This is a genomic window from Marinobacter sp. tcs-11, assembly GCF_002049515.1.
GTDB classification, from domain to species: domain Bacteria; phylum Pseudomonadota; class Gammaproteobacteria; order Pseudomonadales; family Oleiphilaceae; genus Marinobacter; species Marinobacter nauticus.
Window position 1 is genome coordinate 1 of record NZ_LLYU01000004.1, and the last position, 57,671, is coordinate 57,671.

Below are 57,671 nucleotides of genomic sequence, written 5' to 3' on the forward strand. Positions count from 1 at the left end.
CAAAACTCAATTTCGACGAGTCACTGTCCTGATATTTCGTGTCCGAAATACCTCGGCCAGCGCCCACACGAATTACTTGGTTAACTTTTTAAAGAGCGTTTGAGCTGTTGCTCAATCAAGGCCGCGCATTCTACATCGTTCCGCCGCCTTGTCAACCGTTTATTTTTCGCCGTTTTCGCTACCGAAAACCGCCGAAAAACTCTCCGGCTTACTGCCTGTTTCGAGGTGCGCATTCTACACTGAACCGCCTTCCTGTCAACCGCTTTCTGAAGTTTTTCTGAAACATTTTCTTCAGCGCTTTCAAGCAGTTATCGCTCGGGTTTCGGCTCTTTTCAGTGGCCTGCCCCTCAAGCGAGATGCGCATTCTACAGACCTCAGCCGAGGAGTCAACGGCCAATCTGAAAAAATTTCAGATTGGCCAAAACGCCACGATAATCACTCGACAATGACCACCCGGGCAATCTTCTTTTTACCCGCCTGGATGACGCACTCTTCCCCTGCTACGAACATGCGCTGACCTTCAAACTGCTGGCCATCCACATAAACCGCTCCACGCCCAAGCACGTCCCGCGCCGCAGCACCGTTCTTTACCAGACCCGCGAGACGCAAAACAGCAGGCATCGGAATCTCTCCCTGCCCTTCCAGCGAAACTTCCACGACCGGCACGTTGTCCGGAATCTCACCGAGAGCAACCCGATTACCCGCCGACTTGTGAGCCGTCTTTGCGGCCTCCTCATCATGGAAGCGAGTAATCAACTCTTCAGCGAGCACCTTCTTATAGTCCTGAGGGTTTTCGCCGCCGGCAACCGCGGCCTTGAATTGCTCGATCTCAGCCATCGGCCGAAAGCTGAGCAACTCGAAGTAGCGCCACAGCAAGTCATCAGGCATGGAAAGCAGCTTGGTATACATCTCCCCCGGGGAATCGCTGACCCCCACATAGTTACCGAGAGACTTCGACATCTTCTGGACGCCATCCAGACCTTCAAGAATGGGGACCGTCAGAATGGCCTGCGGTTTCTGACCGTAATGCTTCTGAAGAATCCGCCCCATCAGGAGATTAAATTTCTGATCAGTACCACCCAGCTCAATGTCAGCTTCCAGCGCCACCGAGTCGTAACCCTGCACCAGAGGATAGAGGAATTCATGAATGGCGATTGGCTGCTCGGAGCGATAGCGTTTGGTAAAATCATCGCGCTCAAGCATACGGGCAACCGTATATTGCCCGGCCAGGCGAATCATATCCGCCGCCGTCATCTTGCTCATCCACTCGGAGTTGAAGACAACCCGGGTTTTTTCCCGATCCAGAATCTTGAACACCTGCTCTTTATAGGTAATCGCATTTTCGCGCACCTGATCTTCAGTAAGCGGAGGCCGGGTAGCACTCTTTCCTGTGGGGTCACCGATCATTCCGGTAAAGTCACCAATCAGGAAAATAACTTCGTGCCCAAGATCCTGGAACTGGCGCAGTTTATTAATAAGAACCGTGTGGCCGAGGTGCAGATCTGGCGCGGTTGGGTCGAAGCCGGCCTTCACTCGCAGCGGCCGACCTTCTTTAAGCTTTGCAACCAGGTCTTCCTCTGGAATCAGCTCGTCAATGCCCCGTTTGATAATCGCCAGCGCTTCATCTATTGATGCCATGAACCCCTCACCCCGTCTGTGACAATAAAGCGGGTGCCGGTTACAGAGGTCTACAAAAGAAATCTGTGAGTTACCGGCACCCTTGGTACAGTAGAAATGCTCAGAAAACGACCAATCAGAGCATGAAAAGCCCGGGATTATAGCAGCGGCGGCGCAGTTTGTACGACCAGCACAGCCGCTGGACTGTAATGTTGGACACTGTCGCAATTCTGTTATATGCGGTACTCTGTTGGTCTATACTTGACCTGGCGCTTTAATAAGCCGGTACAAATTACTGGATTACCGATTAAAACGGGTGAGCCACGTGCTGAAAACATTCCCCAAAACACACATTACCCTGGCGGCAGCCGCCACGGTAATCGTCTCTGCTGCTGTCCTGATGAGCCCAAGCGCAGACGTTGAAGCCAAGCGGATGAGCTACACTGTCGACCTGGAACAGGGCCTGGTTTCCGGCGCCTCCTCACAGGAAGCCAGCACCCAAGCCCCCGCTCCGGAGGCTCAGACAACAAGCGAAACATCTGAAAGCCAGAGCCAACCAATGGCAGCTCAGGCAGACGTTGCACCCGAGCCTGATATTCATTGGCAGGAATTCACTATCAAATCTGGCGATACACTCTCCACGTTGTTCCGGAAAGCCGGATTCAATGACGGCCTGATGCTTTCGGTGATTCACGGTGACGGCGAGGCCGACAAGCTCCAACGCCTTTATGCCGGCGAGGATATCCGGTTCGGCGTGAATTCCGAGGGCGAACTGGTTGCGATTGAACTCCAACGCTCGTTGTTGGAGTCCCTTAAAATCGCGCGCACGGAAGACGGCTTTCTTGGTGAGACCGTCGTTCGCGAACCCGAAGCCAGACCGGCATTCGCCGCAGGCGTTATTGACGGGTCTTTATATCTCGCAGCCAGGGACGCCGGCCTGAATGATCGCCTGACCATGGAACTGGCCGGCATTTTCGGCTGGGACATCGACTTTGTATACGATGTCAGAAAAGGCGACAGCTTCGAAGTGGTTTACGAAGAGCTTTATATTGATGGCGAAAAGTTTGATACCGGCCGGATTCTCTCTGCCCGCTTTATCAACCGGGGAGAAGATAACCTTGCGCTGTTATATACCGATGCGAACGGAGAAAGTGACTACTATTCACCCGACGGCAAGAGCATGCGCAAGGCCTTCCTGAGAGTGCCGATCAACGCCCGGGTTTCCTCGCCCTTTAACCTGCAACGTCGCCATCCGGTTCTTGATGTGGTTCGTCCACACGAAGGTACCGATTATGCCGCACCTCCGGGCACCCCAATCAAGGCCGCCGGCAGCGGCCGGGTGAAGTTCGCCGGTTGGAAAGGCGGCTACGGCCGAACTGTAGTGCTGCAGCATGGCGACAACATTACAACACTCTATGCTCATATGAGCCGTCTGGGCAAAGGCATCAAGAATGGTACCCGGGTCAAGCAGGGCGAAACCATTGGCTATGTCGGTTCATCCGGCATGGTGACTGGCCCCCACCTGCATTACGAATTCCGGATCAACGGTGCGCCGAGAAACTCCAGAACGGTCAAACTCCCCGACGCCAAGCCGGTACCGGACAGCGAGATGGCCAGGTTCCAGAAGTTCACTGAACAGCGCCTGGCACAGTTCAACGTGTTCCGCGAAAGCAATCAGCAGCTGGCGCTGGCCTCGGATAACTGAGCATGGACTACTGGCTAGGCCTGATGTCAGGCACCAGCATGGACGCAGTTGATGCGGTGCTGGTGTCTTTCGACACGGACACCCTGGCCGTCCACGAAACCTTCTCTCTACCCTATACCGACGCGCTGCGCCAGCGATTACTGCTGGCAACGCGCAACCAGGCAGACCCCGATGAGCTGGGTGAACTGGACTCCCTGGTTGGCCAGCATTTTGCGGAAGCCGGTGCCCAACTGATTAAAAAGTCCGGCGTTGATCCTCAAAAGATCCGGGCCGCAGGCAGCCATGGCCAGACCATTCGCCACCAACCAACCGGAAACGCCCCCTTTTCCCTTCAGATTGGCAACGCCGCGTGGCTATCCGAACGCCTGGGAATCACCACAGTTGCCGATTTCCGAAGTCGGGACATCGCCGCCGGCGGACAGGGCGCTCCCCTGGTACCCGCTTTTCATCGCTGGCTCTTTGCCTCACCCACCCAGGATCGATGCATTCTGAATCTCGGTGGCATTGCCAATATCACCTGGCTGCCCGCCGGATCGAGAAAGCCGGTCGTCGGCTTCGATACCGGCCCGGCCAATGCCCTGCTGGACGCCTGGTGCCTGGACCAGACCGGTCGGCATTTTGATGAAGACGGCCACATGGCCAGTGAGGGTGCTACCCATTCCGAGCTGCTTGCCAGCATGCTGTCAGACGCCTACTTCAGCAAACCAGCCCCGAAAAGTACGGGCAAAGAGCGCTTCAATATCGACTGGGTGCGCACGCATCTTCAGCGTTTCGACGAGATCCCCGCCGAGGATGTGCAGAGAACCCTGCTGCAACTGACTGTGACAACCATTCTCCAGCAGTTACCACAGGAAAATGCAGACATGGCCGTTTACGCCTGTGGTGGCGGCACCTTCAATCGATTACTGATGAGAGAACTCAAGGTGGGGCTTGGCTCCGCCGCACTGCACACCACGGCGGATCTTGGTCTTGACCCTCAATGGGTGGAGCCGGTGGCGTTCGCCTGGCTGGCTCGACAGAGCATCCTTCAGTTGCCGGGTAACGTGCCCGAAGTCACCGGCGCTTCGGGCGAGAGAATACTGGGCGCAATTTATCCGCCCTGATTCAGATGGAAAATGAGCTGCCGCAACCGCAGGTCGAACTCGCATTGGGGTTCTGAACGACAAATTGTGAACCCTGCAGCCCTTCCTGATAGTCAATAGTCGCGCCCACCAGATACTGATAGCTCATTGAATCGACCAGTAGCTTGACGCCGTCCCGTTCGATGACGGTGTCATCCTCTTCCTGACTTTCATCAAATGAAAAGCCGTACTGGAATCCGGAGCAGCCGCCGCCTGTCACAAACACGCGCAACTTGAGATCGGGATTTTCTTCTTCCTCAATCAACTCACGCACCTTCGCGACGGCGTTGTCGGTGAAAAACAACGGCGTGGCCATCTGTTGCTGAACTACACTCAAAGTCTGCCTCCGGCATGGTATTGCTGTCGGGAAATTATGGTATTCCTGACTAAAACAATCAACTATTCGGACTTATCCTCATCTTCAGTTGAGACTGAACCGTCTGCCTGCCTATGTTCATGAGTCAGCAAGCCACTGGTCTCGTCCTTGCGAACCAGGTTACCGTTGACCGAGGCGCCCATCGCCATCTCAATCAGCTGGTAATAGACATTGCCGGTGACTACCGCTTTTTCTGCCAGCTCGAGGTGGGCAGAGGCATGCACATCACCCTTTACCTTGCCATTGATGATGATGTGGGGGGCCACCACGTCGCCAACGATTTCTCCCACCTCTGACAAACGTACCACCGCATCGGAGCCTTCTTCGGCCACAACCCGACCCTTGATGGTACCGTCCACGTGAAGGCCACCGGAGAAATGAACGTCGCCCTCAACGGTCGTCTTGCCGGAAATCAGGGTATCAAAATGGCCGGGGGAACGGCGGGGTTTCTGCTTTTTCTTGCCAAGCATCTCAGTTCTCCGTTAAATCTTTCCAATCAAAGGTTCGTTCAGCCTGGGATGCCTTGCGGCCCTCCGCCTGGGCGACGACCTGAATCTCATAGGGCTCAAAGCTCTCAGGAAGGCGCAGGCTGCCCTCCACATCCTGGAAGTAGCGGAACCGGAATTTCACGCCCAGATCATCAATCTCATCCGACAGATCCCTCAGCGCAATCACCTCTTTCTCGCCATCCAGACGACCGATAACATTCACGGCCACCAGGCCCGAAATATAGCTCTTGTTGTTGCCAACCTGAGTCAGCACCATTTTGAAATCGAAAGCGCCAGACTCCCGGGCCGGGTTCAGTGTAAAACTGTCCACCTGCAGACCCTTGCTGGTTTCCGAAGGCGCCATGATATTGCGGTAGAAGGTAAGGTCCGCCTCCAGCTCCGAGATGCGGGTCTCCAGGCCGACAATCGTGTTTCGCGCCTCCCGCAGTGCCTGCTCGTCGATGGCGCGCCCACGTTCGAGGTTCACCAAGCCCTGGCGTGCCTCCCGGTATTGCTCCCGCAGGTTCTCCACCTCCTCCACCAGTTGCTCAGCAGACGCTTCCGCCGAGCTGAAACGGAAACCGCCCTGGGCGAGCCCGGCGGCATATCCGGCCACAGCCGCAATGACGGTGAATGCCAGCAGAATCAGGCTGCGACGTAACCGGTAACCCGGCCGGTGGCGGATAACAACGTATTCATCCGCCGGTTTTCGAGGATCACTCACGGCCCGTCCTCACGGCAGCAGAGCCGGAGCGTTCAGGCCCATGGTTTCATCCAGACTGAACATGATATTCATATTCTGAACGGCCTGGCCGGCGGCGCCCTTCACCAGATTGTCGATCACCGATGACACAATCACGATGTTGCTGTCTTCCTGGCGGTGTAATGCCATCCGACAGTGATTGGCGCCACGGACACTGCGGGTCTCCGGATGACTGCCAAACGGCATGACATCCACGAAAGGCTCGTCTTTGTAACGCGCTTCATACAGCGCCTGAAGTCGGTCAAAATCCTGCGGGTTTTCAAGCTCGGCATACAGCGTGGCTTCGATGCCGCGGATCATCGGTATCAGATGCGGCACAAAGGTAACACCAACACCTTTGCCTGCGGCGGCCGTCAGGCCCTGGCGGATCTCCGGCAAATGCCGATGCCCGGAAGCCCCGTAGGCCTTGAAACTCTCGCCTATCTCACCGTGGAGCATGCCAATCTTGCCCTGCCGGCCTGCACCGCTGGCGCCGGACTTGGCATCGGCTATCAGCCTTGCAGGATTGACCAGACCGTGTTCCAGCAACGGCAGGAACCCCAGCTGTACGGCTGTCGGATAACACCCTGGATTCGCAACCAGTTGAGCGTCACGGATGGCCTCGCGGGCCACTTCCGGCAAGCCGTACACCGCTTTCTCGGCCCAGTCGGCACTCTCGTGGGGCATGCCATACCAGTTTGCCCAGGTATCAAGATCCTTCAGGCGGAAATCCGCCGACAGATCGACGACGCGAACACCTGAGGCCATCAATTCCGGAACCATGCGCATGGCAACGCCGTGAGGCGTGGCAAAAAACACCAGGTCACAGCTCGCCAGCACCGATGCGTCGGGCTCGGAGAACTCAATGTCATAATGGCCTCGCAGGTTGGGATACATATCGGCCACGGGCATACCCGCTTCCGATCGCGAGGTAATGCAGATAACCTCTGCTTCCGGGTGGACGGCCAGAATTCTCAGCAGCTCTACACCCGTGTATCCGGTTCCGCCGACGATGCCTACTTTAATCACTCTTATCTCCAACGTGGTCTGGACAGAATTGGGAAGTCAGGGCACGTAGTCTAACATGATAAACCAAGGACTTATTGCAGCCTGCGGGCCCGCCGTTACAATGTTGTCAGAAATCTGCTGATGATCCCGACACTCCAACCGGAACACCCCGCCAATGCGTAGCATCAGGCAACAGATTACCGAGAATCTGATCCCCGTATTCCGGCGGAAGCTCTCCGGCGTTGATGCGTTACCGCAATTGGCGGTTCTTGGCCTGCTCTCCGGCATTGTGACCGGCGGCGTGATCCTGCTGTTCCGACTCGCTATTGAATGGCCACTGGAGCATTTCCTGCCGGGCCAGGGTTCAGAGAGTTTCGAAGAGCTGGACCTGCTCACCCGCGGTCTTCTGCCCCTGGCCGGGGCTCTGGGGTTGGGCCTTTTTTTGCACAAACTCGCCCTGCACGACCGCAAGGTCGGCATTGTCCATATCATGGAGCGGCTGAACTACCATCAGGGCTACATCTCCTTCCGCAGTGCCATGGTTCAGTTTGTTTCCGGGGTTACCACGGTCATCACCGGGCAATCCGCCGGCCGGGAGGGACCTGCCGTACATCTGGGCGCGGCCTTTTCCAGCCTGCTCGGGCAATGGATGAGGCTACCCAACAACAGCATTCGTACGCTGGTCGCCTGCGGTTGTGCCGCTGCCATTTCCGCCTCCTTCAACACCCCCATCTCCGGCGTGATTTTCGCCATGGAAGTGGTGATGATGGAATACACCATTGCCGGCTTCACTCCGATCATCCTGGCCGCGGTCAGCGCTGCCATCGTCACCCAGGCGGTTTATGGCACCGAACCGGCGTTCAGTGTCCCGGCTCTGACCATGAATTCACTGCTGGAGATCCCCTGGATTCTCGCCATTGCCGTTATTATCGGCATCGCAGCGGCCGGATTTATCCAACTGGTAGACAGTATGGGCCGTTACCATCACCGCCCGGTGTTGCTACGAATTGCCGTGGCCGGCCTGTTGATGGTGCCCTTCGCCCTGGTCATCCCGGAAACCATGGGCATCGGCTACGATACGGTGAGCGAAACCATTCACGGTGAACTCGGATTCTGGTTACTGATCGGCGCGGGCAGCGCCAAGCTGATCATCACCGGATTGTCCATTGGACTGGGTATGCCCAGCGGTGTTATCGGCCCCACCATCTTCATGGGCGCCACCCTGGGCGGCGCCATGGGCCTGATCGGCGCCCAGATGTTCCCGGACATTGCCTCATCGGTGGGGTTTTACGCCATGCTGGGTATGGGGGCGATGATGGGCGCCGTGCTGCAGGCGCCACTGGCGGCTTTGATGGCGCTGATGGAGCTCACCCGGAACCCGAACATCATACTGCCAGGCATGCTGATGATTACTACCGCCAGCCTGGTGACCAGCGAAGCCTTCGGCAAGAAATCCCTGTTCCTGACCATCCTCAAGAGCCAGGGCCTGAGCTACCAGAATTCCCCCGTTATCCAGGCACTGAGGCGGGTTTCGGTTGGCGCCATCATGGAACGGAATATTCTTCGAACCGAGCGCGCGCTCACGCTTGAAGAAGCCAAGAAAGCCCTGAAATCGGAACCGAAATGGCTTCTGGTGGAAGGCAGCAATGGCCCCACCGCCCTGCTACCGGCCGTCGATCTGGCCCGCTTTCTTGAGGACACCGAGAAGCAGGCCGCCGAGGAAGGCACCGAATTACCGGAATCCATTGATTTGATGGAAATCCCCGCCAACCGGCGGGATGTGGCACCGGTACAGTACCAGGCAACGCTGGAAGAAGCCCTGCATCAATTCGACAGCACCCAGGCTGAGGCACTATACGTACAACGCCATGTGGCCCCCATGATTCAACGGGTTTATGGTGTTGTGCTGCAAACGGATATCGAAAGCTACTACCAATACCGACGGAGTTAACGAATGCTTTGGGTGAAAGCCTTCCACATTATTTCCCTGGTGTGCTGGTTCGCCGGCATTTTCTATCTGCCCAGACTGTTCGTGTATCATGCCGCCTGCGAGGATGAACCAGGCAAAGAGCGGTTCAAGGTGATGGAACGCAAGCTTTACCGTGGCATTACTACGCCTTCCATGGTCGCCACGGTTGTATTCGGTGTCTGGCTGCTCAGCTATAACTGGTCAGGCTATTTCAGTCAGGGGTGGCTGCATGCCAAGCTGACGCTGGTGGCTTTGCTGATCATCTACCACTTCTACTGTGGTCACCTTGTCAAAGTGTTCCGGGATGACCAGAACACCCGTAGCCACGTGTTCTACCGCTGGTTTAATGAGCTGCCGGTGTTTGTCCTGCTCGCTGTCGTGATTCTTGCTGTTGTTAAACCATTCTGAGGAGATCGGCCATCAAAAGCTTCACCCGCCCCCACGTACTGGTGCTCTCCGGGCTGGATCCGTCTGGTGGCGCCGGCATACAGGCAGACATACAGGCCATCACATCCATCGGCGCCCATCCGCTGCCCGTGCTCACCTGCCTGACCGTGCAGGACACCCGCAACGTATATGGCGCCGAGCCCGTCAGCCCGGACCTGATCAAACAGCAACTGGAGTGCCTTGCCCAGGATACGCCCATCCACGCCATCAAAACCGGGGCGCTCGGAAATGCCGAAGTGGTGGAGGTACTGGTGGAGTTTGTGCAGAAGCATTCGGGCGTGCCTTTGATTGTCGACCCGGTGATCAAGGCGGCTGGCGGTGGCGATCTGGCTGATGATGCGCTTGTCACAGCCATGAAAGACAAACTGTTTGCCAGGGCTGAAATGATTACGCCCAACGGCATTGAACTGGCTCAGCTCGGCGGCAGCGACAATCCGGCAGAGGCCGCCCGCAACCTTTTGCAGACCGGCTGCGAATCCGTGCTTGCCACCGGCGGCCACGGCTCCGGCATCCACATCATCAACACATTGTATAACCACGCCCCGGAGCCCATGGAATGGGAGGTGGAAAGGGTTGGTGCCAATGAATATCACGGCACCGGCTGCACGCTGGCAGCGGCCATTGCCGCCGGCCGGGCCATGGGCCTGTCACCGAGGGCCGCGATTTCCCAGGCGCAGAATTACGTGCATCGGGCGCTGCTGCATGCCCTGACAGTTGGCCAGGGTCAGAAAGTTCCCGACCGGGGTATTCTGTGGGAACGGTAAGGTCTCAGATCAGACCCGGACTGTACGCCATCACCGATAACCGGCTAACCCCTGCCGACACCCTGATTGTCTCGGTAGAGGCAGCCCTGGCCGGAGGCGCGCGGCTGGTTCAGTATCGGGACAAGGGATCGACAGCCTCTGAACGGCTGGTTCAGGCCAGGAACCTCAACAGCCTGTGCCAGGGGTTCGACGTTCCGTTACTGATTAATGACGACCCGGAACTTGCCGCCCGAGTCGGCGCCGCTGGGGTTCATCTGGGTCAGGATGATTGCTCATTGGTCGACGCCAGGCGCTTGCTCGGGGAGCATGCCATTATCGGCATCACCTGCCATCACAGCCTGAATCTGGCCCAGACAGCCGTTGACGGCGGTGCGGATTACCTGGCCTTCGGCCGCTTTTACGATTCGGCTACCAAGCCAGGTGCGCCGCCGGCCTCGCCGGACGTTTTAACCGAGGCAAAAGCCCTTGGGTTACCCATTACAGCCATAGGCGGAATCACCGGCAACAATGCGGAGCCCCTGATCCGTGCCGGGGCAGACCTGGTTGCCGTAGTGGGCGGCCTGTTCGGCGGCCAACCCTCAGACATTGAAGCCCGGGCCAAGGCATTTAACCGTCTGTTCGCCCGGCATCATCCACTTTTTTCACTTTCCGAATAACAGGAGACAACCGTGAATCATTCCGAAACCCTCTTTGAACAGGCCCAGAAATACATTCCCGGCGGCGTGAACTCCCCGGTACGGGCATTCCGTGGTGTTGGCGGTACTCCGGTCTTTTTCAAACACGCCGAGGGCGCCTATCTCTATGACGAGGATGACCGGCGGTACATCGATTTTATTGGTTCCTGGGGCCCGATGATCCTGGGCCATTCCGACCCCCGCATCAAAGCGGCGCTGCACGCACAGGTCGATCTGGGTGTGGGTTACGGGGCCCCGACCGCCATTGAAACCGAGATGGCGAAAAAGGTGTGCGAACTGGTGCCCTCCATCGAACTGGTGCGCATGGTCAACTCCGGCACCGAGGCCACCATGAGTGCCATCCGTCTGGCCCGCGGCTACACCGGCCGCGACAAGATCGTGAAATTCGAAGGTTGCTACCACGGCCACGTAGATTCCCTGCTGGTCAAAGCCGGTTCCGGCGCCCTGACCCTGGGTGTACCCAACTCACCGGGAATTCCGGCCAGCCTGGCGGAGCACACCCTGACCCTGACCTACAACGACATTGACGAGGTTCGTGAAACCTTCAGTCAGATGGGCGACCAGATTGCCGCCATTATCGTTGAGCCTGTGGCCGGCAACATGAACTGCATCCCGCCCGTGCCCGGCTTCCTGGAAGCGCTGCGGGAAGTGTGTGATGAGCACGGCACCGTGCTGATTTTCGATGAGGTAATGACCGGATTCCGGGTGTCGCTCGGCGGCGCCCAGGGGTTCTATGGGGTGAAGCCCGACCTGACGGCTCTCGGTAAGGTTATTGGCGGCGGCCTGCCCGTCGGTGCATTCGGCGGCAAACGCGAAATCATGGAGCATATCTCGCCGCTGGGCCCGGTTTATCAGGCCGGCACCCTGAGCGGTAACCCGCTGGCAATGACCGCCGGGCTGACCACGCTGAATGCCATTTCCGAGCCCGGGTTCCACGATCGCCTGACGGAAAAAACCAATCGGGTGAAGGATGGCTTCAAGGCGGCAGCGGATGAAGCCGGCATCCCACTGGCGGTTCAGTCCGCGGGTGCCATGTTCGGCTTCTTCTTTACTACCGAACCAACCATCACGCGCTTTGACCAGGTGATGGCCTGTGACGTGGAACGCTTCAAGGCATTCTTCCAGGGCATGCTGAAGGAAGGCGTTTACCTGGCGCCCTCAGCATTCGAGGCAGGCTTTACTACCGCAGCGTTGTCAGATGAGGATATTGAATTCACTCTGGCAGCTGCGCGCAAGGTCATGAAAACGTTGTGAGGCACCATTGCCCCCGGGTATCGATCCGGGGGCGAACCTCCGCTGGGCTAGAATACGCCCTCAAGGGAGAGCAACAGCGTATGCCGACGATAATCGTATTCGTTGAGCTCACTCTGCTGATGACGGAAAAACCATTGCGGCCTTAATAACCAGCGCGCAGTGAGATCATACTCAGCCATCAGCCCTACTCCGGTCAAAACGTCTTCCCGCCTGCGCTCCACCAACATCCCCGACTCAACCCAGCGATGCGGCTTGCCATAGCGACTATGGCGAACCGATAGCTCACCCGCCAGGGCCAACCCCGGCGACAGCTGATAATTCGCTTCCAGAATGAGCTCGTGCCTTGTGGGCGATACGCTGACAAACCGTTCGGGTACGTCCAGATCTTCCCGGTTGTTCAGTTCCAGGCGGTACTCGCCTGCCAGGTCCAGATCACCCAACGGATAACCCAGCCCTGCATTCAACTGGTACCACCGGCCATCGTAGGCCTGGTAGCCGTCACCACCATCCACCTGCTCCAGGGCAAACGCCAAGTCACACCTCAGATCTTCGGCAGGTAAACACTCGGCAGACCGGGCCAGCAACTCAGCCCCCCAGCGGGTTTCCAGACTGTCTCCGTCAAGCCACGAACGCGACACCACGGGCCGAACCCCAACCGCCCAAGGCCCCCAGGAACGCATGACACCGAAGCGCGCCTGTAACAACTGCTGATCGTAATCGCCGTCCTCGACATAGTGTCGGGCAAACGCGATCAGGTCCATCGAGAGCCAACGATCGGCATCCATTGCATAATCAAAGGAACCGGCGGCAACAACTTCGCCAAGTGCACTTCCCTGATTACTGGCGGAATCTTCAGGGGTTGCCGAGAGATTGCTGTCGTAACCTGCGCCGAGGGACAAATAACCATAGGCATCCACTCGGCGCTCGGCCAGAAGAAGTGCCGGACCGTCGAGTTGTGCCAACTGCTGCTCGGCAAGACGCTGGACAGATTCCGGTGGCGAAGCCGCGAGGCTCGCCTCAAACCATCTACAGGCTTCCCCCGGCCGATCATCAGCAAGGGCGACCAGGCCCAGGTTATACGCGGCCAAGGCGCGATCGTCGCTGTCCAGTAAACGGGAAAACCACTGCCGGGCCGCCGGATAATCCCCCAGCCGATAACAGACCACACCCAGATTGTAATGCAGTGACGGAGACTGAACGCCCAGCTGTGCAGCCTGCTCAAAGCTTTCCCGCGCCTGGCCAAGGTTGCCTTGCTGAAACTGGACCACACCCTGGGCCAGAGCTTCGCTTGCCCCATCAGAGAAAGCGGATTGGGCCAACAGGGGCTGACCAAGAAGAAACAAAAAGATGAAGAGGAGACGCAAAGACAACCCCGGGGTCAGTCAATAAATCGAAAACCGTTGACGGAAACCGAGGTTACCACAAGCTTTGAGTTACGGCCTCGAGGATTGAGGCGGACGTTCCGGCTTTTTGCCAGGATCAATATCGGGGCGCTTGTCGGAACCAGGCCGCTTCGGCCGGTTCTCACGAACGTCGCGGGCACGCTCTGAGATGGACTGACCAAAATCCCGCCCTTTTTCATGGGCCTGCTCGCGAATTTGCTGGCCCGGCGGCTCACCATCGCCACGTCCAAGCCCGGAGGAACGACGCTCCAGTGCCGGCAACTCCGGCAGCCGAATTTCCCGGGCAACCGATTCCGTTACGTCCTCATTCTCACCAACCAGCCGCATGGTGACATCAAGATCGTCCCGGCCAAACACCGGCGCGGACATCAGGGCGAGCATAAGGCCAGCGGTTGCGAAGCCAAGGGATCCGTTATAACCACTCATGTTGCAGGCTCCTTAACATCCACAGGGGCATGCCGGCTCGCCCCCGGGTAATCGGGTATGGTGGCCCGAAAAACTTTCTGCCGGCCTTCAGCATCCAGTTCGGCAACAAGCTCGCCGGCCCCAGGGAACAGAATTCGCAGAGGCAGGGCCAGCACATTGGCACCCTGCTCCAGGCTCACCTGCCAGCGCACCTGATGCTGCCCGGGCAAGCCTGCGATTTCCACATGAGGCGGCAGATTCAAGGTAAGGGTAACGTCATCCAGGGGCTCTCCCGCCGTGAATGCAAGGCGTACGGTTCTCTCCACGGGGGTGTCCACCACCTCCGCCAAAGCGATAGCCTCATGACCAGTCTCATCAGGCTGCCACAGTCCGGACTGTCCGATGAACAACCCCAATGCCAGTGCTGCCGCCACCGCACCACCCCTAGCCATATGGACACGCCGGCCCGAACCGGAAGACAGCTCCCGAAACACACGCGATTCAAAATCCGGGGCCGGCGGAGGCACATCAAACTGCGTCGCCATCCGGGACATCAACTCTTCTTCCATATCACAACGACGCCGGCACCGAGGGCAACGTTGCAAATGCTCACGCACCACTGCCGCCTCATTCTCGGGGAGTGTCGCCCTGACATAATCAGGTAATTGTGATCGAGTGCTTCGACAGGACATGGTCATCACCTCACTCCTCAACACGCCGGATGTCGCTTCCCGGTTCCATGCGCTGCTGCAGGTATTTTCTCAGCGTGGCCCGGCTGCGATGCAGCCGTGATTTCACGGTACCAACCGCAACGCCCAGTACTTCAGCCACGTCTTCCTGTCGCCAACCGTCAACATCATGCAGAAGCAGCAAGGTTCGCTGATCTGGCGAAAGCTGCTCCATAGCCTCGTCCAGCATTGGCCCGAGGCGCGACTGATCGAAGGCATGCTCTGGTGTGGTGCCATCAGACTCCAGCGCATCGAACCAATCCGACTGATGATCCGCCTCCATGAGTTCACTGGCTGCCCGGTCGGCACGGCGCCCCTTGCGGCGAACCGAATCCACAAACTGGCGATAAAGCACACGGTTCAGCCAGGGCCGAAGTTGTTCCACCGTCTCCAGTTCGGATAATCGGGGATACAGTTTGACGACTACATCCTGCACCAGATCCTCAGCGTCCTGACGTGTTCCGGTTAAACGGTAGGCAAACGCATACATCCCCTCGAGGTAGGGCTGAACCAACCGATGGAAACGTTTCTGTGCGGAGGGGCGGAACGGAAAAATTGCCAAAGACCAACTGCCTGATCGAAATTCTGGAAGCGGGCAGTCTATCTCACGCCCGCCCTGAGTGCACTTCAGGCAATGATGACGGATTTATGGCCGGATGTTAATGCAACAACCGGAACCTTTTTCGAACCCTCGGCGTTGGGTTCTGACTGGCACCCAACGACCAGGCCAGAACTGGACCAAAAACCGGAGGGTTTTATGAAGCAACTGAGCAGAGTATTTGTCGTTTCTGCGCTGACCAGCGCACTGGTGGCATGCGGTGGTAGCGGCGGTTCCTCATCATCGGGTGAGACCGGCTCGGTCTCCGTTGGACTGACCGACGCCCCGACCATGGAGCTGTCCAGCGTCAACATCGCGTTCAATGCCATCCGGCTCAAGCCGGCCGACGGTGACTGGCTGGAATTCAGCCTCGATGAAACCGGTGTGGTTGACCTGCTCACACTGCAAGGCGGTGTAACCGAGCCACTGATCACCAACGAGGAAGTGCCGGCCGGGGTCTATAACGAAATCCGGCTGATTATCGACACCGACAACTCCTACGTGACCAAAGAAAGCGATGGCGACAGCCAGTTCACCCTTGCCGTTCCCTCAGGTGAGCAGAGCGGACTGAAGCTGAAAGGCGACTTCGTGGTGGCGGCTGATTCCAGCAACAACTTCACCATCGATTTCGATGTGCGGAAATCCATTGTAAATCCACCCGGAAATGCCCTGGCTGATTACATGCTCAAGCCTGTGCTTCGGCTGGTAAACAATCTTGAGGTCGGTGAAATAGAAGGCACGGTTGATTACACAAATATTGTGCAAACCCGAGGTACTGCCGATACAAATGGTGAATTAACCGACTGTAGCCCCAATTACGAAGGTGCCGTTTACGTATACGAAGGCGCTGATGTCGAACCGATTGACCTGAACGTCACTCGCGATGGCACCAACCCGTTGATGGTGGTTCCGGTCACCGCTCAGGAATCTGGATCTCTCTATGAGTGGACCGCAGCATTCCTGACCGAAGGCCAGTACACCATCGCCTACAGCTGCCAGCTGGACAACAACGAGACCGATGAAGCTCTGGAGTTTGATGGGCAACAGAACGTCTCCGTTGTTGCCGGTGAAACAACCGTGGCAGACCCCATACCACAGCCCTGATTTTGCTGTGGCGTTCAGAGGCCAGGGACGGTCTCTGAACATTCATTCCGTCAACCCGAGTTACAACGCAGCAGCCCTGGCCTCAGCCTGATCGGCCCCCGCCACGTTACCGCGAGCCCGGCGGATATCCGCCAGCAGCAACCAGCCAGAACGCTGCATACGTTCATCGTTGCCCGCCAACGAGAGTCCCTTCAGAGTAAACTGCTCCGCAGCCCCCAGATTGTCCCCGGCAACGTAAGCCTCGGCCAACTTGAAATAGACTTCGGAAGATCTTGGCGCAATGCGCTGGGCACGTTCCAGTCGGGCGATGGCGCCGGCGGAATCACCCTGCCGAAGGCGCTGATCTGCATCACGCACCAACGTGAGCGCGGCGGCCGGCAACTGGTCACCGGATTCGCTGTAGCTGGGCGCCCGGGTGCTCGGCGAGTCCGGCTCAGTGACCGTCGGTTGCTCACTCTTGCGCCATACCTGTTCGTCCTGCTCATCAGGAATATTGGTGCGTGGTGGTTCCGGCGCCGAACGGCGGTCATCGCCCCCCACGGGCACATAGATGGAGCCGCCACCCGGCCCGGTGGCGCAACCACCGGCCAGGCCGACAAACAGGGCCAGGCAGGCTGACCGTACAATCACTTGTTTATTCATTGAAACAATCCTTCAAACCAACCTCGAATTTGCCGGCCAAGACTGCCGTTGCAGCCTGTGTGCTGTTCCGGCTCGCTGCCGGCGATAAACGGAATCAGCCGGGCATTGTCGCAGTTTTCGCCGGTCAGCGCCTGTTCGCCAGGGTTCACCCAGTGATACTGAACGCCATCGGGCATCACCGGTGAGAAACCGTGCTGGGGAATCTGCGCCATGGTGGCAGACCAGACCGGCAAGGCGCCGGAAGCCCCGGTCAACGCGGTCGGGCCGTTATCATCACGGCCGACCCAGGCGACCGCCAGCAGGTCGCCACTGAAACCGGCGAACCAGGAATCACGGCCATCGTCAGTAGTACCGGTCTTGCCCGCCAGTGTCAGGGAATCCGGTAACCGGTAGTAGGCTGACCGGCCCGTGCCTTCCTGCATGGTTTCCTGCATAACATACTGCACCAGATGCACCGCGGCAGGATCGGCCACCTGATCCACTTTCAGGCTATACCGGGACAAAGGCTCATTCGCGGCATCGGTGACTTCCCGAATGGTACGCAGGGGCGTATTGAAACCGGAGGTTGCCAGCCCCTGATACAGCTGCGCGACATCCACCGGCGACAGGGAAATGGAACCCAGAAGCATCGACGGATAATCCGAAATAGGCGTGGTCACCCCAAAGGCCCTCAGCGTCTCCTGCACCGCCGGTATGCCCACATCCAGCCCTACACGCACGGCCGGCAGGTTGTACGAACGGGACAGAGCTTCATGCAAGGGCACCAGGCCACGCTCCTTGCCATCATAGTTCTGCGGCTGCCAGCGCCGACCATCGTCAAACTCGAGGGTGAAGGCCTTATCCTGAACCGGCGAAATCAAGGTGTAGCGCTCCGGCTGAGACAGCGCCGTCAGGTAGATAAACGGCTTCACCAGCGAACCGATAGGCCTCCGGGCGTCAACTGCCCGGTTAAAACCGGCAAAGCGGGGGTCTTTGCCCCCCACCAGCGCCAACACCTCGCCGGTATCCTTGGCGGTGACAACCACCGCCGCTTCCAGCGCCTCGGCCACCTCTCCCGATGCCAGACGAGGCAAGGTATCGGTTGCGGCCTTCTCAGCGGCCTGCTGAACTTCCGGATTCAGGGTGGTGAATATTCTCAGGCCCTCGCTCTGCAGGTCTTCCTCCCGGTAGTCCCGCGCCAGATGCCGGCGCACCAGGTCGATATAGGCCGGGTAGCGATTATCGGTATAGGAGGGTTTTGCGCTGAGGCCGAGAGGCCGTGCACTCGCCTCCCTGGCTTCTTGCCCGGAAATAACCCCGGCCTCCGCCATTTCGTCCAGCACCAGGTTACGCCGCGCCGTTGCCCGTTCCGGGTGCCGGCGCGGATTGTAATAACTGGGGCCTTTGACCATGCCAATCAGCAGGGCAATCTGGTGGACATCAATGTCCTTCAGCGACTCGCCGAAGAAAAACTGGCTGGCGAGGCCAACACCATGAATGCTGCGAGTGCCTGCCTGGCCCAGATAAACTTCATTCAGGTAGGTTTCGAGGATGTCGTCCTTGTCATAATGCAACTCCAGCAATACCGACATCAGGGCTTCGTTGCCCTTGCGCAGAAGGGTTTGCTCCCGGGTCAGGAAAAAGTTCTTCACCAGTTGCTGGGTCAGTGTACTGCCGCCCTGAACTATTCGACCGGCCTTGATGTTCGCCACCATCGCCCGCGCAATGGAGAGTGGCGCGATGCCGAAATGCTCGTAGAACTGCCGGTCCTCCACAGCCATCAGACCGGCAATCATGGACTCGGGCACCTCATCCAGCTCCACCAGAATCCGATCCTCCCGATGGGACGGGTATATTCCGCCAATCTGAGCCGGCTCCAGCCGAACAATCGGAGAGCTGTCACCCTCCATCACGGAAAACGAATCTACCCGATCACCACGAACCACCAGTGACAGACGCCGTCTGGGCTCCTTGCCATCCGGGAAAGAAAAACCGCGGGTGCTGATGACAAAACGGTCGCCATTTCGCTGCCAGGTTCCGGGCCGACGCCCGTCGCCCGAGCGATAGCCTGCCAGCTCCAGTTCACGGACCAGCGCGGCGGCGCTGATACCGGCACCGTCGTAGAGTTCCAGGGGCCGGGCGTACACCCGGGAGGGCACTTCAAAGCGACGCCCTTCGAAGCGAGAGGTCACTACGGCATCGAGATAGACCATCCATCCCGCCAGCAGTACAAGGCACAGGGCAGCTGCGCGAAACAGAAAGCGCCAGAGACCGGAGCGTTTGCGGCGAGGACTGGATTCGGTTTTTTTCTTGCGGGGAGGCGTTTTTTTACTCATGGCGGGATTATATCGAAGGGGGCACCGCTATCGGCAGGTCTGGTGTGTGTTATTTCTGTAATCTGCCCGTTATAGTGGAGCCCTCCAAAAAACGAAAAATCAACAACTTCAAGGATTCCAGGAGCACAACGTGAGCGCCAACGGCCCGGATACACTGATCAAGGCACTGCAGAACCCGGAACTCTACGATCATCCGGTCAAGGATTTCCGCGTGATTGAGACCCATATCTCACAGGTTCTGCTCACCGGTGACTTTGCCTACAAGATCAAGAAACCCATGGATTTCGGGTTCCTGGATTTTTCCACCCTGGAACGCCGCAAACGCTTCTGTGAAGAAGAACTGCGCCTGAACAGCCGTCTGGCGGCCGAACTCTACCTTGAAGTGGTACCCATTACAGGCACCCCGGAGCAACCTCAACTGGGCGGTGAAGGCACCCCTTTCGAGTACGCCATTCGCATGCGCCAGTTCGATCAGAACCAGCTGTTTGATGTGCGCCAGGAACGCGGCGACCTGCCTGCCGACCTACTCACCAATCTTGCCCGCCAGGTTGCAGACTTTCACAAAAGCCTGCCGCCGGTCGCCGACGATAAGCCACTGGGCACCCCGGAGGCGGTGTATGCCGCCATGCAGGAAAACTTCGACCAGATCCGCCCCATGCTGGATGACGCCGGGTTACTGGCGCAGCTAGACAACCTGGAAGACTGGACCCGCACCACCTTCGAACGCTGCCGGGACTTAATCGCCCACAGACGGGAAAACGGGCTGGTGCGCGAATGTCATGGCGACCTGCACCTGGCCAACATTACCGTGTTCAATAATCAGGTGACGGTGTTCGACTGCATTGAGTTCAACGAGCCGTTCCGCTGGATCGACGTGATGAATGATCTGGCTTTCCTGCTTATGGACCTGGAATCCCGCCAGGAACCGGCGCTGGCGAACCGGGTATTGAACACCTATCTGGAATACCGCGGTGATTTTGAAGGCCTGGCCTTGCTCCCCCTGTACAAGGCGTACCGCGCCATGGTGCGGGCCAAAATCGCCCTGTTCACCCTGGGCAACCCGAACCTGAGCGAGGCCGAAAAAGCCGACCTGATGCAGCGTTACCGGGATTACGCCCAACTGGCGGAGGATTACGGCGCCATTCCGAACCATTACCTGCTGGCCACCACCGGTCTCTCCGCCAGCGGCAAGACCTGCGTCAGTGCCGCCATGGCGGAGGAGCTCGGGCTGATCCGGCTGCGCTCTGACGTAGAGCGCAAACGCCTGCACGGTCTGGGGCCCCTGGACGACAGCAAATCGGGCCTGGGCACCGATCTTTACAGCCCGGAAGCAACCGAAAAAACCTACGCGCATCTGGCGGAGCTGGCCGGAGAGCTGCTGGCTTCAGGTCTGTCTGTCATTGTTGATGCGGCCTGCCTGAAAGAGAAGGAGCGGGCTCAGTTTGCCGATGTGGCCGAAAATCAGGGGGTGCCCTTCGCTCTGCTGCATTGCGAGGCGCCGGAAGCTCTGCGCCGGGAGTGGGTGCGCAAACGCAAAGGTGATGCCTCAGAGGCAACGGAAGAGTTGCTGGATGCTCAGCAAAGCTGGTTTGAGCCGCTGACCACTGAGGAGAAAACCCACACGGTGCACCTGCACACCGAGGATGAGCACGTTGCCGAGGCGGTTGCTGATCGCATCCGCCAGCATCTGGGCATGGCCGGCCCGGCCTGATCCGAGCTGCCCTGCCATTTTGGCAGGGCGCACTATACTGACACTAAAAACAAACCCTGCTGTCCGCGCGAGGTGTGAGATGGACGATATTCAGGAAAGCGATCTCCAGCATATAGACCACCCCCTGTATGACCTGCTCCGTAGCGAGGATATCGACACCTTTAATGCCGAGAAAGCCAAGCTAAGCGAGTTTCCGAGCTTTGCCCATGGCGATTTCCGCGGGTTGGACCTGCGCGGCATGGACGCAAAGGGCCTGGATTTCCGCCATGGCTACTTCCGCGGCGCCGATCTCCGCGGCATCGATTTCTCGAAATCGAGAATGGAAGGTGCCAGCATCGCCAGCGCCAAGATTTCCGGCTGCTATTTCCCGCACCGCCTGGAAGCCGATGAAATCGTGATGTCGCTCAACCACGGCACGCGCATGCGTTACGCCATCCTGCCAAAATGAGTGCTCTCTCAGCCAACTGGCAAACCGTCGCGCCGGCGAGCGAGCTTGTTCCCGGCCAGTTCCTGGAATTTCGCCTGAAAGAGAAAGCGAAAGAACCGGCCGGCATGCCCCTCACCGGTTTCGCCTTTCTGGATGGCACCACTCCCCGGGCCTACCTTAACCTTTGCCCTCATCTGGGTATTGAACTGAACTGGATGCCGGGCCGATTCATGGACAGCGACAATCTGTTTATCCAGTGTTCCACCCACGGCGCGCTGTTCAAGCCCGGTACCGGTGAATGTATTGCGGGCCCCTGCCAGGGCGATGCGCTCTCCGCCCTGGACATTCGCCTGCACGATGGTGAGGTGCAGGTCAGGGTTCCAGACTGACCGGCACCTCCTCAACCAGCTCCAGGCGCCCCGAAGGGTTGCCATCTTCACCGGCCAGTGCAGCCCGATAGGCGATCACCTCCACCCCGGCTTCGCAGGCTTCTCGAAGCAGCTGACCATAGCGGGCATCAATATGATCCGCAGGCCGGACCTGCTCGATCCCGGTGTGGTTCACCACAAAAAACAGCACCGCCCGATCACCCTCTTGCACCTGAGCCATCAGTTCCCGCAGGTGTTTCTGACCGCGCTCGGTGACGGCGTCCGGGAAATAACCTTCCCCGCCTTCCGCCAAAGTAACGTTTTTTACCTCCACCCAGGCATCGGGTTCGTGGTCATGGCCAGACAACAACAGGTCGATCCGGCTTTTTTCCGAACCGTAACGCACCTCTGCCCGGCATTGGGAATAGCCGGCCAGGCTCTGCACCACCCCGGCTTCGATAGCGGCGCGGGCCTGGGCGTTGGGGCGTGCCGTATTCACGCAGGCAAGCACCCCCGGCGCAGTCTCCACCAGCTCCCAGGTGTACTGGAGCTTACGCTTGGGATTGTCACTCCGGCTCAACCACACCCGGGCATTTTCCGGCTGGCACCCCAGCATGGAACCGGTGTTGGGGCAGTGGGCGGTTACCTCAGTCCCATCCGGCAATTGCACGTCCGCCAGGAAGCGTTTGTAGCGGCGAATCAGCCGCCCTTCTACCAAAGGTTCAGGAAACTTCATGTGCTCTCCGCAAAAAGTACGTGTCACAAGGCTGGCACCCCTGTGACTTATCTGCTATTTTCCGCAGATTCCCGTTTCAGGACGAATGCTATCCAGGGTAAAACCGCGCAGCCACACTGGCGCGGAGGGAAGCAAAGCGTTCTTGTGAAGTACAAACAAGAGGCCGGGTTCAATGGCAAACACTGCAGAACAACCACGCGAACGTTTTACCAACTTCACCCCTTATGAAATGAAGAAGGGTGAAGACTACATGAGTGCGGAAATGCTCCAGCACTTCAAAGATCTGCTGCTGCAATGGAAGCAGGAGCTGATGGAAGAAGTCGACCGCACCATGCACCACATGCAGGAAGACGCAGCAAACTACGCGGATCCCAGCGATCGCGCAACCCAGGAAGAAGAGTTCAGCCTGGAACTGCGCACCCGCGACCGCGAGCGGAAGCTGATCAAGAAAATCGACCAGACTATCGATCGTATCGACAAGGACGACTACGGTTTTTGCGACCAGTGTGGTGTGGAAATCGGCATTCGTCGCTTGGAGGCACGCCCGACGGCCACTCTGTGCATCGATTGCAAGACCCTGGCTGAGATTCGCGAACGCCAGACCGGCATCTGACGCTGCCCCGGGCCGGCGGCGTGTCCTCCGCCGGCCCTTCTACGCCTATGGCGACTTCACGTTATCGCGGGCGGTTTGCCCCTTCCCCCACCGGCCCACTGCACTTTGGTTCCCTGGTCACGGCTCTGGCCAGCTGGCTGGAAGCAAAGCTTGCCCGCGGTGACTGGCTGGTTCGCATCGAAGACCTTGACCCACTAAGGGAGCCCCCGGAAGCCACCGGCCAGATACTGCATTCACTGGAATGCCACGGCCTTTTCCCCGACGAATCCGTCCGCTTCCAGTCCCGGCGACACGACGCCTACCAGAGTGCCATCGAAACCCTGCTGGCGCAGAACAAAGCCTATCGCTGCCGGTGCTCACGCAAACAACTCAAAGACAACCACGGCTACCATCCCAATCGGTGCCGGCGAGGTGACACCAGCCCCGGGGATGGCCCACACGCCGTTCGCTTTGCCCTCGAAGAGGAAGCAAGTCACTGGCAGGACGATCTGCTTGGCCCCCAGGTACAGATGGTGCACGCCGAACTGGACGATCCGGTCATTCTGCGCAAGGAAGGTTTCTACGCCTATCAGCTGGCAGTCGTTGTCGACGATATCGACCAGGGCATCACTCATGTGGTTCGCGGCTCTGACCTGCTCGACATGACCGCGCAGCAACAACAGGTCTTCCGGGCCCTGGGTGCCGAGCCACCCCACTGGCTGCACATTCCGGTAATCGTCAACGAACAAGGCCAGAAACTCAGCAAGCAGACCCACGCTCCGGCCCTGGATGACGATCACCCTGCCCGCAATCTCTTTCTGGCACTTCAGGCCCTGGGGCAGCAACCGGAGCCGACACTCGCTCGTGCCACGGTTGAAGAAGTTCTCAATTGGGCCGAGGCCCACTGGCAACGGAGCGCCATTCCCCTGACATCCGGGCAGGCCCGTGGTATAACCGGCGGGACACTTTCGCCTTCGGACCGATAACCCGATGTATATCTACCGCCTGGTATTTCTGCTGGTACTGGCTATCTATATTTTTTCGCCCAATATCCTGGATTGGTGGACATCGCCGGAGAATGCCTGGTACAGCCCCTTCGTGATCTGGGGTGGGCTGATTGCTATCGGTTTCTGGCTGGAATGGCGGCGGGATCCCAATGAGTTTTAGCGCCACCGGCCTGCTGCTGGCCAGCCTGTTTTATCTGATCGTTCTGTTCGGCATTGCCTGGGGCACCGAACGGGGCACGTTATTGCGCCGCTGGGTTCGCCACCCACTGATCTATACCCTTAGCCTTGGGGTTTATGCCGGCATCTGGGCCGTCTACGGCGCCATTGGTATGGCGGCGGACTCCGGCTACGGCTTCCTGGCCTATTACCTGGGCATCAGCGGCGCCTTCCTGCTGGCACCGGTTCTGCTCAACCCGATTCTCCGCATAGGCCGCGCCTACCAGCTGACGTCGCTGGCCGATCTTTTTGCCTATCGTTACCGCAGTCAGTGGGCGGGCACCCTGGTCACCCTGTATTCGGCTGCGGCCATTCTGGCCTTGCTGAGCATGCAGATTCAGGCAGTCTCGGTTTCCGCCAGCCTGCTCGCCCCGGATGCGCCGCCGAAAGTTATCAGCGTCATGTTCAGCCTGATCGTGGTGCTGTTCACCATGCTGTTTGGTGCCCGTCGCCATCAGGCCTCCGGCAACCATCAGGGGCTGGTACTGGCCATCGCCTTCGACTCCCTGGTGAAAGTGGTTGTCCTCCTGGTTTTAGGCGGCGTTATCCTGTTCTCGGTTTTCGGTGGTACCAACGGGCTTGAGGCCTGGTTGGCGGAAACTTCACATCCGGAAGCCACCATGACCATGGCAATTAATGACGGAAGCTGGCGGGCACTGCTGCTGATGTCGTTCGCCGCGGCCCTGGTGCTCCCCCACATGTACCACATGACTTTCAGTGAGAACCCGTCCCCCCGTGCCCTCGCGAAGGCCAGCTGGGGGCTGCCACTGTACCTGCTGCTGGTCGGCCTGCCGGTGCCGCTGATTGTCTGGGGTGGCCAGGCGCTGTCGGTTGACGCTCCGCCGGCCTTTTTCAGTATCGGCGTAGCCCAGGCCCTGGAGAGCCCCGTCCTGACCATGGCCATGTACATTGCCGGGCTTTCCGCCGCCAGCGGACTGATGATCGTCAGTACCCTGGCCCTGTCCGGCATGGTGCTTAACCATGTTGTTCTGCCGCTCAAGACGCCCCGGGATCAAGGTGACATCTATCGCTGGCTGCAGTGGGTCAAACGCCTACTGATTGCCGTCATCCTGTTTCTGGCCCTGCTGTTCCATGAAACCATTGGCCAGCACCTGGACCTGTCTATTCTGGGCGCCATCTCGCTCTCCGGCACACTGCAGCTGCTGCCGGGCGCGCTTGGCGTCATCTACTGGCCGGAAGGCAACCGCCGTGGCCTGATTGCCGGCCTGTTTACCGGCCTGTTCATCTGGTTGATCACCTTGGTGTTGCCGTTCTCGGTGGCGGCAGACATCCTGTCCTGGCTTGAGTTGCCGGTTACGCCCGGCTACGACAACTGGCACCTGTTCACCTTCGTCAGCCTGACCGCCAACATCAGTGTGTTCGCGCTGGTCTCAATTCTCAGCCCGGCGTCACCGGAGGAAACCAGTGCCGCTCAGGCGTGCTCGCTGGGCGCCCTGTCCCGGCCGCAGCGGCGGGAACTGCTGGCAGCATCCTCCAACGAATTCGTCCAGCAACTGGCCGAGCCACTGGGCATCCGGGTCGCCCGCCGGGAAGTGGAGCGGGCCCTGAACCAGCTCAAGCTACCCAATGTCGAGTTCCGGCCTTATCAGTTGCGGCGGTTGCGGGATCAGGTGGAAATCAATCTGTCTGGCCTGCTGGGGCCTTCGGTCGCCCGGGACATCGTCAAGCGCCATCTGGGCTTCAAACCGCTGACCCATGGTGGCACCGGCCAGGATATTCGCTACGTGGAGCGGGCTCTGGGTGATTACCAGAATCAGCTCACTGGTCTGGCCGGCGAACTGGACAACCTTCGCCGCCACTACCGGCAGACCCTGCAGAATCTGCCCATCCCCGCCTGTTCAGTAGGTGAAGACGGCGAGATTCTGATGTGGAATCATGCCATGGAAAGCCTCACCAACATTTCCGCCGAGGAAGTGGTCGGGGCCAAGCTGCTGGCCCTGCCGGAGCACTGGCACGCCCTGCTGGACGATTTCAATCGAGGCGACGACCTGCACCGCTACAAGCACAGGCTGGATCTTCGCGGCAAGCCACATTGGCTGAACCTGCACAAGGCGACACTGAGCGGCCCGGATCACACCGAAGGCGGCTCGATCATCCTGGTGGAGGACCAGACCGAAACCCGCTTACTGGAAGATGAATTGATGCACAGCGAACGACTGGCCTCCGTGGGGCGCCTCGCGGCCGGCGTCGCTCACGAAATCGGTAATCCCGTCACCGGCATCTCGTCTCTGGCCCAGAACCTGAAACTGGAAACCGATGATCCGTCCATTCTGGAAACTGCAGACCAGATTCAGCAGCAGACCCGACGCATTTCCACCATCCTGCAGTCGCTGATGAACTTCGCACGTACCGGCAACCACGCCCACGCCAACCGTTATGAGCCGGTCAGCCTGCACCGCTGCATTGATGAATCCATCAACCTGCTGTCGCTCAGTGACAAGGGGCTCGGCATCAGTTTTCTGAACGAGTGCCCCGCCAGCCTGCAGGTGCTGGGAGATGAACAACGGCTGGTGCAGGTATTCATCAACCTGCTGGCCAACGCCCGGGACGCCTCCCCAGACGGCGGTACCATCCGGGTTGCTGGAAAGGCCGACGGCTACTCCGCTATCATCGAGGTCATTGACGAAGGCTCCGGCATACCGGCAGACCAGCTGGATCATATTTTCGAACCGTTTTACACCACCAAGGCCCCCAACAAAGGAACCGGGCTTGGCCTGTCACTGGTGTACAGCATCATTGAAGAGCACTATGGCAACATTCAGGTGGAAAGCCCGGCCAATCCGGAAACCGGCCTGGGCACCTGCGTGAGACTCCGCCTGCCTGCCTACGAGCCTGATACCGACAGCGGTTACAGCAGCCCGAACGAAAGGTCGTGAACACCCTATGCCCCGTATTCTGATTGTTGAAGACGAAGACATTATCCGCTCGGCGGTTCGCAAACTTCTCCAGCACGCCGGCTATGAGGTGGCAGATGCTGTCTCGGTGGAAGAAGCCGAGGGCCTCGACCCGGACAGCTTCGACCTGGTCATCACCGATCTGCGCCTGCCAGGCGCCGCCGGTACGGAAATGATCAACCGCGCCCCCAACACGCCGGTACTGATCATGACCAGTTATGCCAGTTTGCGGTCCGCAGTTGACTCCATGAAGATGGGCGCCGTGGACTACATTGCCAAACCCTTCGACCATGACGAAATGCTCGCGGCTGTAGAGAATATTCTGGCACGCAAGTCTTCGGCTTCCGATGAAATAACCGGCCCTGGTGATGCCGCCCGCACGAGCGGGCCCGACTCGGACCCATCCGAGATCATGTTTGGCCAGTGTGAGCCCATGCAGAAGGTGTTCACCCTGATTCGCAAAGTCGCCCCCACCGAGACCACAGTGCTTATCCAGGGCGAATCCGGTACCGGTAAAGAACTGGCGGCACGGGCTCTGCACCTGCTCAGCCCGCGAGCCAGCAAACCGCTCATCTCCGTAAACTGCGCGGCCATTCCCGAAAGCCTGATCGAATCGGAACTGTTTGGCCACGAGAAAGGCGCCTTTACCGGCGCCGTCTCGGCCCGCACCGGGCTGATTGAAGCGGCAGACGGCGGCAGTCTGTTCCTGGATGAAATCGGCGAACTACCTGCCGAAGCCCAGGCCCGATTGCTGCGGGTGTTGCAGGAAAGCGAGATTCGCAAAGTGGGCTCGACCCAGAGCCGGACCGTGGACGTGCGGATGATCGCCGCCACCCACCGAAACCTGAAAGCCATGACCAGAACCGGCGAGTTCCGGGAAGACCTTTACTACCGACTGAATGTGATGCAGATCCGCATACCGCCCCTGCGGGAACGTCGCGCCGACATTCTGGGCCTGGCCCGCCGGTTCCTGAAACGCCAGGCCAGCAAGCTTGGTCGCCCGGAGCTGTCTCTGAGCCCCGAGGCTATGCAGGCACTGGAACGCTATCGCTGGCCCGGCAACGTCCGGGAACTGGAAAACGCCATCGAACGAGCCTCAATCCTGACCGATGGCGATGTCATTACCCCGGCGGTACTGGACCTGGACAGCGACTCCGCCGACGAGTACATCCCGGAAACACTGGTTGAAGGCAATAATGAACAAACCCCTGCAAGGGATGTTGATTCGTCCAACGATCTGTCGCTGGAGGATTACTTCCAACACTTTGTGCTTGAAAATCAGGACCGGATGAGCGAGACCGAGCTGGCGCAGAAGCTGGGCATCAGCCGAAAGTCACTTTGGGAGCGTCGGCAACGCCTGGGCATTCCCCGCAAAAAAGCCTGACCCAAAGAATGAACCCAGAATCAGTTGTTACCGCCTGTTCCTCTCGGTAACACTTCCTGTCCAGATCATGAGACCCAGGTAACACTTTCAGGAGATACGGGGTAACACTTACATACCTCTTTTTCATAACCCCCTGTTTAAAAAGGCTTTTAGAAAACTGGCACGACCACTGCACTCTAATAAGCGCACAACAACAAAAACAAAAGTGACAACGCAGCGCCAAAACAAAAACAAATAGCTGCACGAGCGCCCGGCAACAAAAACAAGAACAGGGTGCAAGCGAACTGAGTGTTTTGGGTACTATGCTTTTTAGGGGTCCCACGACACGTGCGAGTTGTAGATGTAGAGAAGAATCGTCTTCCAGGCGACACTGCAGATACTCCCATAACCCGCACCGTGTTACTGGCCGCTCTATGTATTCAAAGCTTTCCGTTTGCATTGCTTAAGGTCCTTATCTTGGGGACAACACAGTGGGGTAAAAGAATCAAAAAGAATCCCGGCAACAACAAAAACAATGCAGATCGTCAACGCTTTCAGGGCGGATTCGTGGAAACGGATCCGCCTTTTGATTTTCCGGACTGCCAAAAACAGCCTTCCCTCAACAGGCCTCCATGACCACTTTATTCACTGGCATTTCCGTCAAACATGTGCAATTCCTGCGCAAACCGTTAAAATCCCCGTTTTTGCGCTTCGCAAACACGGAATTCCATGCCTAAACGACTTGTTGAAAAACTACGCTCCTTCATTCCCGGCAACGGGAAGAAGAAAGCCCGCCACTACCAGCGGCAGGAGATCCCGCGGGATCAGCACAATGTCTCCCGCTCCATGATCAGTGAACCGGCCAAGAAGGTACTGCACCGTCTGAACAAGTCCGGCTACGAGGCCTATCTGGTGGGCGGTGGCGTTCGCGACATTCTACTTGGCGGACACCCCAAAGACTTCGACATAGCCACCAACGCAACACCCGAAGAAGTTCACGACCTGTTCCGGAACTCCCGCCTGATTGGTCGCCGCTTTCGCATTGTGCACGTGGTGTTCGGGCGGGAAATCATCGAAGTAACCACCTTCCGCGGTAATGCCCGGGATACCGATGACGACCTGGCCGACGACGAGCACAAGACCAGTGAACATGGTCTGTTACTGCGGGATAATGTCTATGGCAATCAGGAAGAAGACGCACTTCGGCGCGACTTCACCATCAATGCGTTGTATTACTGCATCCGGGATTTCTCCATTATCGACTTTGCCAACGGCGTGCAGGATCTGAAAAACCGTCAGATCCGCCTGATTGGCGACCCGGAAACCCGCTATCGGGAAGATCCCGTGAGAATGCTGCGCGCCATTCGTTTTGCGGCCAAACTGGACTTCCAGATTGAGCCGGAAACGGAGGCCCCCATTCGGGAGCTGGCCCCACTGTTGGCGCACATCCCTCCGGCCCGGCTGTTCGATGAAGTCCTCAAACTGTTCTCCGCCGGCCACGGCGAGGCAACCTATCGCCTGCTTCAGAACTATGGTCTGCTGGCCCCACTGTTCCCGGAGACCGCCCGGGCACTGGATGCCGGCGAACCCGATGAACTGATACTGCAAGCCCTTCGCAACACCGATGCCCGGATTGCCCAGGGCAAATCAGTGACCCCGTATTTCCTGTTTGCGGCCATGCTCTGGCCGGCTCTGCAGGTGGAATGGCGCAGGCGCCAGGACAATGGCGATCCGGTTCAGCCGGCGCTGCACGGCGCCATCGGCAAGGTGATCGGCCGCCAGGTGCAGGCAACCGCGATACCGAAACGTTTCTCGGGCCCCATGAAAGAAATCTGGGAACTGCAGATGCGGCTACCCCGTCGCCAGGGCAAACGAGCGTTCGGTACCATGACCCATCCGCGCTTCCGGGCGGCCTACGATTTTCTGCTGGTGCGGGAAGCCGCGGGCGAAATTGAGCCGGGCCTCGGGCAATGGTGGACGGAATTCCAGCAGGCGGATGAGCGTGCGCAGGAAAAAATGCTTTCCGAGCTGGGCTCCGGTGGTCCGAAAAAGCGCCGTCGCAAGCGCAAACCTGCAAGAAAACCGCCCCAGCCATGACTGTCGATGCCTATATTGGGCTGGGCAGCAATCTGGAACAGCCTGCAGCCCAACTGGCAAGAGCCGTGTCGGAACTCGCGGGCTTACCCAAATCCACACTGGTAGCGCAATCTCCGTTCTATGCCAGCCGCCCCGTCGGCCCGCAGGATCAACCAGATTTCGTGAACGGTGCCGTTCATCTGCGTACCGATCTTTCTGCCCACGAACTGCTGGATTGCCTGCAAGCCATTGAACAGGCCCACGGCCGTGAGCGACTGAGGCACTGGGGACCACGCACCCTGGATCTGGATCTGCTGCTGTTTGGTCAGACAACCCTCAACGACGCACGCCTGACCGTTCCCCACGCGGAACTGGCCAACCGTGATTTCGTCCTGCAACCCCTGCTGGACCTGGCCCCGGAACTGGCACTGCCGGACGGCACCAGCGTTTCGGAACTGCGCCGACATTGCCCGGACAACCAGCTGCGCAAGCTGCCAGCCCAGGCGCACCCCTGACCAGGTTCCTCATGGCACCCAGGTGCGGAAGACCATGCTACTCTTGTGTCTGATATATCCGGGATTTACATTAACGCTCTGAGCACCGGTCGACCCCGGTCCAAAACTGGCCCATCCACCCAAAAGGCAAGGATCCTATGGCAGTTACCATCAATACCCTGCGGGAATACAAGCAAAAAGGCGAAGCCTTCTCGGCACTGACCTCCTATGATGCAACCTTTGCTCAGGTTGTCAGCGAGGCTGGCGTTGATGTCATCCTGATTGGCGACTCTCTTGGTATGGTGCTGCAAGGCCACGACAGTACGCTCCCGGTGACCATGGATCAGATGGTGTATCACACCAGCTGTGTCGCCCGCGGTAACAAAGGCGCCCTGATCATGGCTGATATGCCGTTCATGTCTTACGGTACCGTTGCCGATGCACTGGACAATGCTGCGGAGCTGATGCGCGCCGGCGCCCACATGGTCAAGCTGGAAGGCACCGACTGGATGAAGGACACCATCGAAGCCCTGAGTGAACGTGGTGTGCCTGTTTGTGCCCACCTGGGCCTGACGCCACAGTTCGTCAACAAGTTCGGCGGCTACAAGGTACAGGGACGTGATGAGAAGGCCGCCGAGGCCATGATTGAGCATGCTTGCGAACTGGAAGCCGCCGGCGCCGATCTCATCCTTCTGGAGTGTGTACCGGCCCCGCTCGCCGCTCGTATCACCCAGGCCGTGAAGGCGCCGGTCATCGGCATCGGAGCAGGCTCGGATACCGATGGCCAGGTACTGGTACTGCACGACATGCTGGGCGTCACCACCGGCCGCAAACCCCGTTTCGTGAAGAACTTCCTCGCCGAGACCGACTCCATCCCGGAAGCCATTGCGGCTTATGCCCAAGCCGTCAAAGCACGCACTTTCCCAGCCGAGGAGCATACGTTCAAGGCATGAGAACCGTACACTCACTCAAAGAACTGCGCACGATTCTGCGGGGCTATCGCCAGCAGGGCAAGACCATCGGCCTGGTACCCACCATGGGCAACCTGCACGAGGGCCATATCTCGCTGGTGCGCAAGGCGGCCGAGGCCTCCGATATCGTCGTCACCAGTATTTTCGTGAACCCGATGCAGTTCGGAGCCAATGAAGACCTGGACACCTACCCGCGAACCCTGGTTGAAGACCAGGAAAAGCTGGCGGCAGCGGGCAATACTCTGGTCTTTGCCCCGGGCGTTGAAGAGATCTACCCGGAAGGGCTCGCCAATCAGACCAAGGTGGTGGTTCCCGAAGTCAGCGAGGGCCACTGTGGCGCCAGCCGGCCGGGCCACTTTGAAGGCGTGGCCACCGTGGTTACCATGTTGTTCAACATGGTCCAGCCCGACATTGCCGTGTTTGGCGAAAAGGATTTTCAGCAGTTGGCGGTGATACGCAAACTTGCCCGGGATCTGATGATTCCGGTGGAAGTGATTGGCGCGCCGACGGTGCGGGAAGACGATGGCCTGGCGAAGAGCTCCCGTAACGGCTATCTGTCCGAGCAGGAGCGGGGCATCGCTCCGGTGGTGTTCCGAACACTCCGTCATACCGCTGACCAGTTGGCACAGGGACGCACCGACTACAGCATCCTCGAGCAGGAGGCACGCGATGCACTGTCTGAGGCAGGGCTCAGGCCGGACTACTTCAACATCGTCAACAGCCTGACCCTGAAGCCCGCCAGCAAGGATGACCGCGAGCTCACACTACTGGTCGCAGCGTTCCTGGGTACCACCCGTTTGATTGATAACCTCTCGATCACGCGCTGAAACCTCACTATGGAGCCTCACCCCCAGACAACGGAAGGGACCCCCTGATGCCTGAGAAACACCCTGCGCTCACCAGCCGAGCAGAATGGCAAGCTCTCAACGATGCCAAAGCCCGGCTCGAACACCTACCCATGCGGGAGCTGTTTCAGCAGGATCCGGGCCGTGCCCAGCGTTACCTGGTAGAGGGTGCAGGCCTGTCGCTGGATTTCTCCCGCAACCGGCTGACGGACGAAGTGCTGGAGGCTCTGCTCAACCTGGCTCGGGCCTGTGGTCTGGAGGAACGTCGTACGGCCTTGTTCCGGGGCGGTCTGGTGAACCTCACGGAACAACGCCCCGCCCTGCACACCGCCCTTCGTGAGGGTGAACAGGGCGAGGTTCGGGTGAACGGCGACAACGTCATTCCCGAAATCCATCGCACACTGGGGAAGATGGAAGCGCTGGTTGAAAGCATTCACAGTGGTGAACGCACCGGCCACTCCGGCGCCCGTTTTACCGACGTTGTCAGTATTGGCATCGGAGGCTCGTTTCTCGGGCCGAAGCTGGCCGTCGAGGCGCTACGCCCGTACTGGCAGGGCTCCATTAACTGTCACTTTGTCGCCAACATCGATGGCACCGACATTACCGAAACCCTGGCATGCCTGAATCCGGACACCACGCTGTTTCTGGTGCAGTCAAAATCCTTCCGTACCCAGGAAACCCTGGAGAACAGCCTGCTCGCCCGGCAATGGTTTCTCGATAATGGTGGCAACGCAGCCTCGGTCTCCCAGCATTTCATGGCAGTCACGGCCAACGTCGAAGAAGCGGCCCGGTTCGGCATCGAACCCGCCAACACCTTTCCCATGTGGGATTGGGTAGGTGGTCGTTATTCCCTCTGGTCCGCCATCGGCCTGCCGATTGCGTTAACGCTTGGCATGGCGGCATTCCGGGAGCTACTCGCCGGTGCACATGCCATGGACTCCCATTTCAGGGAAGCGCCCGAGCGGGAAAACCTGCCGGTAATCATGGCCATGCTCAGCGTGTGGTACAACAATTTCTGGGGCGCCGAGAGCCATGCGGTACTGCCCTATGACGAATACCTGAAATACCTGCCGGAGCACCTTCAGCAGCTGGATATGGAGAGTAACGGCAAGCGCGTAACCCAGAATGGCATCAGCGTGGATTACCCTACCGGGCCCGTGCTCTGGGGCGGCGTGGGAGCTAACGGCCAGCACGCATATCACCAACTGATTCATCAGGGTACCCGGCTGATTCCTGCCGACTTCATCATTCCCCTGAGGTCCCACAATCCGGTGGCCAGCCACCATGCTGCTCTGTTTGCCAATTGTCTGTCTCAGGCACGGGCCATGATGGCCGGAAAGACGGAAGCAGAGGCCGAACAGGAACTGCTGGCCGGCGGTCTTGATGGTGATGCCGCCCGCCAGCTGGCCCCACACAAGGCCATTCCCGGTAACCGGCCCTGCAACATCCTGCTGATGGAACGCCTGACTCCGCACACCCTGGGGGCACTGATTGCACTTTATGAACACCGCACCTTCGTGCAGAGCGTGATCTGGGATATTGATTGCTTTGATCAATGGGGCGTGGAGCTGGGCAAACAGATTGGCAACGAAATTCTTCCGAAACTGCTGGGCGAGAGTGAAGATGGCAGCGCTGGAGACAGCGCCACCGACAACCTGATCCGGTTATTCCGCGACCGCTCCGGAACTTGAGATCTGACGCCCCTGCCAGGTGAAATCGACGGGCCAGAGCTTCTGGTCCTTCTGGTAAGACTGCCAGAGGCTGCGATAGCTCTCTCCACACACAGGGTGCAATTCGTCCGGAGCAATATCGGCCAGCGGCCTCAGGACAAATGCGTTTTTTAGGATTTCAGCCCGGGGCAGTTCAACCCCATCAAGGGTGCCGGTCGCATCGCCCCAGGTGAGAATATCCAGATCCAGAGTCCTTGGACTGAACTTGGGCGCCGAAGCTTTGCGGCCGTTGTCTGCCTCGAGTTTTTTGAAGCGCCGGGAAAGCTCTCCTACCGACATATCGGTATCCACACCCACCACCAGGTTCAGAAAATCCGAGCCATCGAAGCCGACCGATTCGCTCTCGTAAACCGGAGAAATGGCCAGTTCTCCAAACCAACCGGCCAGAGCATCCAGCGCCGCGCTGACATGGCGATAGCGTTCAATATTACTGCCGATACTGATGTATACACGTTTCATGCCCGTGCCCCCCGCTCAATTCTCACGCCCACCGAGCGTGCGGCCGGCACAGCACCGGGCTTGCTCAACGTCAGCCTCAGCCAACGCACGCCAAACTCGCTCTGCAGCAAACGGGCAACTTCCTCTGCGGCCCGCTCCAGCAACTCCGGCTGCAGCGTTTGCAGGCACTGACTGACCCGCTCGCTAACGGCGGCGTAATCAAGTGCATCGGCAACATCGTCACTGGCGCCGGGCACCGAGTTATCCCACGCCAGTTCCAGATCCACCAGTAGCCGCTGTGTGACTTCACGTTCCCAATCGTACACCCCGATCACGGTTTCCACCGCCAGTCCTTCGATCAGGACTGTGTCCCATTTGCCATTTGCCAAACCGGTCTCCCGAGCCTTCCACTGATGGCTGATTGAATATTACACAGGCAGACGATACTGTGACGGACAACCAGCCTGCCTTGATGCGGGCGGCATTTTCTCACAGAACACAGGGCCCAGTCTCTGTACAGCGGTTACGCCATGGACGTCTTTAGCCAACCCGTTGCGATTGTCTTGCTTTGCGCCAGCGCTTATCTGGCGGGTTCCGTGCTGTTCGCGATACCAGTGTGCCGCCTCTGGAAACTGCCAGATCCTCGCGCCCTGGGTTCCGGCAACCCCGGAGCCACCAATGTGTACCGGGCAGGTGGCTGGCAACCCGCGCTGGCAACCCTGGTGCTGGATGCGTTCAAGGGCTGGTTGCCCGTCTGGCTCGGTCAAAGCCTTGGCATGTCCATTCTGGTGCAGGCCATGATTGCCCTGTGCGCGGTGACCGGACACATGATCCCGGCATTCTATCGGTTCAAAGGGGGCAAAGGTGTTGCCACGGCCCTCGGGGCAGGGTTGGCACTGGCGCCGCTCACCACCGCCATCATGGCAGGCTTGTGGCTGGGCGTGATGTGGCGCTGGCGCATTTCAGCCGTGGCCTCTCTGGTGGCGATCACCAGCGGCCCACTCATCAGCGCCCTGCTGGAACCGGAAACCCTGCCCCTGTTCGGACTGCTGACCCTGCTGATTGTGGTGCGTCACCGCAACAACCTGATTCGCCTGGCCCAGGGGCGGGAAACCGGACTCTAGCGTCTGATCAGGCTAGTCCACGAGGCCGTTCTGACGCGGTTCCGCCACTGGCGGCAAAGTGTTCATAGGCCACCGGGGGACCGCCACAATCCGCTCGCCATCCTGCTGACCGGCCTTTAGCCGCTGCGCACCGGCATAGGCAATCATGGCACCGTTGTCGGTGCAGAACTCCGGACGAGCGTAGAACACTGAACCACGCAGCTTTTCTGCCATGGCTTCCAGTGACGCCCGCAACCGCTTGTTGGCGCTGACCCCGCCGGCAATGACCAGCCGCTTACACCCTGTTTGCTCCAGGGCTCTGCGACATTTGATGACCAGGGTATCAACTACCGCAGCTTCGAACGCCAGAGCAATGTCTGCTTTTACCTGCTCATCCAGCGTACCTTTATCTTTTGCGTCGTTCACGGTGTTCAGGGTGAAGGTTTTCAGGCCGCTGAAGGAAAAATCCAGGCCGGGACGATCGGTCATCGGGCGGGGAAAACGGTACTGCCCCTCTCGACCCTTTTCCGCAAGGGCAGCTACCCGGGGGCCACCCGGATAATCCAGCCCCAGCATTTTCGCAGTTTTATCGAACGCCTCGCCGGCGGCATCATCCACCGATTCACCCAGCATCTGGTACTCACCAATGCCATCCACCCGCACTAACTGGGTATGGCCACCGGACACCAGCAGCGCGACAAACGGGAACGCCGGCGGATTGTCCTCCAGCATGGGCGCCAGCAGGTGACCTTCCATATGATGCACGCCCAACACCGGAATCCCCAGTGCAAACCCCAAGGCATGCGCCACCGAGCCGCCCACCATCAGGGCACCCACTAACCCCGGCCCGGCGGTATAGGCGATACCTTCGATATCGGAACGGGCTTTACCGGCTTGAGCCAGTACCTCATCGCATAAAGGAAGCAGCTTGCGGACATGATCCCGGGAGGCCAGCTCAGGCACCACGCCGCCATAATCGGCGTGCATACCGATTTGACTGTAAAGGGCATGGGCCAGCAGTCCCCGCTGAGCGTCAAACAGGGCTACACCGGTCTCATCGCAGGAGGTTTCAATACCAAGAATCAGCATAATGGGCACTACATCCAAGGGGTGTCGGGTACGTGGGCGGCATTTTAGCAGAAACCCGAAAGCTTCCGGCAGTTTCGTTGAACAGTGATTGACCTTGGCCAGCCCAGCGGCTATCATTGCCGCCCTAAATTAGCACTGGTCGAGTTTTAGCCAATCTGACCAGGGATCGAGCCCGTACGGCACTGGCCGACGGAACAAATTGAAACCGAATCTATCAGGTAGGTGATTTTCGAATGCCAGCTGTTAAAGTGAAAGAGAATGAGCCGTTTGACGTAGCACTGCGTCGCTTCAAGCGTTCCTGCGAGAAGGCCGGTGTACTGTCTGAAGTACGTCGTCGTGAGCACTACGAGAAGCCGACCGCTGTTCGTAAGCGTAAAGCAGCTGCTGCCGTTAAGCGTCATCTCAAGAAGCTTCAGCGGGAACAGCGCAAGTTCGAGCGTCTGTACTGAGTTCAGGCGCGCATCGACTGCACAACTGATTGCCGGAACGGCGTTTCGCCCCACCCGGCAAGCTGAAAATGCCGCCGAGGCCTGGCTTCGGCGGCATTTTTGGCTATGGCGAAAATGCCTTCGCACCGGGCACCCCGGCTGAAGTGGAGCCACCATGAGCGGATTGATCCCTCAACGCTTTGTTGAAGACCTGCTGGATCGCATTGATCTGGCGGAGCTGATCGGTTCGCGCATCACGCTGAAAAAAGCCGGAGCCAACTACAAGGCCTGCTGCCCGTTTCACGACGAGAAGACGCCATCATTTAACGTTCGACCGGACAAAGGCTTCTATCACTGTTTTGGCTGTGGAGCCCATGGCGATGCCATCAGCTTTGTTCGCGAATTTGAGGGCCTGGGTTTTACCGAAGCGGTAGAAGAACTGGCCAAGCGTGCCGGGCTGGAAGTGCCGTACGACCGAGCTGCCAAACAGGAAATGCAACAGGCGCGGACACTGACCGATGCCCTGGAGTTTGCCAACCGGTTCTATCACTCAGCACTGGCCAGTCAGCAAGGCGGTTATGCCCGGGACTACCTGAAGCAGCGGGGACTGGATGAAAGCATTATCCAGCAGTATCAGATTGGTTTTGCACCGGGCACCGGCACGGCACTTTACGACGCCGCCCCGAAGGATCTTAAAGCACCACTGATTGAGACCCGCACGGTGTCGGACCAGTACGGCCGCCCCAGGGATCTGTTCCGCAACCGGGTTATGTTTCCCATCCGGAACACCCGAGGCAAAACCATCGCCTTCGGCGGGCGCACGCTGGGTGACGACAAGGCCAAGTACATTAACTCGCCGGAATCGGACGTTTTCCACAAGAGCCGGGAAATCTACGGCCTGTTCGAGGCCCGGCAAGCCATTCGACAACTGGACAAGTTGCTGGTGGTCGAAGGCTATATGGATGTGATTGCGCTGGCCCAGCACGGCATCCATTACGCGGTGGCGACTCTGGGGACGGCCACCAACCAGGACAGCCTGACCGCACTGCTTCGGCACGTTCGGCATATCGTGTTCTGTTTTGACGGCGACCAGGCAGGTTTTCGGGCAGCGGACAGGGCCATGGAGAATGCCCTGGAACTGATGGCAGACGGGCTGCACCTGCAGTTCCTCATGCTGCCAGAAGGCGAAGACCCGGACACACTGGTGCGCAAAGAAGGGCCGGACGCATTTCAGAAGCGTATTGAGGGCGCCACACCCTTCTCACGCTATCTGTTTGATCGCCAGAGCGAGGGCCTTGATCTGCAGTTGCCCGAACACCGAGGCGAACTTCGGGCACGGGTTGAGCCCTTGCTGAACAAGATGCCCCGCAGCACGTTGCGGGACGCCATGTGGCACGAAATGCTGCGCCTTTGCGGCGGCCGCAACCAGTGGCAGAACCGCCAGCAGGGCCAGAATACCAAGGCACGGGGCTGGCGCGGTGAAGGCCAAAGCCGGCCCACGGAAGAGCGGATTGACGTAAAACTCAGCAAAGACAGCACCTTGTGCCTGGCCTTGCTGGAAGCACCGGAACTGGCAACCGAAGTGAAAGCTCTGGCAGACAGCACCCGGCAGCTTGAACGCGCGGGGCGTTTTGCCCGCTGGTTACTGGAAGAAAAAATTCAGACCCGCAAGACACTGGTCGCGGGGCTGGCCACGAACAAACAGGCCAGGGACAGGTTTTACAACCTGTTTGACGAACTGGAGCACATACCGGCCCGGGAAAGCACACTGGCAGCTGCCAGAGAGCTGTTAAGCCCGAATGAAGAGGCCGCGCGTCAGCAGAGGCTGGCAACACTGCTCCGGAACCTGGCACAGCTTTCCCCGGAAGAACGGGAGGAGCTGCGAACGCTCAGCGCCGGTACGTTAAATCCGAAGGCTGAAAGCTGAGCACTTGAAACCTGTTGCCCTGATCACCATCTAACCATTCGGTGGCAGCGCAACCGAGCGACAGCTATAATGGCTGTTTAACTTTTTTCCTTTTTAAAAGCGAGTTCACAGGGTGTCTATGTCAGGCAATTCGCAGAAATCACGTTTGAAAGACCTCATCGCACGAGGCAAGGAACAAGGTTACCTGACTTACGCCGAGGTAAACGATCACCTCCCGGAAGATATCGCAGATCCGGATCAGGTTGAAGACATTATCCGGATGATCAACGACATGGGTATCCAGGTGTGCGAAGAGACACCAGACGCGGATACCCTGCTGATGACCGAAGGTGACTCCACTGCCGACGAAGCTGCTGCCGCCGAAGCCGCTGCTGCTCTTGCCGCCGTTGAGACCGACGCTGGCCGCACCACCGATCCGGTGCGCATGTACATGCGCGAGATGGGCACCGTTGAGCTGCTGACCCGCGAAGGCGAAATTGTCATCGCCAAGCGCATCGAGGAAGGCATTCGCGATGTCATGGCCGCTGTAGCACATTTCCCGGGCACCGCCGGCACCGTGATTCAGGCCTACGACCGCATCATCGAGAATGAAGGTCGCATCAGCGACATCGTCACCGGCTTCCTCGACCCGGACGACGCCGAGCCGTTCATGGGCGAAGACACCAGCACCGAAGACACCTCTGCTGATGACAGCGATACCAGCAGCGATGACGACGATGACGACACCTCCAGCGAAGACGACAACGACAACGGGCCAGATCCGGAAGAAACCCGGCTGCGCTTCGAGCTGCTGAAAGAGAAGCTGGACGCTGCCGAGAAGGCCTTGGCCAAACACGGCCGTGGGCACAAGAAAACCCAGGAAGCCCTGAACGAACTGGGCCAGGTTTTCGCCCCGTTCAAGCTGGCCAACAAGGCGTTTGACGAACTGGTGAACGTCGTTCGTTCAACCAACGACCTGGTCCGCGAGAATGAGCGCGCCATCATGCAGATCTGTGTACGCGACTGCAAAATGCCGCGCAAAGACTTCATCAAATGGTTCCCGGGCAACGAAACCGATCTGGAATGGGCCGGCGAAATCGCCGCCACCAAGAAGCCCTATGCGGCCGCGATCGGTGAGCGTGTGGACGAAATCGTTCGCCTGCAGAAGCGTATCCAGAACGTTCAGACCGAAGTAGACCTGGACGTGGCCGACATCAAGGAAATCAACCGCCGGGTGTCGATCGGCGAGGCGAAAGCCCGCCGCGCCAAAAAGGAAATGGTTGAGGCCAACCTGCGTCTGGTTATTTCCATCGCCAAGAAATACACCAACCGCGGCCTGCAGTTCCTGGATCTGATCCAGGAAGGCAACATCGGCCTGATGAAGGCGGTGGACAAGTTCGAGTACCGTCGTGGCTACAAGTTCTCCACCTACGCTACCTGGTGGATTCGCCAGGCCATCACCCGCTCCATCGCGGATCAGGCCCGCACGATCCGGATTCCGGTGCACATGATCGAGACGATCAACAAGCTCAACCGCATCTCCCGCCAGATGCTGCAGGAGATGGGCCGCGAGCCCACACCCGAGGAGCTGGGCGAGCGCATGGATATGCCGGAAGACAAGATCCGCAAGGTGCTGAAGATCGCCAAGGAGCCAATCTCCATGGAAACACCCATTGGTGACGACGAAGACAGTCATCTGGGCGATTTCATCGAAGATATCCAGGCTCTGTCGCCAGTGGATTCTGCCACCGCTGAAGGCCTGCGCGAAGCCACCCGCTCCGTGCTGGCCGGCCTGACCGCTCGGGAATCCAAAGTACTGCGAATGCGCTTTGGTATCGAGATGAACACCGACCACACTCTGGAAGAAGTCGGCAAGCAGTTCGATGTTACGCGGGAGCGTATCCGTCAGATCGAAGCCAAGGCCCTGCGCAAACTGCGCCACCCTTCCCGCTCCGATCACCTGCGCGGCTTCATTGACGACCAGGGCAACGGTTAATCCCCAAAACAGTAGCGGGCGCCACCCCTCGTGGGTATAATGGCGCCCGTTTTCTTTTCCGGGCCTATAGCTCAGTTGGTTAGAGCAGGGGACTCATAATCCCTTGGTCGCTGGTTCGAGTCCAGCTGGGCCCACCATTATTTTCAATGAGTTAGCCCGCCTTATGCGGGCTTTGCTGTTTCTGGAACACAGATTTGTAAGCAATATGTAAGCAGATTTAGACAACGGATGACTAACACATTCGTTAAGACTCGATCGCACAGAAAGCCCCACGAGATAAGAACAGGCCGCCCCCACACCGCTTAGTACAGGAGCGCGACTCAAGGCGTCCTGCGCTCCCACCACTTGCATCATCTAAAGAAGGATTGGAGATTTTCGAATTTCGGAGGCGCTGGCGGGCGAAAACAAGGCAAGAGGTTTCAACGCAATCAGCAAATTGGCTAGGAAAAATAACAGAAATTACTTAAGGCAACTATATTTAGCGCTCGCCGTTGTCATCGCTAGGCCCGTCTTTCTTAGAATCAATGTGGCGACCGTAGACAAACGCGCCAACAAGACCCACCAAATCCAAGGTGCCGATTATCGTGCCAGATATGACATTACCGGTAGAGATCAAATAGGTCGCCGAAAGTAGTGCAATAATTGCAACACCGAAGCCTAGGTACTGACCTCTGCGATCTAATCGAATGTGACCAGTTACAGCTGTCTTCTCCATGTAGTGCCGATGCTCTTGCTCCCTCTCTGTAAGGCGCATTATCCGCTCAGCACCGCCATCGAGAACACCGTTATAGCCCTCTAGTATGCTCGGAGGCGGCAAGGGCCCACTAAACATAGAGCGCTGCATAACAACTCTCTGAGCGTCGTCTTTTTCTAAGAGCTGCTCAAGCTCAACACGCTCTTCCGCAGTCAGCTCTTGTTCTTCGTGCCCTCCGTTGTATGCAACTTGCGTAGCAGCAGAGCTGTCAACATCCTCTCGAGCCTCGCCTCCACGCCCTGCAGTCTCTTCGTTGGCCACAGATTCAGCTTCAGTTTCAGCCTCGGCAACTGGCTCGAACTTCTCTTTCTGATCTATCGCCTCCACCGGCGGCTTCTGACCATTCTGCGTCATAAATACTACGCGCCTTATTCAAATAGTCCCTGACTCGCTCTAAATCGGAGCGCAGGGCATCGGCATCCGACGAGTGAATGATGTGTACGTCATAACCACTACTTGGAGCAATGTCTACGAGAGTGCCCCAAGCCTTGGCCATGCGGCCGACTCTATAATTTGTTTTACTTTTCAATGCTTTACTCATGATTGCCTCCTAGAGGCGACCCTCTATAATCTAGAGCTTCAACGCACGGAACAATGTCCATCACATCTATAGTATATACTACGAGGAACAGGAAAAAGCGATTAGAGTGCCGTAACGTGATTAGCTTTAAGGCACTTTGGAGTTCTCCGCCCCCGCGCCTAGATGGATGGCTTGTTAGACCCGCCCCCCTGGCTTAAACCTCTTTGGGGGGGTAATTTTCGCCAAAACACCATCTAAAGACAACCTACTATATTCCCCTATGCTTAGAAAGAGTTTGCTGCCACTTCCTTGCATCGCTTCACAAGGCTGCGACCAGGCTCCCCCGGCGCTCGAACAACCGAGAAAGTGAAAGCAGGGTCCTTCCAACCCAAAATCCATCACCGCGGGGGTCGCTGAGCGCGGTTCAGGACTATCTTCAAACTTTCCCTGGCTCCACAATCCTAGGAACTCCCACCGGGAGTATGCCCCCTAAAAAAGTAATAACTGATAAAACTATAAAAACCGGTAAAAGTGATCAAACCCCACAGCCCCAACGGTTCCCACCGGTGGTATCTTCCACTTGAAGCAGAATCGGGTGTCACTTTTACCGGTTTTCCACTTTTTCCGGTCTGTTCGTTATTCACTTTTTCAAGGGGCGGACTTGCACAGCAACCACCCTATGCAGGCAAATCATCGAACACGTCTGCCAGGCGATAGATTTTCGCATTGTTGGCCTCTCCCTCAGATTCCCACCACAGCACGGTGCTAATCGTCTGATCCTTTTGGGAGTATCTTTGAAGACACCGCCGGACACGGCGCTGGGAAGAAATACCGTGCTCTTTGCAGTAGCTGAGTAGTTCAGACTGTTTTGCCTCCCTCTTTTGCAACCGCTCCTCAATCCTTTCAATAACATCCTGATCCGTAGCTATCTGTTCCCGCTCTTTGCGCCGCGTCAGCACGTCCTCATAGCTTTCATGCAATCGGACATTCCGGCGCTGATCAATTTCCCAGGTGATCTTGTCTATTGCAGCCCTTGTCTTATCGGGAAGCGTTGAAACAACCATGGAGCCGTCGGGCCGTTTTTCTGGCAGCAAGTAGATCAGCTCGTCACAGTCATTCCTCAGGTCCACAGTGCCTTCATACACCGGCATTCCGTCGACCCCTTTGTATTTGTTTGTGTGAGCCAGAAGAATGATTGTCATCCCTCTCGCTGTAAGCGCTCTCAGTGTCATAAACACGTTCTTTGCATCGCGCTTGCTAAGAACATCACACATCTTCTTCCAAGTATCGAAAATGAACACGTAGTCGGAATAATCACCCTCCGCCAGTCTCATTTTTTCAAGCATTTTCACTACACCATCCATGGACTGGCCGACTTTCATGTCTGGCAACAACAACCGGATACCCTTCTCTTTCGCCATAGCGTGATAGGGTTTGGCATCGCCACCCGATACATCAGCATTCACGTAAACCACGGTGTAACCTTTCTCGACCATCTGTCCGGCGAGATGGAAAAATATAGTGGTCTTCCCGCCGTTGGCCTCTGCCACCACTGCTACCAAATGACCGCGAACGATCAGCCCATCAGCAATGAACTCAGAATTCTGAATCTCATCCATTTCGTCATCGCTCACCTCGAAGCCTCCTATCCAACCCAACGGATCATCACCAGAAACCGAAACGTCATCATCGAACTCATCAGCAAGCCCGCGACTTATGGCCAGCACTTTTGCCAAGGTGTGCTCCCAGAGCCACTGCATGGCGGATTGCCTGTTGCCGCTCCGACGGTCCAGCGCCGCACTAGCCAAAAAGTATTCCTTGTAGGTGAGCACTGTCAGAATTGATTCCTTGTTCACTCCAGCGCTCACCATTTCCTGACATACCCCATAAAGGGCTTCCGAGCGGTCCACCTCGTCTGAACCATGTTTTGGATAGTTCTTTGCCAGCGGTCCCTCACCAGTGCGGACTAGGGCTTTCCAGTCCTCGCCTATTCGCATATCATCCAATGACACCCGCGGTGCATCACCATCCCAATCCAGATCACCCACGGTGTGAATTGCGTCAGTGCTGGCGGATTGTCCGAACCAATCCGAATACAGCGTTTTGAGGGCGGCACCGCCTGCTTCAACGGTGCCCAATCCTTCCACTACATCAGCCGTTATCGTGAAAAAACGACGTTCCTGATATATTTCCCGACCGGCCTTATTGTCGCAGTGACCATCACCGGGCAACGCCCCTTTGCAGATAATGTGCAGCCCGTTACCTGACGGTGATTTCTCAGTGAATGACTGCAATTCATCCACCGCCCGCCGTGCGTCATCCCGTAGGTTCCCGGACTCATCAAAACAGTTATCCAGGTCTACCCCTACAAACGGATCATCGGCGGTGAAGACGAACCCTATGCCGGTGTAGCCTTCCAGCAGATACGCTTCATACACGTCATCAAAGGTGCCCCAGTGTTTCGGGTTCCTCGTGCTGGCCTTCTTTCCGGTTGCGGGGTTGTACGGCACCTTGGTTATCTTCTTGGTGCCATCCCGCCTTGTCATTTCTTCAGCTTTCCAGACTATCCATTGCCGGTATCGCTGTAGTTCCTCCGGCACTGCTTCCAGGTTCGGCTGTATTAGCCCCGGTGTTATGTCCGGGACTATCTGTTCAGTGCTTGTTAAAGACATCAGACACACTCCTCACCACTTTCACCTCCACCAGTCTGCCGGGCAGCCTTTCTGTCATTGCGGTGTAAAACGTCACCGGAACATCTGCCGGGCAAACTTTTCTGATTCTGGGCAATTTCGCAGCGGGCCAAGCATCAGAGAACAACCAATCCAGAGGCATGAAAACCCGGCCATTCAGTTCATACATCGGCTGGTCATCCGCTTTTGCCTTCTTAATTGCCCGCGCATCTCGTACACACGCACCGCGGGGTGTAATGAAAACGCGGTCCTCCGAGTCCCTCAGGACATACCTTGCGCTTTCTGATACCGGCCAGGACAGCGGTGCTTCAAAGGCTTCAACTTGAATGACAGACATGATCAATTCTCCCTTACGCTTGCTGGCTTTCGGTGGTGGTTTGCGACTGGGCCAACAGCCGTTCAACGGCGTCATCAGGCCAGGCCAGAAAGCGGTTAGGAAGGCGAACGGGGCGCAGGCCGCACCAGTGCCCTTTTCGGCACAGTGAGGTGCGAATAGTGTTCGGTTTGACGTGGAATTTTTCGGCTAGCTGTTCAGTGGTAATCATGGTGTTATCTCCCGATTGAATGTGATGTGGAACCATCGGGAAATAACGATACAGGCGGGGGTTACACCACTTGGGACAAAAGAGTGTTAGTACCCATTTGGTTTATCTCTATCCGCTCTTTTTCTCAGTCGTTCAATTCCTTGTTCAGTGCCAGGCGTCGCACCATCATTCGTCCAACTGGCAGGCCAAGGAATAGCGCCATCGTCAGGCATTAGGAAAAGGAACCTTGGCTCTTGAGTTTCAGCATCGTAGGCCACCGCGCGGGCTGCTTCACGAAGTGGCACCGGTTCCGGATCATCTTTTTCACCCTCCACTAAGAAACGGTAGGCATGAACCAGATTAACTAGATAATTGATAACGTCTTTATCTGTGCGTCCCTCCTTTCGCTGGCCGTGCCTGCGTTTCTGCTGAAAGAAAAACAAAGATAGGATCAACTTCTGTGTAATCTCTCCACAACGGTATAGCCGTTGCTCCAGTCCCAGTCCGTACCAGGCATTAGTCCAATAGACAGGCTTGTACATCAGGGGCTTACCGCTCGATAGGGTGAGCATGATTCCGTTTTCCGGTGATAGCTCAATATCCGATGCGATAAAACGGCGGTCTGAAATCTGATCACTTGCTGCAGTACTCTCTAGCAAACCGTACAAAGCATCATCGGCAGGAATCAGCACGCTTAGTGGTTTACGGGTCCGTTCATTAACGATTATGAACAGAGTCAGATTCAACCCGATCACGATTACCCCCGCATCCGTTCCAGGCGGCTCACCGCTGTTTCCATCAGGTCAGTTACCCGGCGGTGTGCTTCCAGGGCTTCCCGCAGTTCCGCCAGCGAGTCGGACGCATACAGCGGATCATGCTTAATTTCTTCCTGAATGTCGCTGTCTGTCTGCATCATCACGGTGAAGGCACCGAGCCTGCCTGACCGGGCATCCTGCAATGACTGCTCAAGCTGGCGGGCTTCCTGTTCGGTGATAACACCGGCTTTGGTGTACTGCATCATCGTTCCTTTCTCCCATTGTTCCCGGCTGCCGGGCTTACTGTTTCACGGCTCGCAGGCGCTGACCTGCCACCGGTGGTTCGAACTTGATTCCGGCCTGTTCCAGAACCCAGCTTTCTATTTTTGTGTGCCACTGCTTCAGCAGGTCTAGCGGTCGCTGGCGGTAGTGCTTTTCAACGGTGGCACTAGGCTTATGCCCTTGGATTTGAGCAACGATCCCGGCTGGCACTTCTACCCATTCCGACAGGGTGCCGAATGACCGCCTCAGACCGTGCAGAGTCAGTCCTTCAATGCCTGCCACTTTCAGGGCTTTGTTGTGCTGAATGCGAGGCTCGATCAACTGACCGCTCTTTGCGGTGGGGCTGGAGAAAACCCATTCGTTCCGGCGGGGTAACGATTCAATCAGGAACGCTACATAGGGGGTCAGCGGAATCACCCGTTCCCCTTCAACCTTGTCATGGATTGCCAGGCTTCCCCACCGGGTATCAACGTCTGACCATTGCAGGGTTGATAACTCTCCCCGCCGGGCACCGGTGAGTAATAGGATTTGCAGGTAGGCAGAAATCACGGGGTTATGGATTTGTTGGACCGCTGAAAACCAAGCCTGCAACTGCTCCCGTTGCAGGCAATCGACTTTAACCCCTTTCCGGGGCAGGGTTTGTTTCGCCAGTCGGTTCGAACAGGCATCAGGGCTTGCCAGCCCCTGAAAGCGGGGCTGATCATTGCACCAGTGCAGGAAGGCCCTTAGCAGAGCAAACGCCAACCGGGCTTGTGTGGGGCGGTCCTTCGCTTCTTTCTGCAACCATTGCCCCACGGTGTCACTGTCTATATCCGACAGCTTCACGGAAAGAAGCGGGGTCAGCACACCGGGTTGTGTTTTACCCTTTCCACGCTTGAAAGGTTCCCCTCCGGGCCTGCTGATCTTCAGGTGGTCTTTGCGGTGGTGCTCACCCCAACGGGGTGTCCGGGCTTTAATGTATTCGGACCAGGCATCACCCACGGTGACATCAGCACGCTTAGCTTCATTCTGGGCTTCTCTGACGTCCGCCAGCCGTTGTTTCTTTTCCAGGCGGGGATCTATGCCCTGATCAACCAAGGTGCCAAGTCTACGGGCCTCAGCGCGGGCATCATCAATGCCCCAGGTCTTCACGTCACCGATAGTCACCCGCAGGGCTTTACCGTCTATCCGGCCTTGATAGATGAATGCTTTGGTCTTTGCGGTGGCACGAACTGCTAACCCTGGCACCGTGGAATCCCACAAGAACGCTTGCTTGCCATCAGAACCGGGGGTAAACCCGTCTACCCTGCCCGCTGTCAGATTTACCCTCATCCCTGCCACCCCTCGAAACGTGTAAGCAATATGTAAGCAGATTTCGAGAATACGGGTACATTTCGATCAATGCAATAGAGGGAGGAAGTAGTCACTAATGGTTGATAATAAAGGGTTTTGGTGTATTTTTCGGAATATTCAATCAACACCGGAAAATTCGGATACGCGGGGACTCACAATCCCTTGGTCGCTGGTTCGAGTCCAGCTGGGCCCACCATATTTCAAGCACTTACCGCACCCCTGAGTACTCACCCTCCTCCTAGTGTCAACCAAACGTCAACACAGCTTTTTTGGGACGTTTCGAGGCCTAGTTCGTTCTCTCCAACCCGAAAATCTGGAAAATAGAAATCATGTGCTGGGACGAAACGAGCAAACCTCATGGAATACTTTTATACGATGTTCGAGATGGCCAAGGCTGGTGAAAAACAAGGAATCATCTTTTTCATTGCTCTCTACTGTTTTCTAATAATGAGCATCTCTCTTTTTGGTCAGTGGCGAATGCGTCAGTGGCCGTCAACCATCGGCAAATTGATCACGGCTGGGACTCGAGTTTTCGGCGCACATGACCTCTCTCCCTCAGACACTCAGTACAGAGCCAACGCGCTTTACGAATTCGAGATACGTGGAAAAAAGTACCAGGGAAAACGGGTCTCACCGTGGATTTTTATTACCAACAAGAATGCCAGCGCGATCCTGGAACATCAGCTTAATAGTATTGATCGGCAAGGTGACAGAGTCAGGATTTTCTACAACCCCGACAATCCGAAGAAAAGCACACTCCTAAAACCAGGTTGGTTTGGGATCTGCGTTTCCATCGCAATCTGGATCGGTCCACTGATCGGATACTGGATTTCTTATTATCGTTGAACCTTTGCAAGCACTCACCGGAGACTTAAACCAAGGGCCCTTTCTCAGTGACTTCATTGAGGTAGTCGGGAGCCAAGTGAGCATATCGAATCGTCAGTTTCAGATCTGAATGCCCCAGAACTTTCTGGAGTGTCGGTGTAACCATCACCTAAAATCGGTGCATGCGTAATTAGAGTTCTCCGGCCTACAATGAGGCAAACGGAGAACGACATGAAGAAATCACGGTACAGCGAGTCACAGATCGTCAAGATCCTGAAGGAGGTCGAGGGTGGCCGCCTGGTCAAGGAAGTCTGCCGGGAATACGGCATCTCCGATGCGACCTACTACAACTGGAAATCCAAGTACGGGGGCATGGAGGCCTCTGATGTGAAGCGCCTCAAAGAGTTGGAAGAGGAAAACCGCCGACTGAAGCAGATGTATGCCGAGCTGAGCCTGGATCACAAACTGCTGAAGGATGTGATCGAAAAAAAGCTGTAAAGCCAGCCGTTCGACGAGAACTGGTGGATTACCTTAAGCAGGCTCACGGCGTCAGCATTCGCAAAGCCTGCCGAATCGCTGGCATCAGTGACTCTGTGTACCGGTATCGGCCGGACACCTCCCGGGATGAACCGGTGATTGCAGCGCTTCAAAGCGCGACTGAGCGCTATCCCGCCTACGGTTTCAGCAAACTGTTCAAAGTGCTGCGACGCTGGGGGCACGGATGGAATCACAAGCGGGTACACCGGCTGTCTTGCGCACTCAACCTGAACAAACGACGACGGGCGGAAAACTCTAATCAGCGGTGCAACTAAAACAGGGATGTTTACAGTCCGACCTCACTTTGCTTTACAAGTCCAACTACGAAGGCCCGGAAGAAGGCTCCTACCAATCCTTCTACTCCACCAGTTTCACCGGAGACCCTAACAACGCGGTGATCAGCTGGGATGGCCCGGACTACATTGTGTGCCCTGAGTGCTTTCTGGTTGTCAAAGACGGCAACGAGCCACAATACCTGTTCAACATCGGCAGCTGGAATGGCCAGGACGTACTGGATCTTCAGGGCTTTTATCCGAACAGAGGCGCCATTTCTCATGTAGCGATCTTTGGCAAGTCCGTTCCTGTACAGGTTCCTGAGCCAGGAACACTGGGCCTGCTGGGACCTGGCATTCTGGGCATGCTCACAATCAGAAGAAAGTTACAGAAACCCGCCTGAGTGTCGACATTCTTTACATGCCACTAAAGCTCCCCTCGGGGAGCTTTTTTTGTGCCCGTTCACAAAACCGCAAACATTAAGTAACAGAAATACACAGAAGCCCACCTTTTAAGCTCATGAGTTTTCAGCCGTTTTAGACAATTCTTGAGGTACGTGGTTCTACCGACACCCTGTCGTGTCAAAAATGCCAACGTCCCGATCAGACAAGCCTCATACACTAAAACCTGAACAAGCGTACCAGTCCTGAAAGGAATCCCTCGGGACTGAGCACAAAAACAATGAGTGAACGGAGTGTATACATGGTTCTTTCCCCCCGATTCTCAGTACGGGCGGTATCCCTTGCCGTTGCAGCAGTTTCCGCCTCCCTGTCCATGCCCACCAGTGCCAGTATGGGCAACCTGGGCACCAGTTATGGTGTAATGCCGGTCGATGTGGCCACCGCCCAGTCCCTTTCGATGTTCAATGAGCAGGTTTCTGCCACCTATTACAATCCGGCAGCGCTGACGAAAGATCCTCGTGGCGAGCTTACGGCGGGTATCCTTCATTCTGAACAGGAGCTGCGCTCCGATAATCCCAACGCCAGCGGGGACATTGTCTCCGACTCCCCGAGCCAACACGTTTTGATCGGCATGAAGACCAACCTTGGGTCACTCACCCGGTTCGGGCACCCCATCTATCTCGGGTTTATTGCGGGCGTGGAAAAGTACGGTAAGGAGATGCTGGCTTTCAGCTCTGAAACCAGCGAGAGCGGACAATTCCTCCAGTACGGGAAAGAACCTTTGTTCCTTAACATCGGTGGTGCAACTCCGATCTGGCGCGGTATTTCCGCAGGTGCTTCGGTTCGGGTAACCCTCGAAGCGACCGCTAATCTTGATGCTGTCTCGACGCTGGGCGGCGAAACCAGCCGTGAGCGCCTTGCGGTCAATGCCGAGCCTTCTCTGAAGACCATTCTGGGCACGAACATCGATCTGGGCAGCACATTTTGTCCTGAATCTGACTGTTTCCTGAACGGATGGGAAACGGCGCTGACCTACCGGACGAAGTCCTCGGCCTCAACCACGGTCGACTCCAACATCATCGTGACCCAGACCATCCCGGATCCCGGGCTCAGCCTGGCTGTGACGACCATCGACTCATTCCAGCCTGAAACAATCGCCATCGGTACCCAATACTCGGGTGACGGCTGGCGCATTGGCGGCAGTATCGAACAACAGAACTGGTCGGAACTGGAAGACGAATTCAGCAGCGACTCCATCAAGGATCAGGGTTCCGTGGCCTCCGGAAACCGCATCGGTTTCGACGACATCCTGATTCCTCGCCTCGGCGCCGAATATCAGTTGAACAAGAACTTCGCCGTTCGTGGCGGTATTGCCTACGAAGAGTCTCCCCTTAAAACCACCCGTAATCCGGAGCTCAACTACCTGGATACCGACAAACTGGTAGTTGGCCTTGGTATCAGTGCCACTTACGACCGCACCCGTCTGCTGGCCTACCCGGTGCGGCTCGACCTGGGCTACCAGTACCAGCAACTGCAGGAGCGCGACTTCACCCTCGTTGACTACGACGGTGACGAAACCAGTGTCACTGCCGATGGTGATATCCACGTATTCAGCGGCTCCATCACCCTGAAGTTCTGAGGAGGCTTGCCATGAAGTACAACAAGACCCTGGCACTGATTCCGGCCATTTTGCTGGCCGCCTGCGGCGGTGGCGACAAACAGACCATTGACGAAAAACCCAGACCCGGCTCGATGGTCTATTCCTTCCCGATGGATGGGCAGGCTGATATCAGCCCGAAAGCCGACATCGTGCTGCGCTTCTCTCATGCGATTACCGATGATGAAGCAACCCTGCAGAACAAGATCACCCTGCAGAGTAACGACCAGCCCCAGCCATTTACCGTGACCTTGATCGATAATGGCAAAAGTCTGAAGCTTGAGCCTGCCAACCCGCTTGCGACCGGCGAAGAATTCACCGTAACCTTCCAGGAACCGCTGGCCGCCGAGGGCGGCCGGCAAATCACTACTCCGAACGCTACTGGTGATGACGGCATCCAGTTCGCAACCCGTGGCGCCTATGCGGGTCTCGCGGGGCTGGCCAACACCGCAGACACTTTCGACATTGCCTGGCAAGTACCCGCCAGCGACAGCCCATTCCAGGCCATGAATTTTTCGACCTTCCGGTTTGCCATGACGCAACCGGTCCATCCTGAATGGCAATCACTCGGCGGCAGTATTCAGTTAAAGGACGCCAGCGGTGAAGAGGTTCCGGCGACGGTACTGGTTAAAGGCAACCGCATTACGGTTGACCCCTGCGTAACCCCCGAACTGTCGCAATGCGGCAGCAAGCAGGATATTCTCGACACCGGTGAAACCTACACCCTGCATTTGACCAACCTCGCTAGCCTGACCGACAGCAGTGAGGACAACCGCTTCACCGGGGAATTCACCTTTACCCCGAGAGACACGGGCCCAACGGTTGTATTGCAACAAACCGCCGTAGATTCCGGCAACGGTGAGCTGAGCTCTGTGCTCAACGGCCAGGCCCTCAATGCGGTAACGCTCAACTCAGTACTCCAGGGCGAAGCCGGCCCCTCTCAACAAACCGGGGACCTGTTTGCCGAGCTCGCATACGCCCCGGCGTTTGATGCTGACGAAGCACTGCCGCTGCGCATTCCCAAGGGCAGTGTGCTGAAAAGCACCAGCCTGAACGTACTCGTGGGTGGCAAGGTACAGGTTCTGGATGCCGCGACCGGCGAAGACCAGCAAACCGGCACCATCAAAGTGACCATGCTCTCGGATGCATCCGGCTACATGAGCCCGAACCAGTACACCGATGACATCAATGCCCCGCGGCATATCACCCTGTTTATGGACGTATCCATGAACACGGAGGCAGCACAGCCGAATGCCGCGCTGTCCCAGGATCTGATGGGGGTTGAACTGCGCGGTATTGCTCTGGTTCGGGACGGCGTTCTGACCATCGACGCCATCGGCATGGTGGAACCAAACCTGCTGGGCCAGGAATTCACCGATTCCACCATTGCCTTCCATCTGCAGGCCGCAACCGATGCCGACTCGGTTCTGGATGCCGAAAACCTGCGGGAACTGGATGCCACACCACCCAGCCTGGTGAGCTGGATGCCCGGCCCTGCGAACGCCGTTCCGGCAACCCGACAGTCCATGCAGCGCCCGGGTGACCCGATCATTCTGTTCTTTGATGAGCCGCTTGATCCGAAATCAATCGAAACTGGCATCACGGTGTCGGAAAACGGCACCGCGATTGACGTTCAGCATGCTATCGACGGCACCACGGTAACCCTGAACAAAGCCGGCGGTCTGGAGCATGGCAAAACCTATGATGTGAGCGTCAACGGCGTCTCCGATCTGGCCGGGAATGTCGTCGCCCTGGATACGCTGACCTTCTCACTGGATCCCATCGAAGGCAACAACGTTGAGGTTCGCCCGCCACTGGCACTTACTACCTATCCCGGTTTCCCCTGCGAAACCAATCACAGTGCACTGGACCTTGCCAATGGTGTGCTTGGCCAGTGCTATGACGTGAGGGGCGACGCCTATAACGGAGGACGGGCAGCGACCGTCGACATCATGCCGGTAAGTGAAATGCCGGCGGATCGGCCCATTACCGTGGTTTTCTCAAAATCGATGGATATCAACTCCTTTATTCTCGGCCAGACCTTCGCCGTTGAGAAAGTGACTCAGTCCGGTATCGGCGCGGGAACTGTGAGCGTTGTCGAGAGCGTGCCCGGACGGCTAGAGAAAAACACTCAGCGGGTGCGGTTCTTTCCGGATCAACCCTGGGAACCCGGTGCTCACTATCGTTATACCTTGGCATCCTCAGAGAGCTCTGGCGCCTGCTCGCCCGGGAGCTACAGCGCAATCTGCGACACCGATGGCCTGGCTCTGAAAACGGATCTGCTCGAGGGTCTGAACGACCCGGATGGTGGAAATGATCCACTGGTGATCTATTTTACGGCCACAGAAGCGGTCTCGACGGTATTCACACCGCTGAGGAACCTTCCCATTCGCGATACCAACTCGAACTTCCTGATTGACTGCAATCCCTATGACAGCAGCAAGGGTAACCGGGCATTTGAGAATACCGACGACTGCCTCGAGCCGTTTGCCCATGAAGGCAGTGATGCGGAGGGATGGGCTCCCTCTGCCAACGCAACCAAGCTGGCCGTTCGCAATCAAACAGCTCAAGCCAGCGCTCTTGCAGGTGGTAATGTACCGGCGCAGGTCGGTTGTGACGCCGGCGAAGGGGTCTCCTGCCCTCGCAGCAAGTTCATTTATCAGACCTACGCCCTTAACACCGAGGTAAAAGGCCCCGGTACCTATGATCCGGATCCAACCGTTGAGGGTGATGAGATCGAGGGCATTCTTGTGGATCTCTATCCAACACTGCTCGCAACCAGCTCCATCAGCGTTTTCACCAAGATCAAGCTGGCAGGCCTTATTCCACTGCAGGAAGAAACGGTGACAAACACCCAGGTTCTCAGGATGCGTTACGCGAAAGATGATCCTTCGTGCACTGGTAGCAACTGCGCACGCAACTCACTCATTCCCGGGGTGATCGCTGAAGGCGAAAATGGACAGCCAGTGTTCATCACCAAGGCGGACCTGCTGCTGGACGCTCCAGACATGGTCATTCCACTGGGCGGCACCCATGATCTCTATGGCCGGCCATTCACTCTCGACCTCAAAGGAGACATCACCTTCTTTGATGACGGGCGTATGCAAATCGAGCAACGTAATGTGAATTTTGTTGGCAATGCGGATGAGCTTCTGGTGACAGCCAACACGGCGGGAATCTCTCAGATCGGCCTGGTAACCATCAAGTTGCCGCTGGAGATTCCGGTTGGTGGCACCTACCTCAACTTCATCTCCAACCCGGTCAAAGACCTACCGGCTCAGTACGAATAAAACACAGGTTACTCAGGTCTACCCTCCTCAGGCCAGTCTCCGGACTGGCCTTTTTTGTTGGCCTTTCGGGGCCACAATCGCAATCGGTTTTTCATTCCGGGTCGTTTTCCTGATAATCTGGTTGCAATATGAAACCCAACAACAAGAATTCCGGGAGAGCCTGCATGGAAAACGGCGTCCACTACCGCACCTGTCACCTCTGCGAAGCCATGTGTGGCGTTGCCATTGAGGTCAACAACGGCAAAATCACCAGTATCAAGGGCGACGACCAGGACCCTCTGAGCCAGGGCCACATCTGTCCGAAAGCGGTCGCACTTCAGGATCTGCATGAAGACCGGGAGCGCCTGAAGAAGCCGATACGCAAAACTGCCCAGGGCTGGGAAAAGCTATCCTGGGAGGACGCCTTTGACCTGGTTGCCGAGAAGCTTCATGGAATTCGGAAAACCTACGGCCGAAACAGTATCGGGGTCTACCTGGGCAATCCCAATGTCCACAATCACGGCGCCCTGATGACCACCATGCCGTTTTTGCGGGCCATCGGCACCCAGAATCGCTTCTCTGCCACCTCCAACGACCAGCTACCGCACATGCTGGCCAGCCTGGAGATGTTTGGTCACCAGATTCTGTTTCCGATTCCGGACATCGACCATACCGATCTGTTTATCTGTATTGGCGGCAACCCGATGGCCTCAAACGGTAGTCTGATGACCGTACCGGACATCCGGGGCCGCCTGAAAGCACTGCGTCAACGGGGCGGGAAACTCGTGGTGATTGATCCCCGGCGCACTGAAACCGCCCGCCTGGCCGACGACTTCCATTTTATCCGGCCCGGCACCGATGCCTTCCTGCTGATGGCCATGGTACACACTCTGTTCGAAGAGAACCTAGTGGACCCTGGCGCGGCCGAGCGGCTGGTGAAAGACGTGGATCTTCTTCGCCTGGCCGCCCTGTCGTTCTCACCGGAAGCGGTAACCAGGCACACCGGCGTTGAGGCTGAGGCCATCCGGCAGCTGGCGCGACAGCTGGCCAAAACCCCACGGGCCGCCCTGTATACCCGAATGGGCACCAGCACTCAGGCGTTTGGCGGTACCACCACGTGGCTGGCGTACTGCCTGAATATCCTGACCGGCAAGCTGGATATACCCGGTGGCGTACTGTTTACCCAACCGGCGGTGGATCTGGTGGCACTCGGCGCCATGTCCGGGCAGCGCGGGCATTTCGGAAAGCGCCACAGCCGGGTTCGCGGTCTACCGGAATTTGCGGGAGAGTATCCGGCCAGCACCATGGCCGATGAAATGCTTACACCGGGCGAAGGTCAGGTCCGTGCCTTTGTGACCGTGGCCGGCAACCCTGTGCTATCAAGTCCTAACGGCCAGCGACTGGAGTCAGCCCTGGAGGGGCTGGATTTCATGGTGTCCGTGGATTACTACCTGAACGAAACCACCCGCCATGCCGATGTCATTCTGCCGCCCACGGCGGCCCTGGAGCGCAGTCACTATGATCTGATCTTCAGCCAGTTTGCCGTACGCAACGTAGCCAAGTACAGCGAAGCACTGTTTCCAGCAGCGGACGACGCCCGCCACGACTGGCAGATTCTGCTGGAGCTCGCACACCGTCTGGAGCAACAGCGCAAAGGCGGGCGCCTGCCCCTACGCTCGGAAATGGGCTGGAGGGCGTTCAAAAAACTGGGACCAGATCCGATTCTGGATCTGCTCTTGCGAACAGGCCCCTATGGTGCCGACGCCGGCCCGGTGCGCCCATTCGCCCAAACCGCCATCGAACTGGTGATGGACATTCTTCCGGAGCGTAACCCCCTCAAAGGCCTGGCCCGGCTGAGCCCACTCAACCGACGTTGGGATGAATTACCAAAAGGCCTATCACTTTCTGCTCTGAAAGCCGCACCGCATGGCATCGACCTCGGCCCCCTGCAACCGGCGTTACCGGAAAGGCTGTTCACCCGCGATGGTCTGATTCAGATGGCACCTCGCCGCTATCTCGCGGATGTGGAGCGCATGCAGGCTACCCTTGAATCTGCCCCC

The 57,671-nt window shown here is 57.6% G+C and carries 53 protein-coding genes, 1 tRNA gene and 1 pseudogene (1 of these 55 running past the window's edge); 33 read left to right on the forward strand and 22 right to left on the reverse strand.

Going from position 1 to position 57,671, the window contains the following annotated elements; translation table 11 throughout:
* Window positions 1-435: 435 nt before the first annotated feature.
* Complete coding sequence (tyrS, locus tag ARC85_RS06125; protein WP_286714523.1) at window positions 436-1,638, reverse strand: tyrosine--tRNA ligase; 1,203 nt, start codon at window positions 1,636-1,638, stop codon at window positions 436-438.
* Between the two features lie 304 nt (window positions 1,639-1,942).
* Between tyrS and ARC85_RS06130 the strand changes: the two genes are divergently transcribed.
* A complete protein-coding gene (locus ARC85_RS06130) occupies window positions 1,943-3,322 on the forward strand; it encodes an OapA family protein (RefSeq protein ID WP_286714524.1) in 1,380 nt (459 codons plus the stop codon).
* Window positions 3,323-3,324: 2 nt separating this feature from the next.
* On the forward strand, window positions 3,325-4,425 hold the full coding sequence (locus ARC85_RS06135; protein ID WP_153740762.1) for an anhydro-N-acetylmuramic acid kinase: 1,101 nt from the start codon (window positions 3,325-3,327) through the stop codon (window positions 4,423-4,425).
* A gap of 1 nt (window position 4,426) precedes the next feature.
* Here ARC85_RS06135 and erpA read toward each other — a convergent pair whose 3' ends face one another.
* The 4 genes from erpA to argC form a co-directional block, all read right to left on the reverse strand.
* Window positions 4,427-4,759: an iron-sulfur cluster insertion protein ErpA gene (erpA, locus tag ARC85_RS06140; RefSeq protein WP_011784224.1), complete on the reverse strand. Its 333-nt coding sequence runs from the start codon at window positions 4,757-4,759 to the stop codon at window positions 4,427-4,429.
* An 83-nt stretch (window positions 4,760-4,842) separates the two neighbouring features.
* A complete protein-coding gene (locus tag ARC85_RS06145) occupies window positions 4,843-5,289 on the reverse strand; it encodes a bactofilin family protein (RefSeq protein ID WP_153740764.1) in 447 nt (148 codons plus the stop codon).
* 1 nt (window position 5,290) lies between these two features.
* Complete coding sequence (locus ARC85_RS06150) at window positions 5,291-6,031, reverse strand: DUF6776 family protein (protein ID WP_286714525.1); 741 nt, start codon at window positions 6,029-6,031, stop codon at window positions 5,291-5,293.
* Window positions 6,032-6,040: 9 nt separating this feature from the next.
* Complete coding sequence (gene argC, locus ARC85_RS06155; protein WP_286714526.1) at window positions 6,041-7,078, reverse strand: N-acetyl-gamma-glutamyl-phosphate reductase; 1,038 nt, start codon at window positions 7,076-7,078, stop codon at window positions 6,041-6,043.
* 154 nt (window positions 7,079-7,232) lie between these two features.
* On the opposite strand from argC, the gene ARC85_RS06160 reads away from it, so the two are divergent.
* From ARC85_RS06160 to hemL, 5 genes are read left to right on the forward strand one after another with little or no spacing between them, the layout of a single operon-like run.
* Window positions 7,233-9,008 (forward strand): chloride channel protein, encoded by a 1,776-nt coding sequence (locus ARC85_RS06160; RefSeq protein WP_286714527.1) that lies wholly within the window; start codon window positions 7,233-7,235, stop codon window positions 9,006-9,008.
* Window positions 9,009-9,011: 3 nt separating this feature from the next.
* Window positions 9,012-9,434, forward strand: a complete 423-nt coding sequence (gene hemJ, locus ARC85_RS06165; protein ID WP_011784219.1) for a protoporphyrinogen oxidase HemJ — start codon at window positions 9,012-9,014, stop codon at window positions 9,432-9,434.
* Between the two features lie 41 nt (window positions 9,435-9,475).
* On the forward strand, window positions 9,476-10,237 hold the full coding sequence (gene thiD, locus ARC85_RS06170) for a bifunctional hydroxymethylpyrimidine kinase/phosphomethylpyrimidine kinase (protein ID WP_286714528.1): 762 nt from the start codon (window positions 9,476-9,478) through the stop codon (window positions 10,235-10,237).
* Window positions 10,225-10,893, forward strand: a complete 669-nt coding sequence (gene thiE, locus ARC85_RS06175) for a thiamine phosphate synthase (protein WP_114434744.1) — start codon at window positions 10,225-10,227, stop codon at window positions 10,891-10,893. The genes thiD and thiE overlap by 13 nt, the downstream gene beginning before the upstream one ends.
* Window positions 10,894-10,905: 12 nt before the next feature.
* Window positions 10,906-12,186: a glutamate-1-semialdehyde 2,1-aminomutase gene (gene hemL / locus ARC85_RS06180; RefSeq protein WP_199453118.1), complete on the forward strand. Its 1,281-nt coding sequence runs from the start codon at window positions 10,906-10,908 to the stop codon at window positions 12,184-12,186.
* 47 nt (window positions 12,187-12,233) lie between these two features.
* Here the strand turns inward: hemL and ARC85_RS06185 are convergent, their stop codons facing one another.
* The 4 genes from ARC85_RS06185 to ARC85_RS06200 form a co-directional block, all read right to left on the reverse strand.
* Complete coding sequence (locus tag ARC85_RS06185) at window positions 12,234-13,505, reverse strand: tetratricopeptide repeat protein (protein WP_286714529.1); 1,272 nt, start codon at window positions 13,503-13,505, stop codon at window positions 12,234-12,236.
* A 114-nt stretch (window positions 13,506-13,619) separates the two neighbouring features.
* Window positions 13,620-14,015: a hypothetical protein gene (locus ARC85_RS06190; protein ID WP_011784214.1), complete on the reverse strand. Its 396-nt coding sequence runs from the start codon at window positions 14,013-14,015 to the stop codon at window positions 13,620-13,622.
* Window positions 14,012-14,692, reverse strand: coding sequence for a zf-HC2 domain-containing protein (locus tag ARC85_RS06195; RefSeq protein WP_286714530.1), 681 nt, complete (start codon window positions 14,690-14,692; stop codon window positions 14,012-14,014). The genes ARC85_RS06190 and ARC85_RS06195 overlap by 4 nt, the downstream gene beginning before the upstream one ends.
* 4 nt (window positions 14,693-14,696) lie before the next feature.
* On the reverse strand, window positions 14,697-15,284 hold the full coding sequence (locus tag ARC85_RS06200; RefSeq protein ID WP_286714531.1) for an RNA polymerase sigma factor: 588 nt from the start codon (window positions 15,282-15,284) through the stop codon (window positions 14,697-14,699).
* Between the two features lie 195 nt (window positions 15,285-15,479).
* Here ARC85_RS06200 and ARC85_RS06205 point away from each other — a divergent pair, with 195 nt between their 5' ends.
* Entirely contained in the window at window positions 15,480-16,424 is a 945-nt protein-coding gene (locus ARC85_RS06205; protein ID WP_278350733.1) for a DUF4382 domain-containing protein, read from the forward strand.
* 60 nt (window positions 16,425-16,484) lie between these two features.
* Here the strand turns inward: ARC85_RS06205 and ARC85_RS06210 are convergent, their stop codons facing one another.
* Window positions 16,485-17,066: a tetratricopeptide repeat protein gene (locus tag ARC85_RS06210; protein ID WP_141068055.1), complete on the reverse strand. Its 582-nt coding sequence runs from the start codon at window positions 17,064-17,066 to the stop codon at window positions 16,485-16,487.
* Window positions 17,063-19,381, reverse strand: a complete 2,319-nt coding sequence (gene mrcB / locus ARC85_RS06215) for a penicillin-binding protein 1B (protein WP_286714532.1) — start codon at window positions 19,379-19,381, stop codon at window positions 17,063-17,065. Before mrcB ends, ARC85_RS06210 begins: the two co-directional genes overlap by 4 nt.
* 130 nt (window positions 19,382-19,511) lie before the next feature.
* Between mrcB and ARC85_RS06220 the strand changes: the two genes are divergently transcribed.
* From ARC85_RS06220 to ARC85_RS06230, 3 genes are all read left to right on the forward strand, one after another.
* Window positions 19,512-21,092: a bifunctional aminoglycoside phosphotransferase/ATP-binding protein gene (locus tag ARC85_RS06220; protein ID WP_153740771.1), complete on the forward strand. Its 1,581-nt coding sequence runs from the start codon at window positions 19,512-19,514 to the stop codon at window positions 21,090-21,092.
* A gap of 79 nt (window positions 21,093-21,171) precedes the next feature.
* Window positions 21,172-21,540, forward strand: a complete 369-nt coding sequence (locus tag ARC85_RS06225; protein ID WP_153740772.1) for a pentapeptide repeat-containing protein — start codon at window positions 21,172-21,174, stop codon at window positions 21,538-21,540.
* Window positions 21,537-21,908 carry a Rieske (2Fe-2S) protein gene (locus tag ARC85_RS06230; RefSeq protein WP_023011605.1) on the forward strand — a complete coding sequence of 124 codons (372 nt, stop codon included), beginning with the start codon at window positions 21,537-21,539 and terminating at the stop codon, window positions 21,906-21,908. Before ARC85_RS06225 ends, ARC85_RS06230 begins: the two co-directional genes overlap by 4 nt.
* Here ARC85_RS06230 and sfsA read toward each other — a convergent pair.
* Window positions 21,892-22,623, reverse strand: a complete 732-nt coding sequence (gene sfsA, locus ARC85_RS06235) for a DNA/RNA nuclease SfsA (protein ID WP_113880572.1) — start codon at window positions 22,621-22,623, stop codon at window positions 21,892-21,894. The two genes, ARC85_RS06230 and sfsA, sit on opposite strands and share 17 nt — an antisense overlap.
* Before the next feature lie 172 nt (window positions 22,624-22,795).
* On the opposite strand from sfsA, the gene dksA reads away from it, so the two are divergent.
* The 11 genes from dksA (at window position 22,796) to pgi (ending at window position 34,793) form a co-directional block, all read left to right on the forward strand.
* Window positions 22,796-23,236: an RNA polymerase-binding protein DksA gene (gene dksA, locus ARC85_RS06240; protein ID WP_011784204.1), complete on the forward strand. Its 441-nt coding sequence runs from the start codon at window positions 22,796-22,798 to the stop codon at window positions 23,234-23,236.
* Window positions 23,237-23,283: 47 nt separating this feature from the next.
* Window positions 23,284-24,201: a tRNA glutamyl-Q(34) synthetase GluQRS gene (gene gluQRS, locus ARC85_RS06245; protein WP_041654535.1), complete on the forward strand. Its 918-nt coding sequence runs from the start codon at window positions 23,284-23,286 to the stop codon at window positions 24,199-24,201.
* A 4-nt stretch (window positions 24,202-24,205) separates the two neighbouring features.
* Window positions 24,206-24,382, forward strand: a complete 177-nt coding sequence (locus tag ARC85_RS06250; protein WP_011784202.1) for a hypothetical protein — start codon at window positions 24,206-24,208, stop codon at window positions 24,380-24,382.
* A complete protein-coding gene (locus ARC85_RS06255; RefSeq protein ID WP_286714533.1) occupies window positions 24,372-27,335 on the forward strand; it encodes an ATP-binding protein in 2,964 nt (987 codons plus the stop codon). Before ARC85_RS06250 ends, ARC85_RS06255 begins: the two co-directional genes overlap by 11 nt.
* A 7-nt stretch (window positions 27,336-27,342) precedes the next feature.
* Window positions 27,343-28,737 carry a sigma-54-dependent transcriptional regulator gene (locus ARC85_RS06260; protein WP_121208295.1) on the forward strand — a complete coding sequence of 465 codons (1,395 nt, stop codon included), beginning with the start codon at window positions 27,343-27,345 and terminating at the stop codon, window positions 28,735-28,737.
* A 327-nt stretch (window positions 28,738-29,064) separates the two neighbouring features.
* Window positions 29,065-29,352: a hypothetical protein gene (locus ARC85_RS06265; protein ID WP_273030069.1), complete on the forward strand. Its 288-nt coding sequence runs from the start codon at window positions 29,065-29,067 to the stop codon at window positions 29,350-29,352.
* Window positions 29,353-29,445: 93 nt separating this feature from the next.
* Window positions 29,446-30,813, forward strand: coding sequence for a polynucleotide adenylyltransferase PcnB (gene pcnB, locus ARC85_RS06270; RefSeq protein WP_273030067.1), 1,368 nt, complete (start codon window positions 29,446-29,448; stop codon window positions 30,811-30,813).
* The gene (gene folK / locus ARC85_RS06275) at window positions 30,810-31,307 is read left to right on the forward strand and encodes a 2-amino-4-hydroxy-6-hydroxymethyldihydropteridine diphosphokinase (protein ID WP_286714534.1); all 498 of its coding nucleotides are present in this window, start codon (window positions 30,810-30,812) and stop codon (window positions 31,305-31,307) included. Before pcnB ends, folK (ARC85_RS06275) begins: the two co-directional genes overlap by 4 nt.
* Window positions 31,308-31,444: 137 nt before the next feature.
* Window positions 31,445-32,239: a 3-methyl-2-oxobutanoate hydroxymethyltransferase gene (gene panB, locus ARC85_RS06280; protein ID WP_011784197.1), complete on the forward strand. Its 795-nt coding sequence runs from the start codon at window positions 31,445-31,447 to the stop codon at window positions 32,237-32,239.
* Window positions 32,236-33,084 (forward strand): pantoate--beta-alanine ligase, encoded by an 849-nt coding sequence (gene panC, locus ARC85_RS06285; RefSeq protein ID WP_011784196.1) that lies wholly within the window; start codon window positions 32,236-32,238, stop codon window positions 33,082-33,084. The genes panB and panC overlap by 4 nt, the downstream gene beginning before the upstream one ends.
* A gap of 47 nt (window positions 33,085-33,131) precedes the next feature.
* Complete coding sequence (gene pgi / locus ARC85_RS06290) at window positions 33,132-34,793, forward strand: glucose-6-phosphate isomerase (RefSeq protein ID WP_153740773.1); 1,662 nt, start codon at window positions 33,132-33,134, stop codon at window positions 34,791-34,793.
* Here the strand turns inward: pgi and folK (ARC85_RS06295) are convergent.
* Both folK (ARC85_RS06295) and folB read right to left on the reverse strand, forming a co-directional pair.
* On the reverse strand, window positions 34,767-35,291 hold the full coding sequence (gene folK / locus ARC85_RS06295) for a 2-amino-4-hydroxy-6-hydroxymethyldihydropteridine diphosphokinase (RefSeq protein ID WP_011784194.1): 525 nt from the start codon (window positions 35,289-35,291) through the stop codon (window positions 34,767-34,769). The two genes, pgi and folK (ARC85_RS06295), sit on opposite strands and share 27 nt — an antisense overlap.
* On the reverse strand, window positions 35,288-35,659 hold the full coding sequence (gene folB / locus ARC85_RS06300; protein WP_014420448.1) for a dihydroneopterin aldolase: 372 nt from the start codon (window positions 35,657-35,659) through the stop codon (window positions 35,288-35,290). The genes folK (ARC85_RS06295) and folB overlap by 4 nt, the downstream gene beginning before the upstream one ends.
* A gap of 141 nt (window positions 35,660-35,800) precedes the next feature.
* Between folB and plsY the strand changes: the two genes are divergently transcribed.
* Window positions 35,801-36,394, forward strand: coding sequence for a glycerol-3-phosphate 1-O-acyltransferase PlsY (gene plsY, locus ARC85_RS06305; protein ID WP_014420447.1), 594 nt, complete (start codon window positions 35,801-35,803; stop codon window positions 36,392-36,394).
* A gap of 12 nt (window positions 36,395-36,406) precedes the next feature.
* Here the strand turns inward: plsY and tsaD are convergent, their stop codons facing one another.
* Window positions 36,407-37,462: a tRNA (adenosine(37)-N6)-threonylcarbamoyltransferase complex transferase subunit TsaD gene (gene tsaD, locus ARC85_RS06310; RefSeq protein WP_011784191.1), complete on the reverse strand. Its 1,056-nt coding sequence runs from the start codon at window positions 37,460-37,462 to the stop codon at window positions 36,407-36,409.
* 233 nt (window positions 37,463-37,695) lie between these two features.
* Between tsaD and rpsU the strand changes: the two genes are divergently transcribed.
* The 4 genes from rpsU (at window position 37,696) to ARC85_RS06330 (ending at window position 41,929) form a co-directional block, all read left to right on the forward strand.
* Window positions 37,696-37,911, forward strand: a complete 216-nt coding sequence (gene rpsU, locus ARC85_RS06315) for a 30S ribosomal protein S21 (protein ID WP_007153483.1) — start codon at window positions 37,696-37,698, stop codon at window positions 37,909-37,911.
* 154 nt (window positions 37,912-38,065) lie between these two features.
* The gene (gene dnaG / locus ARC85_RS06320; protein WP_286714535.1) at window positions 38,066-39,817 is read left to right on the forward strand and encodes a DNA primase; all 1,752 of its coding nucleotides are present in this window, start codon (window positions 38,066-38,068) and stop codon (window positions 39,815-39,817) included.
* Between the two features lie 118 nt (window positions 39,818-39,935).
* A complete protein-coding gene (gene rpoD, locus ARC85_RS06325) occupies window positions 39,936-41,792 on the forward strand; it encodes an RNA polymerase sigma factor RpoD (RefSeq protein ID WP_011784189.1) in 1,857 nt (618 codons plus the stop codon).
* Window positions 41,793-41,852: 60 nt separating this feature from the next.
* Window positions 41,853-41,929: transfer RNA gene (locus ARC85_RS06330), tRNA-Ile, on the forward strand.
* Between the two features lie 341 nt (window positions 41,930-42,270).
* Here ARC85_RS06330 and ARC85_RS06335 read toward each other — a convergent pair.
* From ARC85_RS06335 to ARC85_RS06365, 7 genes are all read right to left on the reverse strand, one after another.
* Window positions 42,271-42,900: a DUF2335 domain-containing protein gene (locus ARC85_RS06335; protein WP_286714536.1), complete on the reverse strand. Its 630-nt coding sequence runs from the start codon at window positions 42,898-42,900 to the stop codon at window positions 42,271-42,273.
* Between the two features lie 843 nt (window positions 42,901-43,743).
* Window positions 43,744-45,738, reverse strand: coding sequence for a hypothetical protein (locus tag ARC85_RS06340; protein ID WP_286714537.1), 1,995 nt, complete (start codon window positions 45,736-45,738; stop codon window positions 43,744-43,746).
* Window positions 45,719-46,093: a hypothetical protein gene (locus ARC85_RS06345; protein WP_286714538.1), complete on the reverse strand. Its 375-nt coding sequence runs from the start codon at window positions 46,091-46,093 to the stop codon at window positions 45,719-45,721. The genes ARC85_RS06340 and ARC85_RS06345 overlap by 20 nt, the downstream gene beginning before the upstream one ends.
* Window positions 46,094-46,106: 13 nt before the next feature.
* Window positions 46,107-46,301 carry a hypothetical protein gene (locus ARC85_RS06350; RefSeq protein ID WP_286714539.1) on the reverse strand — a complete coding sequence of 65 codons (195 nt, stop codon included), beginning with the start codon at window positions 46,299-46,301 and terminating at the stop codon, window positions 46,107-46,109.
* 86 nt (window positions 46,302-46,387) lie between these two features.
* Window positions 46,388-47,035, reverse strand: coding sequence for a hypothetical protein (locus ARC85_RS06355; protein WP_286714540.1), 648 nt, complete (start codon window positions 47,033-47,035; stop codon window positions 46,388-46,390).
* Window positions 47,036-47,037: 2 nt separating this feature from the next.
* Window positions 47,038-47,301, reverse strand: coding sequence for a hypothetical protein (locus tag ARC85_RS06360; protein WP_286714541.1), 264 nt, complete (start codon window positions 47,299-47,301; stop codon window positions 47,038-47,040).
* Between the two features lie 34 nt (window positions 47,302-47,335).
* Window positions 47,336-48,628, reverse strand: coding sequence for a tyrosine-type recombinase/integrase (locus tag ARC85_RS06365; protein WP_286714542.1), 1,293 nt, complete (start codon window positions 48,626-48,628; stop codon window positions 47,336-47,338).
* Window positions 48,629-49,006: 378 nt separating this feature from the next.
* On the opposite strand from ARC85_RS06365, the gene ARC85_RS06370 reads away from it, so the two are divergent.
* The 6 genes and pseudogenes from ARC85_RS06370 to ARC85_RS06395 form a co-directional block, all read left to right on the forward strand.
* Window positions 49,007-49,495 carry a DUF3592 domain-containing protein gene (locus tag ARC85_RS06370; protein WP_286714543.1) on the forward strand — a complete coding sequence of 163 codons (489 nt, stop codon included), beginning with the start codon at window positions 49,007-49,009 and terminating at the stop codon, window positions 49,493-49,495.
* Between the two features lie 210 nt (window positions 49,496-49,705).
* Window positions 49,706-50,262, forward strand: a pseudogene (locus ARC85_RS06375) (transposase); the annotation flags it as partial.
* A gap of 53 nt (window positions 50,263-50,315) precedes the next feature.
* The gene (locus tag ARC85_RS06380; RefSeq protein WP_286714544.1) at window positions 50,316-50,687 is read left to right on the forward strand and encodes a PEP-CTERM sorting domain-containing protein; all 372 of its coding nucleotides are present in this window, start codon (window positions 50,316-50,318) and stop codon (window positions 50,685-50,687) included.
* A gap of 299 nt (window positions 50,688-50,986) precedes the next feature.
* Entirely contained in the window at window positions 50,987-52,324 is a 1,338-nt protein-coding gene (gene aupA / locus ARC85_RS06385) for an alkane uptake protein AupA (RefSeq protein WP_278350748.1), read from the forward strand.
* A gap of 11 nt (window positions 52,325-52,335) precedes the next feature.
* On the forward strand, window positions 52,336-55,632 hold the full coding sequence (locus ARC85_RS06390; RefSeq protein ID WP_278350749.1) for an Ig-like domain-containing domain: 3,297 nt from the start codon (window positions 52,336-52,338) through the stop codon (window positions 55,630-55,632).
* Window positions 55,633-55,796: 164 nt separating this feature from the next.
* On the forward strand, window positions 55,797-57,671 hold the 5' portion of the coding sequence (locus ARC85_RS06395; RefSeq protein WP_278350750.1) for a molybdopterin-dependent oxidoreductase. The gene runs 420 nt beyond the window's last position; the window shows 1,875 of its 2,295 coding nt (coding positions 1-1,875); the start codon lies at window positions 55,797-55,799; the stop codon falls past the right edge of the window.

What these genes read in the sequence shown, in the direction of transcription:
- ARC85_RS06255 (WP_286714533.1), top strand. Translation starts at nt 24,372, where the DNA reads ATGAGTTTTAGCGCCACCGGCCTGCTGCTGGCCAGCCTGTTTTATCTG.
- panB (WP_011784197.1), top strand. Translation starts at nt 31,445, where the DNA reads ATGGCAGTTACCATCAATACCCTGCGGGAATACAAGCAAAAAGGCGAA.
- tsaD (WP_011784191.1), bottom strand. Translation starts at nt 37,462, where the DNA reads ATGCTGATTCTTGGTATTGAAACCTCCTGCGATGAGACCGGTGTAGCC.
- ARC85_RS06250 (WP_011784202.1), top strand. Translation starts at nt 24,206, where the DNA reads ATGTATATCTACCGCCTGGTATTTCTGCTGGTACTGGCTATCTATATT.
- tyrS (WP_286714523.1), bottom strand. Translation starts at nt 1,638, where the DNA reads ATGGCATCAATAGATGAAGCGCTGGCGATTATCAAACGGGGCATTGAC.
- ARC85_RS06260 (WP_121208295.1), top strand. Translation starts at nt 27,343, where the DNA reads ATGCCCCGTATTCTGATTGTTGAAGACGAAGACATTATCCGCTCGGCG.
- gluQRS (WP_041654535.1), top strand. Translation starts at nt 23,284, where the DNA reads ATGGCGACTTCACGTTATCGCGGGCGGTTTGCCCCTTCCCCCACCGGC.
- folK (WP_011784194.1), bottom strand. Translation starts at nt 35,291, where the DNA reads ATGAAACGTGTATACATCAGTATCGGCAGTAATATTGAACGCTATCGC.
- erpA (WP_011784224.1), bottom strand. Translation starts at nt 4,759, where the DNA reads ATGGCCACGCCGTTGTTTTTCACCGACAACGCCGTCGCGAAGGTGCGT.
- ARC85_RS06335 (WP_286714536.1), bottom strand. Translation starts at nt 42,900, where the DNA reads ATGACGCAGAATGGTCAGAAGCCGCCGGTGGAGGCGATAGATCAGAAA.
- mrcB (WP_286714532.1), bottom strand. Translation starts at nt 19,381, where the DNA reads ATGAGTAAAAAAACGCCTCCCCGCAAGAAAAAAACCGAATCCAGTCCT.
- ARC85_RS06210 (WP_141068055.1), bottom strand. Translation starts at nt 17,066, where the DNA reads ATGAATAAACAAGTGATTGTACGGTCAGCCTGCCTGGCCCTGTTTGTC.
- rpsU (WP_007153483.1), top strand. Translation starts at nt 37,696, where the DNA reads ATGCCAGCTGTTAAAGTGAAAGAGAATGAGCCGTTTGACGTAGCACTG.
- dksA (WP_011784204.1), top strand. Translation starts at nt 22,796, where the DNA reads ATGGCAAACACTGCAGAACAACCACGCGAACGTTTTACCAACTTCACC.
- ARC85_RS06195 (WP_286714530.1), bottom strand. Translation starts at nt 14,692, where the DNA reads ATGACCATGTCCTGTCGAAGCACTCGATCACAATTACCTGATTATGTC.
- ARC85_RS06145 (WP_153740764.1), bottom strand. Translation starts at nt 5,289, where the DNA reads ATGCTTGGCAAGAAAAAGCAGAAACCCCGCCGTTCCCCCGGCCATTTT.
- ARC85_RS06205 (WP_278350733.1), top strand. Translation starts at nt 15,480, where the DNA reads ATGAAGCAACTGAGCAGAGTATTTGTCGTTTCTGCGCTGACCAGCGCA.
- ARC85_RS06190 (WP_011784214.1), bottom strand. Translation starts at nt 14,015, where the DNA reads ATGAGTGGTTATAACGGATCCCTTGGCTTCGCAACCGCTGGCCTTATG.
- ARC85_RS06370 (WP_286714543.1), top strand. Translation starts at nt 49,007, where the DNA reads ATGGAATACTTTTATACGATGTTCGAGATGGCCAAGGCTGGTGAAAAA.
- ARC85_RS06345 (WP_286714538.1), bottom strand. Translation starts at nt 46,093, where the DNA reads ATGTCTGTCATTCAAGTTGAAGCCTTTGAAGCACCGCTGTCCTGGCCG.
- folK (WP_286714534.1), top strand. Translation starts at nt 30,810, where the DNA reads ATGACTGTCGATGCCTATATTGGGCTGGGCAGCAATCTGGAACAGCCT.
- ARC85_RS06360 (WP_286714541.1), bottom strand. Translation starts at nt 47,301, where the DNA reads ATGATGCAGTACACCAAAGCCGGTGTTATCACCGAACAGGAAGCCCGC.
- rpoD (WP_011784189.1), top strand. Translation starts at nt 39,936, where the DNA reads ATGTCAGGCAATTCGCAGAAATCACGTTTGAAAGACCTCATCGCACGA.
- ARC85_RS06225 (WP_153740772.1), top strand. Translation starts at nt 21,172, where the DNA reads ATGGACGATATTCAGGAAAGCGATCTCCAGCATATAGACCACCCCCTG.
- panC (WP_011784196.1), top strand. Translation starts at nt 32,236, where the DNA reads ATGAGAACCGTACACTCACTCAAAGAACTGCGCACGATTCTGCGGGGC.
- hemJ (WP_011784219.1), top strand. Translation starts at nt 9,012, where the DNA reads ATGCTTTGGGTGAAAGCCTTCCACATTATTTCCCTGGTGTGCTGGTTC.
- pcnB (WP_273030067.1), top strand. Translation starts at nt 29,446, where the DNA reads ATGCCTAAACGACTTGTTGAAAAACTACGCTCCTTCATTCCCGGCAAC.
- aupA (WP_278350748.1), top strand. Translation starts at nt 50,987, where the DNA reads ATGGTTCTTTCCCCCCGATTCTCAGTACGGGCGGTATCCCTTGCCGTT.
- ARC85_RS06135 (WP_153740762.1), top strand. Translation starts at nt 3,325, where the DNA reads ATGGACTACTGGCTAGGCCTGATGTCAGGCACCAGCATGGACGCAGTT.
- sfsA (WP_113880572.1), bottom strand. Translation starts at nt 22,623, where the DNA reads ATGAAGTTTCCTGAACCTTTGGTAGAAGGGCGGCTGATTCGCCGCTAC.
- ARC85_RS06340 (WP_286714537.1), bottom strand. Translation starts at nt 45,738, where the DNA reads ATGTCTTTAACAAGCACTGAACAGATAGTCCCGGACATAACACCGGGG.
- ARC85_RS06390 (WP_278350749.1), top strand. Translation starts at nt 52,336, where the DNA reads ATGAAGTACAACAAGACCCTGGCACTGATTCCGGCCATTTTGCTGGCC.
- ARC85_RS06350 (WP_286714539.1), bottom strand. Translation starts at nt 46,301, where the DNA reads ATGATTACCACTGAACAGCTAGCCGAAAAATTCCACGTCAAACCGAAC.
- plsY (WP_014420447.1), top strand. Translation starts at nt 35,801, where the DNA reads ATGGACGTCTTTAGCCAACCCGTTGCGATTGTCTTGCTTTGCGCCAGC.
- dnaG (WP_286714535.1), top strand. Translation starts at nt 38,066, where the DNA reads ATGAGCGGATTGATCCCTCAACGCTTTGTTGAAGACCTGCTGGATCGC.
- pgi (WP_153740773.1), top strand. Translation starts at nt 33,132, where the DNA reads ATGCCTGAGAAACACCCTGCGCTCACCAGCCGAGCAGAATGGCAAGCT.
- ARC85_RS06365 (WP_286714542.1), bottom strand. Translation starts at nt 48,628, where the DNA reads ATGAGGGTAAATCTGACAGCGGGCAGGGTAGACGGGTTTACCCCCGGT.
- ARC85_RS06230 (WP_023011605.1), top strand. Translation starts at nt 21,537, where the DNA reads ATGAGTGCTCTCTCAGCCAACTGGCAAACCGTCGCGCCGGCGAGCGAG.
- ARC85_RS06160 (WP_286714527.1), top strand. Translation starts at nt 7,233, where the DNA reads ATGCGTAGCATCAGGCAACAGATTACCGAGAATCTGATCCCCGTATTC.